We start from the raw sequence: 57,671 nt of genomic DNA, 5'->3' as shown, positions 1-57,671 counted from the left end.
ATAGTCAACAGGAGGAACGTTATGTTGATATCGTTATGCAAATTGAGGCTGATAGTACTAAACAATTTGATGAGAAGAAGCATCATATCTATGATATTTTCTTTAGTGATGAGCTCTTCATCATTATTCGAGACTTAGTGCCAGATCGCCAGATTGAGGTCATGCAAGAGGAATATTACGATATTTCCAATTTAACACCTGAGGATGGCGAGCTTAGTCTCAGACTTACTATGCCTAATCCATACCTAGAGGCTAACTCCATCAAAGAAATTTCAACACTGGACGCTTCAGTGCCAGTAATAGTACAAAGCACCGGTACAGCCCCAACTCCTCCAACATTCACCGTCACATTGAATGGGCCAACTGAGTTCCTAGACATCATTGGTGACGAGGACTACATGAGAATTGGTAGCCCATCACAAGTAGATGAAACGCCTTTTCAGAAAAAGGAGACCATAAAAAGTCTAAAAGGATCATTCGTTGAATGGACAAGTGCACTTTTTACACCTGATGGTGGAGTTAAAACAGGCGAATTTGGTCTTGCTAGTCAAGATTATATTGCCACTTCATACGGAACAGGCAACGCTTGGCATGGTCCTGCTTTGGCTCAATCGGTTGGTAGTGCGGAAGATGATTATCTAGTACGTGCCTATTTTAACGTAGGAAGTAATAACGGAGCTCGAACAAGGGCAGAGGTCTACTTGTTAGATGAAGCTGGCTTAATCATAGGAAAGCTAGCTGCAGTAGTTCGACGTGCTTCGGGTGAAGTGGATATTGAAATTAATATTAGGAATGGTTCAGATAGTCACTTCTTTGTATCTGACAAGTGGAACTATAAAGAATTCTTTGGTTACATCGATATTCAAAAAGAGGGAAATGTTTTTACTGCTGCAGCTGCCCAACAGGGATTTAATGAAAATGGTGAGCTTTATACCAGGAATAAAAAGACATATCTCTTTAATGATTTAAATAACCAATATCAAAAACCATTAGCTGCAGTGGGGATGCATATTGGATCATATGGTAGTCATCCCTTTCCAACACAGTCACGTATTCGCCGCATCGATGTCCAACGGATTAAAGATCAACCCAACGGAATAGAGTACATCGGTCAAGCAGGTGATGTTTTTCGTTTCGATCATGGACAAGAGGCGATCTATAAAAATGATGAATTGTTCATGAGGAAGGATTTCGGATCGAGGTTCTTCCACTTAAAAAAGGGAGATAACGTCCTTGTCTTGAACCCAGCAAATGCGATTCAGGAATTTAAAGCAGAATGGAGGGAGCGCTATAAATGATTCATGTTCTGCATCATCAAACGGATGAGATTATTGGTTGGATCAATGAAGTTATTGAAGATAGTCATAAGAATGGTCTCGAAAATACTGAGACTTATGATTTTGAAGTCTCTACACTAACTAATCACGTTGATAAGATTGACAAGCGTTCCCGCATGCTTATACCTGGTGAAGATGGGGATTATCACGAGTTTATCGTCAATGAGACGGTGGAACTTACTGAGGTCGGTGTAAAAGAGGTCTATGCGATTGGTTCTCATCAAGAGCTCGATAAGCTCAAAATTATCGCTCCTGAGACTCGTGAAGGGGAAACGGTAAAAAGTGCTGGTCAGTTTGTCTTAGAAGGAATCGATGATTGGCAACTTGGTGTTGTCGAGTACAGTGGGATTCAAAATTGGACCATAGAAAGGCATGTCGGAGCTTGGGGAGCACTGAAGGCTATTGCTAGCCTCTTTGATTGTGAGCTTCGTTTTCGTATTGTGGTAAACGGTGATCAAGTAACAGGACGGTATGTGGACTTTGTGAAACGTCGTGGGTTGAACCGCGGGAAAGAGATTCGCTTTGGTAAGGATTTAGTAGGAATTAAACGTAGAATCCTTTCTGAACGTATCGTGACCGCTTTGTATTGTATAGGTCCAGAACGACAGGATGGCACTCGTTTAACGACAACCGTAACCAATGATTCAGCTTACCAGAACTGGAATCGTAAAGGTGAACATCTTATTGAGTTGTATGAGCCAGAATCAAGCGATACTGAGATGACCCTTGATCGACTTACACAACTTGGTGAAACCGAATTAAAGAAGCGTATCGATGCAGCTGTTGAATATGAGCTCGATGCCGTTTCACTCGAGCATATATTCGGCTATGAACATGAGATCACTCGTCTTGGTGATTCAGCAAAAGTAAAAGATGAACACTTTAACCCTCCAATGTATTTGGACTCGAGGGTTATTTTTGTTGATCGATCCGTTTTTGACGAATCTCAGAAATCTTTTAAGCTTGGCGAGGTTGTCGAGTATAAACAAGAAGACGTCCTTAAGACATGGCGGGAACTACAACGACAATATTCAACAAAGATTATTAAGTCGCCAACTGCTCCGTCAGGTAAAGCTAATATCATTTGGGTTAAGACTGGAAGTTCGGTTGAGGTAGCTCATACTTGGGATTCTTTATTGAAAAAATGGGTGTCAATTAATGGAAGCATAACTTGGATAATGTATGCTGAAAACGACTCAGGTCTTAACATGAGTTCGGACGCTACAGGTAAAGACTATATCGGTATAGCATATAACAAAACTGATGATACTCCGTCGTTAGATCCTAGCGAATATACTTGGTCTTTGTTTAAAGGACCCCAAGGTGTTCAAGGACCTACTGGCGATGATGGCGTACCGACTTATACCTGGATTAAGTATGCAGATTATTCTAACGGTGGCGGAATGTCTGACAACCCTTCCGGCAAAAAATATATCGGTATATCTCATAACAATACATCTTCTAGTGAGAGTAATAATCCATCTGATTATGTATGGGCTCTATTCCAGGGACCTAAGGGAGATAGAGGTGAACAAGGTCCACAAGGACTTCAAGGTATCCAAGGACCAGAAGGTGATCAAGGTATCCAAGGACCTAAAGGTGCTGACGGTTTACACAGTTATACTCACATAGCATATGCTACCAATTCAGCAGGAACAAGCGGATTTTCAGTTAGTGATTCGGTTGGTAAAACACATATAGGTATGTATGTCGATAATAGTCAAAATGATAGCACAAACCCTAGTGATTATAACTGGACACTTATAAAGGGAGCCGATGGAGCTCAGGGTATTCAAGGACCAGCGGGTACTGATGGTAGAACTCCATATTTTCATACTGCATGGGCTACTAATAGCACAGGTACTAGCGGATTTAGCACTACAGTGTCATCTGGTAAGACACATATTGGTACGTATACCGATTTTAACTCCGCCGATAGTACAGACCCGACTAAGTATGCTTGGGTTCTGATTAAAGGTGAGAAGGGAGATAAAGGGGACACCGGTGAACAAGGTCCTCAGGGTTTACAAGGTATACAAGGACCAGAAGGCGATCAAGGTATACAAGGTCCCAAGGGTGCCGATGGCTTGAACAGCTACACCCACATAGCTTACGCCACAGGAACTACAGGTCAGAATTTCTCTACAAGCCATTTTAGTTCTGCCACATACATTGGTATGTATGTTGATAACACATCAGCAGATAGTACAGATCACACCAAGTATGCATGGAATCTTATAAAGGGTGCTGATGGTTCACAAGGTATACAAGGACCTAAAGGTGCGGATGGTCTAACTCCATATTTCCATACCGCCTGGGCTACTAATAGTACTGGTACAAGTGGATTCAGTACAACTGACTCAACCGGTAAGACTCATATTGGTACGTACACAGATTTTACATCTGCTGATAGTACCGACCCAACTAAATATACATGGACTCTGATTAAAGGTGAAAAGGGAGACAAAGGTGATACCGGTAATACAGGTCCACAAGGACTTCAAGGTATACAAGGACCTCAGGGTGACCAAGGTATCCAAGGTCCTAAGGGTGCTGATGGGTTGCATAGCTACACTCATATTGCGTATGCAACTGGGAGTACGGGTCAGAACTTCTCAACAAGTCATTTCGCTTCGGCAACCTATATCGGTATGTATGTCGACAACACAGCTACTGATAGTACGAGCTATACTAGTTATGCGTGGAGTTTGATAAAAGGCGCTGATGGGGATCAGGGTATTCAAGGACCCAAAGGTACTGATGGACAGACTCCATATTTCCATACGGCATGGGCTACAAACTCTACAGGAACTAGTGGATTTAGTACGACAGTTGCTACTGGGAAGACGTATATTGGTACGTATACGGACTATGTATCAGCTGATAGTACCGATCCATCTAAGTATACTTGGGTGTTGATCAAAGGAGATAAGGGTGACACTGGTAACACAGGTCCTCAAGGACCACAAGGCTCTACAGGTCCTACTGGACCAAGAGGATATACGGGAGAGAAAGGTCCTATGGGTGATGTCGGTCCTCCTGGTAGGGATGGGTTTGTAAATGCTGTTAGAAAAATCAGATATATAAGAGATTGGCTTGATGGGAGCACCTCTAACGGGGGAAATCATTGGGTTGAGATTCAAGCGATATCTGGTTCAACTAATCGTGCTTTAGGTAAAGGCGTGGTTAGCAGCGTTGGGACTACTTCAAGCGTTATCACCGACGGAAACATAAACACAAATTATTACTATAATGGACCTACGGGTCACGCTTGGGTTAGAGTCGATCTGGGAGCAGTATACGAAGATATAGATTATATCCAAGTATGGCATTACTATGGTGATAGTAGAACATACTATAAAACCAGATTAGAAGTGTCAGAAGATGGCACTAACTGGTACCCGTTATTCGACAGTAGTTTAACAGGCACATACAAGGAAACCAGTAAGGGTCTAACCATAATGGTAAACCCTAAGATAATGAACAGCATAACCGCTTTACAGATAGAATCTCTTAACGGACTCAACGTAAACAACCAATTTATTGTGGATAGTAACGGTAATGTCACTCTAAAAGGTGACCTAGATGGCGCAAGTGGGAACTTTAGTGGATCTATATCTACGAATAACCTGTTAATTTACAGCGGCTCCAGCGGTAACCAAGTCACTCTCGATAGTGGGCCTGTTTTGGGTAGGGTTAAGATGGGCACTAATGGTAACGTCAATTCAACCGGTACCGTAGTTACACCACTACATGCTTTTATAGCTAAATCAGCTTATAATGGTTATAGTGAGTCACTTACAAACTTACCTACTATGAGGATATATGCTGATGTTACGGAGTTAATAGGGGATGCTTTGATAGGCACTGGGTCTACTGCTTCAAGACTATCGTCATCTTCATATGCTTTAAGACATAGTAACGCATACGGCTATGTCGATATAGGTCCAATGAATAGTAGTTACGCTCATATTTATACCGATAGACCTGAGTTCTACTTTAACAAGGAGTTAAAGGTCAATGGTAGTAAAGTGTGGAATCAATCCAACGATGGTTCTGGTAGTGGGTTGGATGCTGATACTGTAGATGGTAAACACGCTAGTAGTTTTCTCGAAACGTCTGGAGGAACATTAGCTGGCGATGGTACTGAAATATTGAAAAGCGGTGCTGAGTATGGCTTTTGCGGTCTAGGTGCTATTGAGCCTTACAACACAACAGGAACAATTGCGGCTGTCATCGTACAATTCAGATGTAAAAAGACATATACCCCTTCAAGTATCTCCAGAACAACTATCTCTGGTAGTGGTGGAGGTTCTAATGGAGTAAACGATATAAGACCTGAGGGTTTCCAGCTATATCTTAATGGAGGTAACTCAGTTCAATACAGATACTGGAGAGGATCATACTCAGCTTAAAAGGAGTGTAAAAACATGATATTAAAATTCAATAATGGTGTTATATTTTTAAGATGTATAAACTGCGATACAGATTACAAACATCATCTTAGAGCTGGTCAAAAGGCGAATTATAATGAACAATTTGGAGAATACGAAAATTTAGACACCGATCCTTGTCCGTCATGCGGGACAATTGAAACATTAAATATGAATATTGAAGAAGACGAGTTTGATTACGAAGATTTGGAAGCTATGGGGATGCCAAACTATGAAGTGAATCAAAGAAAATACGTAAGAGACGTTATGAAACAATTAAAAAGTTAGTAGATGACTGAAAATGTCAGATCAACAATTATCGGGATACAAAAATAAAAGTAAAAACAACAAGCCGAGTAAGGCTTTTTTATTTTATCCTAAGGAAGTGACGCTGTGGAATACCAAGTAGCAAGCGAAATAGCAACAAGCCAGGCTGTCTGGGCGATCCTTTGTATCGTCCTGGCAGCTTATTTTATACGTGAAACGAGAAAAGAAAAAGCAGAGAGTGAAGCTCAATTACTTATTATGTATGAAAATCAACGAATTGAATCAGCGAATCGTGAAAAGAACTTAATGGATCACCTTGAGAGGTCAAATGAAAGTCAAGCCAAGACGGCAGAGACATTGGAACAGATACAAGGTTCTCTTAGTTCCCTTGAAAAACGAATGGATCGAATGGAAAAGTACCACATTGAGCGTAGCTGATGCTGCGCTTTTTCTTATTCCACTGAAAGGGGGTGTTATATATGAAAAACAAATTTTTATCTCGTAAATTTTTACTGGCCGTTGTTACTGGTTTGCTAGTTGTTGTTAATCAAGGTTTAGGTCTTAATTTGCCTGAGGAGTCTATTTTAACTGTTGCCGGTGTAGCTGTGACTTATATCGTCGGTGAGTCGGTTGTTGATGCAAAACAGAAAGGAGAGGGTAAATAATGAATTTAAATACATTAATCGAACGAAGTCAACGCCATTTGGCGAATGTTCACTCTTACATTGCTGAGCGGGGTTTAGAAATTGTTCGTCGTTGTCACAAAGAAGGAATTTATGTTCAAATCACTCATGGGTTGCGTACCATCTCAGAACAGAACGCACTATACGCAAAAGGTCGAACTGCTACAGGATCAATTGTGACTAATGCAAAAGGCGGTTATTCGTATCATAATTTTGGATTGGCTATCGATTTTGTGGTTCTGAATTCAGATGGATCAGCTAACTGGACAGTAGATAATCGTTGGAGACGGATGGGAGCTATCGGTGAAGCGTTAGGTTTAGAATGGGGCGGTAGTTGGACTAGCTTTAAAGATTACCCTCACTTTCAACACACTTTTGGTTTAACGACTGCTCAGCTTCGTGTAGGTGTGAAGCCACCTAGTAGCAATCAACCTCTCCCGTCTTCAACCACACTTGGTAGGGATTGCTCTCTTTATACGTGCAAGGGATCATTGGTCACTTCATTACAAAAGGACCTCATCACATTGGGTGAGAAATTACCTCGGTTCGGAGCAGATGGAGACTTTGGCAAAGAAACAGAAGAGGCGACAAAAGCATTTCAGGCAAGGTACAACCTGGCTGTAGATGGGATTGCCGGTCAACAAACCCTAAATAAGATTAAAAGTTTAATTGAAGCAAATAAACCACAGTCTACACCAAAAAAGGAGGAACCATTTATGTTAGAGAAAGCAATTGTTATTAACTCATCTGCCGATTACCCTGCAGCAGAGATGGCTATGAATAAATTAGGAGCACCGGTGGTTAGTCATACACTAGCTTCTAAACAACAAATGGCGAAGGAGCTTTTTGTAATCGGTGGTAGCAAAGACGGTTTGAAGGCAGACAAATTTACTGTTTTAAGTGGCAAAAATCGCTTCGATACCGCCGAACAAGTAAGGAAACACATCGGTCTATAAAAACAAAATGCCCTCACTTCGCGTGGGGGCTTATGTTATTACTTAATTAACAAATTATTTACAGTTTTGCTATTGATATGGTTAATTATTCCTATTATATTGTAATTAAAAGGAGGAATTAACCATGTTGAATAAAGAGCAATTTATTAGAGATTTAGAGGATAAGATAGGGAGGGAGATAAAAGAGAATGAAAAGGACCTTGTTGAATGGTTAGTGCAACAACATCTTAACTTAACTCCTGAAAGCCATATAATTAATAATAATGTCTCTGACTGAATTCTTCATGACTTCGCTAAGAATAGCCATCTCTTGCTCAAAACCTCTACACTTAACAAGATACCTTACAAACAAATCACCCTGGACCCGATCTTTAGCATATACCTTCAATCCAATCTTATTCAAATCGCGTTTTATTTTGTATATCTCCTTGCCGATCCGCTCGATACATCCTTCTATCATCTCTGTGTAAGGCTCACTAAACTTAAATCCTGCTGCATTTACTTTTGTTAGATCCTTCTCCATCACTTTTCTGGCCATTGGTAAATAGATAAATAATCTTGCTAGCTTCAATTCCTCTGGTTTGATGTGCATATCATCACCCTAGACTTTTTCGTTTGATTTCATACTTTTGTTTAATACCGTTAGTGCAGCATCTATATTTTCTATTGTGAATTCAAAACGCTCTGTCATCTTTCCGTTCACTATAATAATAAAGTGATCATCTGTATGGATAAGTCCAGTATTTCCTCTAGTATTTACGGTTAGCATTTTTTCACCTCTTTTTAAGTTGATTATATACGAACTAATGTTCTTTCTCAACTTGAAATTAGAATGTACGTTCGTATATAATGTAATAAAAGATGAATAGAGGGTGTTTCTTATGAAGGAACTTACATTAAAGCAGAAGCAGGTCCTTACATGTATTGTGGCGTTTATAGCTAAACATAGTTTCGCACCATCTTCTAGAGAACTAGGAGCGTTATTGGAACATAGTTCTCCTTCAACCACACATCGTTATTTAGTGACGTTAAAGGAAAAGGGATATGTTGATTGGATAGAATCGAAGCCTAGAACATTACGTGTATTGAAAGGAGCTTAATTATGAGATGCTTGTTTGAAGTGAGTTTAGAAAACCGTCAACCTATACAAATAATATATATGGATGGGAACGGTTCAATCTCTCAAAGGTTTGTTACCATTAATTCTTACAACGCAGATCATATTATTGGCTACTGTTATTTTAGAAAACAAAAAAGGATGTTTAAAATAGAAAGTATTCTATCTGCTGACATCAAGAAAAAGCCATGCATAACTAGCAACCCTCTCGCATATGCTAATCGCAAAGTGCAGCAACGCAAGCTGCTTATAGCGTTTCAGGCAAAATACCGAGTGGGATATTAATTACCAAGACCTAATTTTAAAAAAGATAAATAAATTAAAGGACATAACATATTTTATATGACTAATATGTTATGTCCTTTCTTGTTCAACTAACGCTACCCGTTTGTTTAAGTACATTCCTTCACAAAGTTAGTCAAAAGAGACGTTGTTTGAATGCACTGTTGTTCTTTCGGATTTCCTTCTTCAACGTAAGCCACCCGTTCAATAACTAAAAAACACTTGAGAAAAATTCCACCTCAAGTGTTTAGAATTTTTATTTATTAATTATTTGCTTTCGTTCTTCCATCTGAGGCGGCTCTTCCATCCAACCATTGTTAATCATTATTTTTGCACCTTTATGAGCATATTCAAAGATATCTTTCATAAAAATAGCCATTTTTGCTGGTAAATCATTTCGTAAACTAAAAGCAGTTCCTAGTGAGTTGCTTCCCATAGAAAAACTACAAAATAAACTTGTACAATACATCATAAGTTTATCAGAAAAAGGAGCGACCGTTGAACGAGTTGGATTACCACCCGATACTTCAGGGGTTTGTACATTACTTTGGAGTAAGACTTCGCTTAATTCCTTTATAATACTTTTAGCGAGTTCTGTCCCTTCATTGAAGAAGGTTTTTACTTCTTTTTCATTTGCACATTGAGCAAAACCAGTAATCAGCTGCATCCCCGTGAGATTTGATTCAATTGCATGATGAAGATGAGCAACTTCTACCGTATTTAATGTCCGTTTTACACTAAATGGATTAATGGCGAGTCCGCCTAAATAGTTTGTATCTTTAACAAACTCAACTGAATTTGGCATTGAGACATAAGGAGGTCGAGCAAGCATCCCTTTTTCAAGCAAATATTGTGTGCAAAGATTGTAATACTTTTGGGTAATGGCAGTAAGTCCATCAAAAATCATTACAACATCTTCTCGATATGCCATCGTTATATTTAATGAATGCATGGCCATACTAATTTCTTTTAATAGACGAACAAACATTATATCGAATCCATTAGCATATAATTTCGGCACATCTTTGTTGACATCTTGAGCTGAAAAACCGACTGGAATGACAGCACCTTCATCTTTAAAAATTTCCGTTATTTTACCAATATAAAGATCAATTTCTCCATATAAATTTGTCATAATATCCTTTGCTTTTTCGTCATCGGCTTTTTCTATAAAATATTCTAACATTCGTAAAATCATTGTTTTTTGTTGATAAGTAAGCCATAACGTACCTAGTTCTGATGACGTAATTGCAGGTTTTTCTGGCATAGAGCATTCCTCCCTAATACTGTCTCATCTTAGGTTGAACATAAAATAACATAGTAACCCCTTATTTTATAGGTATATTATTCCATTTGATCATATTCAGCTACATAGTTCAATAAGCAAATGGAGCTCCGTTATGACAACGCCATCACTTTCTTAAAATACGTAATAAGGAATAGTTTCTATTAGCTAGCCCATATATAGTGGTATTAGGTGACATTTTTTCTTCGTTAGTTAAAATGTCTTATTTCCAACAACCTGTAACTCTTTACCTTCTTACATTTATCTTATCTACATTATTAATGAGAATAATGCATATCCTATTGCTGTATTAGCCTATAACGGTTGAAAGGATCATGACATGAGGCATATCATTCTATCTACATTCCTAATCCATTTAAATTTCCGAAATAAAACCTGGCGACTTCTTCCTAAGTTTCTCAAAGCACTAATATACATTGCGTTTGTTAATTCGTCTTATTACTATTTTTTTAAACGGCGTATCCTGTGGGAGTTTCAGTCCAATAGTTTGAATTTAAAGGAATTACGCATTATTCACATCTACTTTATCACCCCTTTGCTGTTCTTATTATGCATGAAAAACCTTCCACAAGAGAATGTAGCTTCACAGATTAAACATATCCTCAAATGGTCTTTTAAATGTGCTTTCTGTGAATTTCTTGGATTAAAAACAAAAATGATCTTCTTTAAAAATGGCTGGAACATATTCTGGTCATGGCTCATGTATATTTTTCTGTTTACGTTCGGCTATATTTACACAAAGAAACCTTTGCTTATCTGGAAAATAAGTGCTCCGACCTTGCTGTTTTTCTTACTTAGATTTAAAGCACCATTATATAGGATTTCGATACTCGGTCCGCTCTTTTTCTTTATAAGAAAGAAACAACCAACTCTTTAATATTTTCCTGAAAAGACTTCTTACACCGTTTACATGGTGAAGAAGTCTCTTTTAATGGCTATTTTCGTATACTTGTCGTTTTTTATCATTCTTTTCCTTAACGGATTCGTTTCATTGCACTTTTAGGCACTTGCTTTCCGAATAAGGAACGAAAGGTGTATTTTGATATACGGAGTGACATAGGGTTAAAACGTTATAATCAAGAAAAGATGGATGATGTTCGATTCTTTGTACTGGAATGCTTATTCTCATCTAATGAGAATAAGCAGTTATAATTGCTATACCAAAACCTTCCCCAATTACGTCAAAAGAGGCAAGAATTGGTGGAACTAAAAAACTAAAATAGCCAACAACACAAGCATTATAGTTGGTGTAAACCTTTTTAGATAATTGATTTTTATTGTCAAATAAACAGAAGCTATAATTAGTATCAATGGTATTAAAAACCCAACGATACTATTAAACATTGATGTATCCAAGATAACTCCCCCTTTAATACAAGTTACCACGTATTACCAATTGGTTATTGCTCTATTCTGCCAGGTAGTGCAACAAGTACAACTTTGTTAATGTGCATAATTATTAGTTTAGTTTATCTACACTTTTTGTGCACGTAGATAATGTAAAGACAAACAGTGCTTATATTATCGTTATAACCATCACACACACTTTTTCAAAAAAATGGAAGTCTAAACTGAAAAAAAGTGTTTCATTTTCTCAAGAAAAGCTGTGTCAACTCATTCAAGCGGTCACACTAATACTATTGTTCTATATTAATGAAGGAACAGAAAAAACAGAACAGAGGAACCTTGATAATAACCTATGGAATTGCAAAGGCTGAAAATGTTGATGTATCAACATTTACTTAACCTGTATTATGTTTTACTTAGGGGAAGTCATGTACATTGATGGATTTCCTTGGATGCGTTCGATAGATGAGAGAGAGAATTTACTTAATGATAAATGGAAGAAGAAACTAAACTTAAAGCAATATGTGTATGATCGCTATAAAGAAACAATTAAAGAAACTCCTAGGTTTGATGGTGATTCTCCTGAAGAGGCCAGACGTCGAGAGATATCCTACCTAAATATCATTTGGTTTATGACGAATCTCCTTGACCGCAAAGACAGAATGAGTATGGGAGCTAGTCTTGAGGTCCGTGTACCATTTTCTGATCATCGATTAGTTGAGTATGTCTGGAACATCCCATGGGAAATGAAGCGTCTTGAAGGGCGTGAAAAAGGAATTTTAAGAAAAGCACTAGAAGGATTGCTACCACATGATGTCCTGTATCGAAAAAAGAGTCCATATCCAAAGACTTATCATCCGAACTACACAGCAGCAGTTCAAAAAGGAATGCAGGATATATTAGCCCAAAAGGATGCAGCCATATTTGAATTTATCAACAAAGATGCATTAAAGGAAATCGCTGACTCCGGAGGCTTTCCAACTGGCCAGCCATATTTTGGGCAATTAATGGCAGGTCCACAACTATTGGCTCATTTTATTCAAATGGACTATTGGTTAACAAAATATAATGTCAAAATAAAGGAATAGGCTCTTATATGTCTAAAGATATATATGACTTCGAAGCTAAATACTTTGAAGTTGGTAGGCCTTAGGATAGTTTCTAATTTGAGGGGTTAAATTAATTATTAAACGTGTTATTAAAATTAATTTGATCTCTGTATTCTTAGGGGTATCTCAAAAGTGTTTGCATTTTTGAGAAACCCCTTTTCATTAGGTTTAGCCTATTGTTAATATTAGTCGAATCCTGTAGAATTCCGTTATACTACTTATACATATTACTATTCATAAGAAGGTCTGGGGAAAAGGAGAACTAAATGGAACGGTATCAATTAAAATTCATTGAGCGTATGGAAGAAACAATCTCTAAATGGCAACAAGCAGGAGTCGTTGATCAGAATGATGTGGTTAGGTTTTTTCATACAGTTGTTGGTACAGGTGGGACGATCGGACTTCATGAATTTGCGGATATTGCCAAAGATCAATTAGCGTATGTTAAGAAGCAAGATAAAGCACATTGGTCTTATGAGGAAATCGAGCCACTATTAGTTGGTCTTATTGGGGGCAATGAAGAGCCAACAGAGCAATTAGAAATGGAGGATGAGTCACCAGCAGTTATCAACGATCTCAAACCATTGATTCTTTTAATTGATGATGATCATTATTTTGTTGACTTTATGAAAAGATTACTTGAAGGTAAGGGATATGTTGTACTTGCAGCACTCTCAGGCGAAAAAGGGCTACAAATCTACATGAATCAGCGACCAGATTGTATTATTCTTGATTTAGTCATGCCTGATGTGGTCTCATTTCGGTTACTCGACCAGCTAATGGAAAAGGCCTCTAAAGAGTTTATACCAGTTATGATGATTACGGGAGAAGCTGATGACAAAATCGAGCTTGAAGCATATCGAAAAGGCGTTAGCGATTATTTTAAGAAACCTTTAGTCAAGGAATCCTTTCTTGTTCGCTTAGAGAATAGATTGAAGCTTAGAAAAATGGTTCAGAATTCAGTGATGATTGATGAATTAACAGGTGCTTTTTCAAGACGCTTTTTAGAAATTGAGTCAAACCGTCTGATTGAGGCGTACCATAGATATAATGAACCCTTTGCTCTTGCTTTACTTGATCTTGATCATTTTAAACAAGTAAATGATCAGTATGGTCATAATATTGGAGACAAGGTCTTAGTGAAGTTTGTCGAGTTTTTAAATGAATCAAAAAGAAAGCTTGATCTAGTCTTTCGATTAGGTGGAGAGGAATTTCTAGTTATTTTTCCTCATACGACAAAGGAACAGGCCATGAACTTCCTTAAACGCTTTCTAGTCGATTTTCATGAAGTTCCTTTTAAAGTAAATGAAGGGATGTTTCATCTTTCGTTTTCAGGTGGCTTAACTGAAATGAAGGAAGCTGCAACATCAATTCAATCTTTAATTGAAGAAGCCGATCAAGCATTATATGAAGCGAAGGGGAATGGACGCAATCAAATTGCGGTCTCTGATCATAATACAGTCAAGAAGATGCATAATCATGTTCATGTTTATGTTGTCGATGATGATCCGATTATTAGACAAATTCTAAGTGAAAATATCCAACAGCTTAATGTTAAAGGGGTCAAGATCAACTCGTTAAGTTTTCGGGACGGAGAAGCATTCCTGAAATCTGATTGGTATAAGCCTCGAGAACGTCATATTATTATTTTGGATCGAATTATGCCGAGGATTGATGGTCTCGAGTTGGTTACAAAATTAAGAGCTGAGTACCCTGAAGCTCAAATAGTTATTCTAATGTTAACGGCTCGCAATAATGAAAAAGAAGTGGTACAAGCTCTTGAAATGGGAGCAGATGATTATGTGACGAAGCCTTTTAAGTTAGACGAGTTATTGGCTAGGATTAAACGCTTAATTCAACGAAGCTTTATGTAAGGAGGATATTTGATGGGCCTGTTTATCGTACTGATCTTATCACTGCTCCTCCTTAACATATTACTTCTAATCTATCTCTTAATTAGAAAGCAGGCACAGCAACAATTGAGTGAAGAAAAACAAAGGGTTGAGGTCGTTTTAAATAAAGAGCTTGATCTTTTTGCTAAGGGAGAAATTCCAAGGATTCGCCGCCATTTTAAAAGGGATGAGCTGTTTTTTGAAATTCTTGAGGAACGAGTTGGACAATATAAACAATTAATAGCAGATGAGGATATCGTTGAACGCCTGAACGTATTAACTAGCCTGGAGTTAGCTGAAAATTATCGTCAGAAATTAAAGGCACGTTCTTGGAGTACGCGAATGAATACACTTTATTTCATCGAAGATTTTAAATTAGCTGAACTAAAAGACGACATCTGGACAGCCTTTACTGAACAGAATTCTCAAAGGGATGAAACGTATCAGATGGCACGGACATTAGCTACTTTGCAGGATACAAGATTACTCAAAAAATTAACAGCGTCTAGCGGAGAGTGGCCTGATTTTTTGCTAAAGGAATGCTTCAGGCGTTACAAAGATGATTTAATACTGGAGCAGTTAATGGAGATCGATCATTTTACTGAAATAGTCCAGATTGCTTTGTTAGATGTCGTGACTGAATCTATAACGATTTCAGCACAGCCAATATTCATTAATCTACTGGAGTCACCTTCTTTGGAATTGAGGGTAAGGGGGCTTAAAGCCTTGGTTTATTTTGATCAACTTCCAGAAGATCAATTCTATATCCATTTTCACGAATCTGGAGAATGGGTTGAAAGAATGTTATTTGCCAAGATTGTTAGTAGACATCGAAAACAACGATTTACAGAAATATTAATTAAACTTCTTTCGGATTCAAATTGGTGGGTAAGGCAATCGGCAGCCGAGGCCCTAGTCAATTTTCCTGATGGCCTGCTTATGTTGGAGCATGTATATAAGAAAAATGAAGATGCATTTGCGAGAGATATTGCTTATCAGTGGTTAGGGCAGGAGGTTGGTGATCAATGAATATGATTGTAGACTACCTTGGGTACATCATTATAATCTATATGTCCTTAGCTTCTTTTTTTTATTTAATCCTTTTTTTATTTTCAGCGATTATTCTAAGAAGAGAAAGAGATCTTAATAAAAAAGAGCCTTATGAGGATTTACTTCTAAGTGATGAAATAAAGCCGATTTCTATTCTTGTTCCTGCTTATAACGAAGAAGCAGGAATTGTAAGTAGTGTCAGATCACTACTGAGTATGAATTATAAACAATTTGAGATTATTGTTATTAATGATGGCTCAACAGATAAAACCCTTAATAAGATGATCGATGCATATCAGATGATTGAAATCCCACTTGTAGTTAGAAAACAAGTTCCATCTAAAGAAATTATAAGAATTTATCGTTCTAAGCTATTCGATTACCTTTATATTGTCGATAAAATAAATGGGGGCAAGGCTGATGCATTGAACGCGGGGATCAATGTCTCTCGTTATCCATATGTATGTTCCCTAGACGGAGATTCGATTCTAGAAAGAGATGCGTTACTCAAAGTAATGAAGCCAATTATCGATTCGAACGAACAAGTTATTGCAACAGGTGGAAGTATTAGAATCGCAAATGGTTGTAAGATTGAACGCGGTGAAGTAATGGAAGTTGACCTCCCAAAAAGTCCTTTAGTTGTTATGCAAATCATTGAATACTTAAGAGCCTTTCTAATCGGACGAATTGGCTTAAGTCGACATAACCTTTTGTTAATTATTTCTGGAGCCTTTGGGATATTTAACAAATCCTGGGTCATTCGAGCAGGAGGATATGAACCTGGGACTGTCGGTGAAGACATGGAGCTTGTTGTTAAGTTGCACAAGCTAATCGCAGAAGAAGGAACGAATGAACGGATTCAATATATTGCTGATCCTGTTTGTTGGACGGAAGCTCCAGACACATTTTCTATCCTGAAGAGACAGCGAACAAGATGGCAAAGAGGACTATTTGAAACGTTAAGAACACACCGAACGATGATGCTAAATCCACGTTACAAAAAGGTTGGACTTATTTCAATGCCATACTTCTTCCTAATTGAACTAATGGGAGCGGTATTTGAAGCATTTGCTTACATTTACATGATTTCAGGTCTCATATTTGAATTTATTTCTTTTGAGGTAACCTTAACTCTATTTCTGGTTACTTGGTTCTATGGAAGTTATTTGTCAATGTGTGGTGTCTTGCTCGAAGAATGGAGTTTACGACGCTATCCTAAGAAACGTCATTTGGTTCGTCTATTCCTATATTCTTTCACAGAGGTTTTTTGGTATCGTCCAATAAATATTTGGTGGAGATTACTAGGAATTTGGCAAGGGATTAGGAAAAGATCAGACTGGGGGGTCATGACGAGAAAAGGAATTTCAAAAGATACAGAATAGAAGGAGCAGATAATGAAACGAATTTTAGTAACAGATGATGAAGAGGTACTTAGAATGCTTATTGTAGATACTCTTGAAGAAGAAGAGTATGAAATTGATGAAGCAGCTAACGGTGAAGAGGCATTACAATTGCTTGAAAAAAATAAATATGAATTATTAATTTTAGATTATATGATGCCTCAAATGACTGGAATTGAAGTTCTACAAGAAATACGTCAAAGAATTGAGCTTAAACATCAAAAGGTACTAATGTTAACAGCGAAAAGTCAAGCGAAAGATAAGGAAGAAATGTTGGATAGCGGGGCTGATAGTATTCTAACAAAGCCATTTAGCCCATTAGAATTGCTAGATACAGTGGAGGAATTGACTCGTGATTAAGCAATTTATTGAAAAAAGTCTTAATCGTAAACTGACCTCCACAATGCTGTTAGTCGGATTAGCTATTTTAGTTATCGGTGGACTCATTATCTATTATTCCAATTCAATTCAGCACAAATATGAAACGGAAATACAGTCCCTAAATGAAAAGCAAGAGCTGGTTCTTGATATGGACCAGTATATCAAGGATACAATTATTCATGTTCGTGGTTACTATGCTTTTGATGATGCTGAGGAAGAAAGAAGAAAAGCGGAGCAGGCTATTTATTCCTTGAAAAACTCACTAGATACCTTTTCGACACTAACCCTCACAAAGGAAGATCTTGATTTCATTACAGAAATCCGTGTTGAGTTAAATTTATATGAAACAAATCTTAGTGAAGCATTTGGCTATGTTGAGAATAATGATCGGGAAAGCTTAACAGAATATGCGAAAAATCGTGGGAATGTGACGGTAGACCGCCTTATGGAAAAATTCTCAAATTATGTTGATGAGAAAAATGATGAGGTGCATTCAGCTACTCAGCAATATATTAACGACATGCATCGTTTTGTATGGATAAATATCGCATTCATTATTTTTGTTGTGACAACACTATTCTTTTCAGTTAGAGGTTTCTTAAGAAATATCGGTAGACCTTTGAAGGAATTAACAGAAGCATCTGTGCTCGTTACAGAAGGAAAGGACGTAATCCCACCTACTTCAGATCGTAAAGATGAATTAGGAATCCTAACACGAGCATTCACTGGTATGATTAAAGCATTACAAGAAAAGGAAGAAGAGCTAGTCGCACAAAATGAAGAATTACTATCACAACAAGATGAATTAGAGTATCAACAGAAACAATTAACCTTGTCATTAGAGGATGCCGAAGCAACAAGGCATGTGTTAACAAAATATAATGATTTAATTAGTGCGATATCAGTTACACCTAATTTAGAAGAGCTTTTGAGAGAGAGTGTCACCCATTTATCTGACCTCTACGAGCCAAGTCAACTTATTTACTTCCTAACAGAGGATCACACTTACCAAACATATGGTGTACCCGCCCGTCGTATGAAAGAATTCTTTGAATATTACCATCAAGGGTTGGAACAACTTATAATTGATAAGAAAAGAGAGTATATTGTCTCGAGAGAAGCATCTCCTTTTGAAAGAGGAATTTCTGAACAATCGATTATGGCTTTTGATTACTATATTCCAGTTTACACCTCGAATGCTGAACTGATTGCACTATTTGCAATGACTAAGGTCGGTAAAGCACTTACGGGTGACGAAATTGATGAATTAAAAGGCCTTCTTCATCAAACGTCGATTGCAATTGAGCGCTCACTTCTACATCGTCAAAAATTACTTGAAACAAAATTAAGTCAAGATATTTTGAACAATGTTAATGAAGGAATCCAGCTTGTATCATCCGAAGGTAAGCTCTTACAATTTAATGATGAGCTATGTCGGATTATTACTTGTGTAGATAGTGCTGTATTAAAGGATTCGGCATTTGAAGATTGGTTTAAGTTATTTGAGGAAAGGGTTGAGGAAGCAGCAGATTTACGAGCCTTCTTCCAACAAATGCTAGTGGAAAAAGGCAAACGTCAATCGTTCCAATATATGACTAGTCCGGATAAGAGAATATTTGAAGTGTATACAGAGCCTTTGGAACAGAATGGAACTGAGATTGCAAAAATATTTGTACATCGGGACATTACTACACAAAATGAAGTTGATCAAATGAAATCAGATCTGGTAAGTACGGTTAGTCATGAGCTCCGGACACCACTATCTAGTGTTCTCGGTTTCACAGAATTAATGCTTAATCGTGAATTGAAACCTGAACGCCAGAGAAAGTATTTAGAGACGATTCATAAGGAAGCAATGAGATTAACTAATTTAATCAATGATTTTCTCGATTTACAACGAATGGAATCAGGTCAACAGGAGTACAAGCGTGAAAAAGTAAATATAAATGAAATCTTAACAGAAGTCATCACACGCTTTGAACCTAACGCACCGTTGCATCAATTTGTTATTAAGGATTCCGCAGTGGCGACAGAGCTACTAGCAGATGCTGAAAGAATTGAACAATTGTTTACAAACTTAATTAGCAATGCAGTTAAATTCTCACCAGATGGCGGACCGGTTGAATTAATAAGCTATAATCGAGGGGCTAACCTTGTTATTGAGGTCCAGGATCAAGGTTTAGGAATACCTGAGGAAGAGATACCGAAATTATTTAGGAAATTCCATCGAATTGATAATGGTGATCGACGCAAGATTGGTGGAACTGGTTTGGGTCTACCAATTTGTAAGGAAATTATTGAAGCGCATGATGGAAACATTTCCGTTCGTTCGGTTGTTGGAGAAGGTACAACGTTTGAAATCGAATTTCCAATTAAGGATTCAATGATTGAGGAAGTCAAGCTAGTCAATCCATATGGATCTGGCGTCAAACCAAAAAAGGTTTTAATACTAGAGGATGATAAGAGTTTAGCAGTATTGCTAGCGGATGAACTGAAGTCAAAGGGCTTTGAAGTCCATCATTTCTTTTCTCCAAATAAAGCCTTGAGTTATTTAAAGAAACAAGACTTAGATGTAGTCGTTGTTGACTTAATCCTGTCAGATGAAATTGATGGATGGATGTTTATTAAAGAGTTGCGAGAAGATGAAAAGACAAAGAAATTACCAGTATTTATTTCTTCGGCACTTGATGAAGTCCAAGAAAAATCGGACAAGTATCATATCACACAATATTTAAGAAAACCTTATCCTCCACATGAATTATCTGATGCGATTGTTCAAGTTCTTCTTCATGGCGAACAGCAGGACTCTGATGAGGATAATTAACTAGATGAAATAGTACCACCTTAGTGTTTCAATGTCATTATATGATGATCATTGAAGCACTTTTTTTGCGTGAGGCGGATTATTTGCAAAGAAATTAGATTTAGTTATACTATTTGTATAATCTTTGTTTAGGTTTTGTAGGTGAAGGGATGAGAGCAATCATGGCAAAGAAAATATTCATAATTGGGGCAGGACCCGGTGGGATGGCAGTTGCAATGTTACTTGCTGGCCAAGGCTATGACGTCGAGGTATTCGAAAAGCAAGCCTATGTTGGTGGCAGGACGTCTGCTCTGAAGAAAGATGGTTTTACATTTGACAGAGGACCGACATTTTTGAGCATGCCTCATATTGTGGAGGAATTATTTGCTATGGTCGGACGCAAAATGGACGATTATCTCGATTTAATAGAAATTGATCCAATGTACCAATTACGCTTTGATGATATTGCATTTTCACCCTCACGTAATCCAAATGAGACTAAGAAGTTAATCGAAGCGATGTTTCCCGGGAATGGAGAAGGTTACAGTCGATTTATGAAGGAAACCGAAAAGAAAATGGATGCCCTAATGCCCATTCTTCAAAATCGACATAGCTCATTACTTGATTATGGTCGGTGGCGAACAATGAAAGCCCTACCACATCTCTCTTTACATCAGTCCGTGTATCAAGTCTTAAGTTCTTTTTTTTCTGATGAAAGACTGAAGTTAGCTTTTACCTTCCAATCTAAATACCTAGGGATGTCTCCTTGGGAATGTCCTGGAGCATTTAGTATTTTATCTTATATGGAGCATAAATACGGAATTTTTCATCCAAGGGGAGGATTGAATCAAATTCCAGAAGCTATGGCTCAAGTTGTAAAGGAATTCGGAGGGAAGATTCATCTCCAAACCGGAATTAAGAGATTATTAATTAAAAATAAATCGATTTATGGTGTAGAACTGAACAATGGCGAAAAGGTTAATTGCGACGAGGTCATTATAAATGCGGATTTCGCTCATGCAATGTCAACATTAGTGGACGAAGACTTAAAGCAATATTCTAAAGAAAAGCTGACGAAGAAAGACTATTCCTGTTCAACTTTCATGGTTTATGCTGGAGTTGATCGGACGTATGACCTTCCGCATCATACAGTTGTTTTTTCGAACGATTACAGAAAAAACGTCGAGGAAATCACGAAAACCAAAACACTATCAGCAGATCCATCGATCTATATTCAAAATGCAGGTGTGTCTGACAGTAGTCTTGCACCAAAAGGACATTCATCGATTTATTTACTTGCCCCAGTTCCTAATAATTTCAGTTTAGTAGATTGGGAGCAGCATAAGGATGAGTTTCGAGATTTAATCTATGAACAAGTTGAGAAAAAGACAGAATTCAAAGGATTAAAAGAAGCCATCATTTTTGATGAAGTCATTACTCCTGTTAACTGGGAAAGAGATCACTATGTTTATAAAGGGGCGACATTTAACCTTGCTCATCATTTGAAGCAAATGATGTATTTCAGACCACATAATAAATTTCAGGAGCTTGACCATTGCTGGTTAGTTGGGGGAGGAACACATCCAGGTAGTGGACTCCCTACCATTTTTGAATCTGCTCGAATAACTGCAAATCTATTAATCGATCAAGATCAGCAAAAACGAGGGAGATTAGTTCAATGAAGACAGCGATAATTGGCGGTGGAATTGGAGGTTTAATTACAGCCCTCTATTTAAGGCAACAAGGTGATGAGGTAGTAATCTATGAAAAAGATTTTCAGCTTGGTGGTCGGTTAGCATTTGTTGAACATCAAGGGTACCGGATTGATAAAGGGCCAACGATTGTTCTGCTCCCTGATATGATTTATACGATTTTAGAGGAAGTAGGGATCAAACGCAGTGAAATTGAACTGCTCAGAATTGATCCTCTCTATAAACTAAATTATCCGGACGGAATGGATTTTTATAAATGGAGCGACACTGAAAAACAAATTAATGAGATCTCTCGACAATTTCCCGGGCAAGAAAATGGTTTTTTGACATATTTAGATCAAATGAAATGGCGATTTGATCAAGGGAAGTCTGCTTTTCTTGATCGTTCCTTTGTGAGAAAGAATGATTTTTTTAATCCGAGTACATTGAAAACATTATGGAAATTAAAAGCTTACCAGACCGTTAGAGAACAGGTGAAGCAATTTTTCTCGCATCCTAGGCTTCAGGAGGCTTTTTCATTTCAAACCTTATATATAGGCGGTTCACCTTTTCGGTCTCCAGCGATGTATTCACTAGTTCCATTCAGTGAGCATTATCATGGAATTTGGTATGTTAAGGGCGGATATGCGTCAATTGTATCATTGCTAGAGAGTAAATTAAGAGAGCGTGGTGTTACGATCATGCTAGGTCATGAAGTAACCTCGCTTGAAACAAGTCAATCTAGTTGTAGGGGTGTTTGGATAGATGGGCAGTTAGCAGAAGCCGATCGTTTTGTATTGAATGGAGATTTTCCATTAGCAAGAAAGCTGGTTCCGAAAGAACAGTCAAACAAATCATACACACCCTCGTCTGCTTGCTTACTTTTGTATTTAGGCCTAAGTCGCCCATTTGAAGAGGCTGATGTCCATCAATTTATCATGTCAGATGACTTTGACAAGCATATGAAAGATGTATTTGTTGATAAACAACTTCCAAAAGATCCTTCAATGTATGTTTTTTATCCGTCAAAGATCGATTCCTCATTAGCACCACATGGAAAAGCTGTCATGTATGTTCTTATTCCGGTTCCATCTGGTAGTAATATTAATTGGACTAAGATTGATAAATACGTCGATAATCGACTAGATATTTTAGAAAATAGAGGGTTTAAAGGAATTAAGGCAGCGATCGATTGGATGGAGATTCGTACACCAGCTGATGCAGAACAAGAAGGATTGTACGAGGGTGGAAGCTTCGGTATTGCTCCGACACTGACACAATCGGGGGTATTTAGACCCCAATTGAGGCCATTTTCATATAATAATATCTACGCGGTTGGAGCTTCTGTTCATCCGGGTGGGGGAATACCGATTGTCATGCAAGGAGCAAAATTACTAGCAGATTATCTGAAAGATGAAAAAAATCGATTAGCTTCATCGTAAAGGGGAGATAGCAATGACTAGAGTGGATGTTGCTTATGATGATTGTTATAAAGTTATAAATAAACATTCAAAAACATTTACAAAGGCTTTTAGCTTGCTCCCTGCTTTAAAAAGAAGAGCGGTGTGGGCGGTGTATGCTTTTTGTCGTGAAATAGACGATATCGTTGATGAAGGCAAGTTTCCGGAAAAGGAGCTACAAGCATTTGAACAATCTTTTAAACGCTTTCTAACAGGTGAGTTTGATTTAAATGATTCTAAATGGATTGCTTTAGATGATGTATTTAAACGTTTTTCTATGGATACAGATGCGTTTCTAGACATGATCAGAGGACAACGGATGGATTTAACGAAGCATAGCTACGAAACAATGGAAGAGCTTGAGCATTATTCATATCATGTTGCAAGTACGGTTGGTTTAATGTTATTACCCATTTTAGCGCCTCAAAATCATCAAGAGCTTCGTGCAGGTGGGATCGCCTTAGGATTAGCGATGCAATTAACAAATATTCTTAGGGATGTTGGTGAGGATTTAGAACGTAATCGAATCTATTTACCTGCGGATATTATGAAAAAGCATGGGCTTACCAAGGAAGAACTAATGGAGGGTGTTGTTACACCTACTTTTATAAAAGTGTGGGAAGACGTTGCTGAGCGTGCAGAAGAGTTATTTACATTATCGTTGAAAACGATTGACCTCTATCCCATTGATGCAAGGATGCCAGTCAAAGCATCTGCATACTTATATCGTGCGATTCTAACTTCTGTTAGAAGCAACAATTATGATGTGTTTACTGAGAGAAACTATGTGTCAAAAGAGGAAAAAGAAGTGATATTGATGGAAATGCAAGGGTAATAATAGAGGCCAGTAAAAAAGGTGTGATTATCATCTTTTTTACTGGCCTTTAAGCAATGAGCGAGACGGACGACAGGTTATTGGTATTTAAGGAGAATGGCCGTAAACAGTCGCTTCGATCGCGCTATCGGGATGGGGGGCACGCTTTCCGCAGGAGGGCGTTGAACTAACCGGCTGAGCCGGTGGATTTCAACCTGCCCTTTCCATCCTGCAGGAGTCGGCCCGCCCATCCCGTCCGCTTTGATGATAGGTAGGATCGAATTTTTCTTCTCTTCACAGTGAATATCAAGGGGTATTAAATACTTTTTGGATGAAAAGAAGTAGTCAAGTATAGGTAGTTTTCTTTATTGGATTCTGATCACAAAACCTCTACCTATTCAGTCACCTTAAAATCCAACGAGCACCTTGACCAAAAGGCATTTCAGTATACCGAAGAATTTCAGTTCAGAGTGCTATTACAATCTTAGTAGTTAATCTCAAATGAATCATGAACCTAGAAAAAAAATAAGGAGACAGGTCTAGATTACAGATATAGCGTTTAGATCCTTCAACTATCGTTATTAGAATTTTCTATTATTTAAATGACTATTGTCTGGGTCTCTTTTTTATTCGTTGAACGATAAGATCAGCAACATTCATCCCGCTTAATGTGACCATTGGTGATCCTCCACCAGGATGGGTTGAGCCACCGACAAAATAGAGATTATTCACGTCTCGAGATTGATTAGGTGGGCGCAGGAATGAATCCCGTAGGTTATTGGAGGATGGTCCGTATAGTGCTCCTTTGTAAGCGTAGAACTGATCTGAGATATTCTGTGGGCTAATAATTCGATCTTCTATCAGATATGGACGAATATCATAGCCTTTATCAGCTAATAGCTGATAAATTCTGTTCTTATAATTGTTTAGTTCTTTTTCAGTCGTATTTGTTCCCGAAGGAGCATTAATGAGAATAAATAAATTATCGCCTTGAGGGGAAATGGATTGATCCGTATATGATGAATTACAAATATAAATAGTAGGATCATTGGAATAAACCTTCTTATTGAATAGATCATTAAATTCATTTTGATATGATTCGCTGAAAAAAACCTGATGATGAATGAGTCCAGGCAGTCTTTTCTTTAGAGAAGCTAGAATGACAAAGGCTGAAATAGACGGCTCATAGGAATCTAGTCGTTTGTCTGATAAATGCTTTCTATGTTCTTTTTTAATTAAGGTAGGATAGCTTCGTAATAAGTCGCCATTCATAATAACAAGGTCGACTTCTTTTGTCTTGCCATCTTTGCTGATGATAGTCTTGGCATGCTTGTTTTGAACATCAATACTATTGATTTCTGATCCAAGATGAAAGGTGACACCGAGTTCCTTTGCTCGCTTGAAAAAACCTTCAGCAATCGCTGGGTTACCGCCTTTAACATAATAGACCCCTTCAACTAGCTCTAAATAAGAAATCATTGCAAAGGTCGCAGGTGCTAAATATGGGGACGATCCGATATAAGTTGCATATCGATTCATCATCTGAATGAGACTATTATTTTTGAAATAGCGTCGATGGAAATGATCTAAGCTTTCAAGTGGTCGTACTCGAAATAGAGCTGCCGCGAGTGATGGCGATAGATAGTCTTTCCAGCTTGTAAACGTCTTAGGTAAAAAATATTTATTAGACAATTTAAATAGACGAGAAACTTCTTCTAAATAGGCGTCATAGTTTTTGGCGGCATATGGGTCCATTTGTAAGAGTTGCTTTTTCATTGATTGAGTGTCAGTAGACAGATCTAATGATTCTCCATTCGGAAAATGATTACGTGTATGAGAATCTAGCTGAATGAACTGAAAATAGTCGTCAGGATTTGCTCCAGTTCGTTCGATAATGTTTTGGAATACATGTGGCATTGTGATTGTGTTAGGACCAAAATCAAATTTGGCTTCACCAAGATTGACTCGCATCATCTTACCACCTACATGTTGATTTTTCTCGTATACTTCTACATTGAAGCCTTCGTAGGCAAGCAAAATGGCCGACGCAAGACCGCCTAAACCAGCCCCTATAATTGCAATGTTTTTCATAGATAACGTCGTCCTTTCCATTCAAAGCCTTTACCAGATACCCCAATGAAAATGGAATAAGATAAGGTGATAAGGAGAGCAAGAGCAGCTACTGGCATTAGTAGCCAAAGAAAAGGATCTTGCTTTGTTTTCCAATCAATATACAAGCGAATGATCCAAACAAGTAAGAGTGGAAGAGTCCAGGTAATATGGTCGGTCATTAATCCGATTAAGGCTAAAGGTAACGGAAAAATAAATAGGAAGCAGTAAAAGATAGAGACAGCAATTGCTAGAGCTAGTGATCGACCTAAGCCAGGAAATATATTCTTCGCAAAACCATTCCAGACTTCTTTGTTGGTTTCATACATATAACAAGAAACAGCATCGGTAATATTTGCTAAACATACTTTCTCGTCTGCTCGTTTCATTGCTTTGGCCAAATGGATATCTTCAACAAGTGAGTCTTTCACAGCAAGATGACCACCAATCTTCTCGTAGGCTTCCTTTTTAAAAAGCATAAAGGCACCATGTGCAGCACTAAAAGCTGGTCGTGTCGTTTTATTGGCAATCGCAAGTGGTAAATGCAGTAGAATAATGACATGTTGGAGTGGAACGAGCAGCTTACTGAGCCATGTGTTTGTAGGAAAACGAGGAAATCCTGTGAGCATCCCAGCTTGTTCGGATTCCAGCAAGTCTATGCTTCGTTCAATCGCATCTGGCTGTAAACGAATATCAGCATCGAGAAAGAGCAGGTATTCACTTTCAGCATGTTGGCTGAGCTGATAACATGCATGGACTTTACCAACCCAGTTAGTTGGCAATGATGTTCCTTTGATAATTTTACTATGGTCAAGTAAATGACTGTTTGAATGGAGCAGTTGGTTAGTCTGATCTGTTGATTCATCGTCTAAAAACACAAAACGAAGATGTGAATAGGTTAATTTACTGAAGTTAGTTAACAGTGGGACGACATTTCTTTCCTCATTACGAAGGGGAACAAGGATGGTTACTGTTGGGTCATCAGTATGATACGTATTGGTTGGTAATGACTTTAAAAAAAGATTATTGAAAATTGTCCAAGTAAGAATGAAAAGGAGCATGGTGACTAAAATCGATGTGAGCATAGAGTTCTATCCCTTCCGTATATTTGTAGTCATCGCTGAAAACCATTCACTAACTGTCTTTTGTCCGTATAGCAATACTTGATAATCTTCTGTTGATTCAGTAATGATTGCTTCGCGTTGGCTATTAAGCTGTTCGGTTAGATGACTTTCCAATTTTATCGTCTTTTCTTTTTTGTTGAAGCTTTTCATAGTAGGTGTTAGATCTCTTCCAATATCGATAAATAATTCAGCACGTTGATTGTGAAGGAAAGTATAGTAAAAAGTAATTGGGATCAGGTGAGCATGAGGCACACGCTCTAGTAAGTAGGAGGTTCCGTCATGCAATTGTAAAGGTCTTTTCTCTAGATGTTCCTCCTCACCTTGAGGAAAAACCCATATCGCTTTGTTTTGATGTAATAGATCTGTTGCATAGGTCATTGACTGAACAAGTGATCTGGGCTTTGCAGGGTTTACTGAGAAAGCCCCAAGTTTTTTGAAAAAAGGGAAGGCTATTAACCCATCTTCACTCATCATTGCATAACAATCGTGTTTACACACAGACATAGATAAATAAAATGCAATTAGGCCGTCCCACCAGTTGCTATGATTGGCAACTAGAAGCAATGGCTCCTTAGAAGTAGGAAGGCAACCTCGTATGTGAATCCGGTAAAAGGATCTCTTCAAAAGCCAATGTTTTGTATATAAATGAAACATATGATTAAACCATTTGTTCTTTTCAGCTTTAATCATGGAGTCACTTCCTTAAATCTCTTATATAGATAAAATAGTGCTCCTACAAGAGAAAGAGTAATAGCTATTGCTAACCATAATTGACCAGTTGCAGCTATAATGACAAACATAAAAATAATTAGATGATAAAGGATTACCATTCGTTGCATCCAGCCCTCATCGCGGTTAGTCTTCCAACGTTTCAAAATGTGTAGAATAAGGAAGAGAAAAGTATGTAAGGTAAAAGCTAGAAAGAACCAACCAAGAAAATTAGAAAAAGGAATACCGTAATATAGCCCAGTACCATTCCAAATCCAATATTCTTTAATAATAAAGGCTACAGGGTCAAGAATTAGATCCATAATTACTGCAGCGATCGAACCTATTAGACTATATGATAACCATTGAAATGTTACGTTTTTTTGGGAATGAGTGATTTGTTTGGCGATAACATGTGTTGTTGCAATCACCATTAACCATGCAAACCCGATTGTAACTGGGACATCGAAAAGAACTAGACCAAAATCGGGATTATAATAATAATGACCAAAGAACAAACCAAACTGCACACCAATCCATTCTATAAAAATGGTAAAAATGATAATCAAGATTGCTAGAAAACTCCCTATTACAGTCCCATAATTCCTCATAAAAAACACGCCACCTAGCAAACCAGCTAGTATGAGGAAAACGGTATTCGCCCATTCTAAAAAAGGAGGGAGAAGATCAAATGCAAGCAAGACTACGCCACATCCATACCATAAAATAAAAAATTGATAGAGCCGTTTATCAAAGTTGCCTAACATGACAAATCCCCCTCGTCGCAGTTACCCTTATTATAAGCAGATTAAATTAAGATGTACAACAAATGTACAACAAAGAGAGGATGATTGTAAAATGGATAAGCGAGTTGTTATCGTAACAGGAGCAGGACAAGGAATTGGAGCAGCGGTCGCAAAAAAATATGGAGAAATTGGCTATATCACGATTGTTACAGATCTAGATGGGGAAAAGGCTAAGGAGACATCTTCTCATATTTTAAAAAATGGTGGAGAAGCAATTGGGTTAACATGTGATGTGCGTAAGGAAGAAGACATTATTGAAATTGTTCAGTATGCAGAAATGCATTACGGTCAAATCGATATTGTTATTAATAATGCAGGGCTGTCGCAATTTAGATCACCATATGAATTAACGCTAGAGCAATGGGATGATATTCAGCAAACAAATGTACGAGGTGTCTTTTTATTATCTCGTGAGGCAGCAAAGGTAATGAAGAAGAAGAAAAAGGGATCAATTGTTAATATTGCTTCAACACGTGCAGAAATGTCGGAGCCGAATTCTGAGGCATATGCCGCTTCAAAAGGAGCGATTGTAGCCCTAACACATGCACTTGCAGCGTCCCTTCAAGAAGACGGAATTCAAGTGAATGCATTAAGTCCTGGCTGGATACATACTGGTAAAAGGGATGAATTAAGAAAGATTGATCACGAACAGCATTTCTCAAATAGAGTTGGCACGCCAGATGATATTGCTCGAGCCTGTGTATTTTTAACAAATGAAGACAATATTTTTATCAACGGTGAGAATATTACAATTGACGGTGGAATGACGAAGAAAATGATTTATGAACATTAAGGACTATAGTTTGATATCGAAACATTTGACATGGAATTATAGGTGTTGTAAGATCAATCTAGATTAAAAAGATAAATAGACAAAAGCAAGTTGCACATGTGACCATTCTAATTGGGTGAAAAGGATGTCTGTTTTACCCAACATAATGTTTCATTATAGAACTATTTCATGCCAAAGAGAGTTTTTTGGAAAGATAGTCTATATAGGGGGTGATCGTTAACGATCAGTCGCATATGTACAGAAAACGAGGAATACTTATGGGAATTTTAGATTTATTTAAAAGCAAAAACAAGGAAACTGAAGGAGGAAATACAATGGCAAATGTAAAATTAGCAGTAATCTATTATAGTTCTACAGGTACAAACTATGAGTTAGCAAAATGGGCAAAAGAAGGTGCTGAGGCAGCTGGTGCAGAAGTGAAGATTCTTAAAGTACCTGAGCTTGCTCCACAAGAAGCAATTGATTCTAACCCAGCATGGAAAGCGCATGCTGAAGCCACTGCCGATGTACCGGTAGTAACGAATGATGATCTTGAATGGGCAGATGCATTTATCTTTAGTGCTCCAACTCGTTTCGGGAACATTCCAGGACAGTTAAAGCAATTCTTTGACACGACAGGTGGTCTATGGGCACAAGGGAAGTTAGCTAACAAAGTAGTAAGTGCAATGTCTTCAGCTGGTAACCCTCACGGAGGTCAAGAAGCAACTATTCTTTCAATCTACACAACAATGTACCACTGGGGTGCAATTGTAGCAGCACCTGGTTATACGGATCCAGTTCTTTTCGGAGCAGGTGGAAATCCATACGGAACAAGTGTAACAGTTACACAAGAAGGTAAGATGGTTGAAGAAGTTGAAGGTGCAGTTAAGCATCAAGCGAAGCGTACAGTTGATGTAGCGAAGGCTGTAACAGGTAATCTATAATTTATGAAAAGGAACGCCATATTGGCGTTCCTTTTTGCTTAGGAAAGAACTTTGAGAGCAATGATTCAAAAGCATTTTGGACTAGCGGTTGGAACAAATTTTTCGAATGAGACATCTTATACAACTATTGAAATTTACCATATCTGACATGGGATTTAAGATTGCATTTCTACTAATTTTGAAAGTCTTTATTTACGTATTAGACGGATACTACGTAATATCGTTTTACATAAATGTGGAAAATATGAACAATAAATCGTTATTCTCTGGTATGATTTTAGTATGAAGATATGCAACCTTGTGAAGTTATTCACTTAAACTAACTGACAGAATAATTTATCAAGGATATGGGTTTTTATGGTAGATTAAATATTATAAGGAGGTCTTTTAAATGAATTTTATATTGTTAATTACTGTTATACTTGTTTTATTACTTTCATTAAGACAGATGATATTGATTGAAAAGAGTAAAAATAAATCAACTATGCAAGAAATTAAGCAAAATATTAGTTTACTTCTATGCGGTATTCCAACAATTGCAGCATTGGTTTTTATTCCACATCAAGTCTGGGTATTAACTGGGAAGTCAAATGACTGGGATGGGGTTTATATTATAGGCGGGACTGCAATCATTGTGATGGTTATTAGTTTTGTTTTCTACTATAAAAAAAAGTTAAAACTCAACTAAAGGGGTGATAGCGAAACAGATCTGTCGCTTCTTTAACTTTTGGGCAAATTACTTTAAATGGGAGGTTTGTTTTTGAACAACTATTTGGGAGAGATATTAAATGAAAAAGAGAATATTATTAATTTGTATAGTTTTCTTTACATTTTTGGTCGGGTGCAATCAAAATAATGTTCAACGAAATACTGATTTAGAGGAATCGATTTATTCGGTTGTAGAGGATAAGAATAATAGTGAGATAAACTTGAAAACTTATACTAAATTTAATTGGGATAGAGCCGTACTATTTCGCCCTTATACTATGGAAGATGATATAAACAAAAAGCTTGGTGTTGATTTTAAAGATCCGAGCGGTATCGGTAGTAGAGATGATATTTATTTACTAGTTTTTCTTTATGAAAAAAAGGTTGTTCAATATGCAGAAATCGAGCGGCAACGAGGAGATTTTTCTCTAACGGAATTGACACCATCTAATGATGCGATAAAGATTATAAGATATTAAAAAAGTTCTCATTCAAGGTAAATTAGGGTTTTATATATGCTTTTATTACGATCATTACTCAAAGCGCTAATCATCAACCATATCTTTCATTTATAAAAACACAAGAGAGATACATAATAAATAACTACAAAATAAGCGGAGACGGTTGTTATATACTTGAATCTAGATTTCCGTCCAATGAAGAATTAGATCAATTTTTGCTAGACTTAAATAGATATGCAAACTATAAATTATCCATTGTTATAAATAAATTGGGATAGTTAAGATGGCAATTTAATTCATTCCTTCAGTAAAGTTGTAAGATTTATATTAAAGATCGTGTGGAAAAATCCAGCTTAAGGGGTGCTTACGTTAATAAAGAAAAGTAAAACAACTGAGTGATTTGCTGCACCGTACAACGATACTGTTCAATAGAAAAGAGTACTTCACAATTAGCCCGATTATGGCTCAACAAAGTTTAATTTCTTGGTAAAGTAAAGATAGATCAGACTCTTTCTCTTGAAAATTGTTGACGTTCTATTATAGGCAAACAACAGAAAGTGGAAATGTACCACAGCCAATTTCTCTTTACCAATCAATTAACAATCAAAAAAGGAACGCCAACACGGCGTTCCTCTTCTAATTATGCTGCTACTTTCCTATCAACTTCTACCTGACCACTAGCTTTTGCTTCTTTCCAAGCATAATACCCGAATAACACCCCTACAAGAAGATACCCAATTGTATAATCAGGTGCAGCATTAATAGCTAATTTCGGTGCATGGATAAACCCAACAAATGATAACAGAGAAGCAATCAGTGAGAAAATAATCGCCTGCTTGAAGTTGCGATCAATAATCGCAACTGTCATCGCCCCTAGTAAGATAGCGGTAAACAAGGCACCCTGTCCTAAGGGAACGATTCCAAGAGAGATATTTGAGACTACCTCACCTGCTGCATTGTTAAAACGCGTCATGACGTAGTTCGCGAGGTATGGCAACATCGCAATCGCCACAGCAGGATAGTATTTTTTATCGTTAGAAGTAAACGCGGTACCGACCATAGACATTCCAACAAATACAAGGATTGGGGCAACGGCAGCTAGTGGGATAATGGCTGCCATCGCAGCAATAACACCCGACATAGCAGCAAGTCCAAAGACAATCGCATTTAAAATGCTATAGCCACGACCAGCACCCATTTGTTTTGAACCAACCGTTGCAATATATACAGTCGTTGGAAACAAACCGCCGAAAAGGGCTCCAATCATTGTTCCAGCCCCGTCAACAGCTTGGCATTTTCGGACGTCATACGAGTCACCAACTGAAGACATGGCTTCCACATTATTCATCGTCTCAATCGCGTTATAGAGAGTAATCGGAATTAAGACTGCTAGGATCCCGATAAGACTACCAAATAAATATGTCATTCCTTCAAAAGGAGCAAGTGTTGGTAGAATCGGATAAAACCCAATATTCGCTAAGCCTTCTTGAATCGCTGTGGGAGACTGATATCCTAGAGCGAAGGCTAAGATCGTCCCAGCGACGACAGCAAATAAGGAAGCAGGAATACGAAATGGCATGGCAAGCTTGCCGACGATTCCAATAAGAATAATAGCTAAAGATACGAGACCGACAACTGGGATTGAAAATGTATTAAACAGCATTTCACCTGCAACAAAGGTTAACGCCACACCAGCAATCGCTCCTAGAAGAGCTGCTCGAGGCAGGCGATCGCGAATCCAATTTCCACTGAAGCTTACAAGTACTTCAACAAGTCCACTTAAAAAGGCTGCACCAACAGCAATCTTCCATGCTAGTTCATGGTCACCCGTTAGTGCATTAGCAGGAGCAAGGACACCGAATAGAAAGACAAACATGACTGGTGTACTGATTCCATACGATAGAGCCGTTACATCTGTTCGGCCTTCCTTTTGGGCAAGCTGTTTCGCCATGTAAGCATAATAGAGATTCCCTGCCATGACGGCAACAGCAGCACCAGGAATGACTTTTCCAAATACAATGCTTGCTGGAAATCCCATCCCTAGCATCGTGACAGCAATCACGACAAAGTTGGCTAAGTTATTTTGAAATAGTGCAAAAAAGGCATCTGTATCTTCTTTTTTATATAAAGGATAATGAATAGTTTTAGATGTCATGTTGTACTCCCCTTTTAGATGTTCGAAAGTTGTAATTCATCAACGAATGTGACTTGACCATTTTCTAACGAATGGACTCTTGCAAGTGATTCAACACGGTAGCCTTGATCTTCAAGTCGTTGTCTTCCGTCTTGGAATGATTTTTCGATTACGATACCAAGACCAACGACCGTAGCTCCAGCTTGTTGAACAATATCAATTAATCCAAATGCCGCCTGGCCGTTAGCCAGAAAATCATCAATGATTAGTACGCGGTCATTTTTGTTAAGAAAATCCTTAGATACAGTAATGTCGTTCGTTTCTTGTTTTGTAAATGAATATACCTGGCTAACAAACACATCATTATTCATCGTTAGCGATTTCTTTTTTCGTGCAAAAACAAGTGAGGCTCCTAGATCTCTTGCAGCCGTCATACTCGGTGCAATTCCAGATGATTCAATCGTTAATACCTTTGTAATCGAATCGGTTTGAAATCTCCTAGCAAGCTCTTCGCCTACAGACATCATTAAATCAACATCAATTTGATGATTTAAAAAAGAATCGACCTTCAATACCTCTGTAGACAACACTCTTCCTTTTTCTCTAATAGCGTTTTTTAACTTATCCATCTTCTCTCACCCCTGTAACAAACAAAAAACTCGAACACCAAAGTCTCCACAGATACGACAAGTGAGACTTTGATATTCGAGTACGAACGTCAAAACATCACTCGTAGTCGAACCATTTAAGGTAGTTCGGTAGAAACTTGTAGGCCATATCCCCACGATTATACGAGATTGTTTGTATGTATTTATCTAATGGAGTAAGTATATCTGATATTCGAGGTGAATTAAAGTGTTTTTTTACTTAAAGGCGAATGAAATTATTTTATTGCAATTAATCATTCGTATTTTAAACGATCTTTATCTGGATGTATTGAGAAAAGTGTTTCATAAAGAGCAGAAAGGGTATTGTATTTGAAAAGATAATACGAGAGGGTGAGCGAAATAATGTTGGAGAAATTGTTTGGTAAAAAGAAAGAAGAGGTTACTAAGCCTGAACAGGAAGTAATTGTATCTCCCGTCACGGGTACACTGATTCCAATAGAGGAAGTACCAGATCCAACCTTTGGTAAGAAAATGATGGGAGACGGATTTGCTGTAGCTCCCAAAGAAGGTAGCCTTGTTGCCCCAGTGTCGGGAGAGGTGATTCAAGTCTTCCCTACAAAACACGCGATTGGAATTAGAACACCCGGCCAATTAGAAATTCTCATTCATATTGGTCTTGATACAGTCAACTTAAACGGTGATGGATTTACTTTACATGTAAAAGAAGGGGATCAAGTAAAAATGGGGGATCTACTAGTTGATTTTGACTTGAATTTGATAAAGGAGAAGGCAGCGAGTACGATTACTCCGGTTATCATTACAAATATGGAAATGGTTGAACAAATGATGAAAGACAAGATTGTTGATGTTGAAGCAGGGCAGACGCCATTGCTAAGAGTCATGCTTCCAGTTTAATCTAAAAAAACGAGCCTTACATAATAGGCTCGTTTTGGTGTGGAATTGATCGTTGTTCAAAAGTCTACTCAAAACGGAAAAAACCCCCCTTTTGAATAGACTCTTAAAAACTAAATCTTGGGTAAACATATGGAGTATCAGGTTGCTCGATTTGCTCAAATTCACGTAGATCGATAAGAGGAATTCTCATATCATTATAGGTCGTTTCAGTAACAATCCCTTGAACTTCTATCCAAGTATCATTTTCTAATTGCGAAGCTTCTTCTGTTTGAACCATTGTTCCGTAGACGGATGCATCTGCAACACAGCAAGTCATCCCAAAACGAGCGACGACAAATTTATTCTCTGCAAGGTCCTGTTCTCGGTAAACAAAACCACTTATCACAATTGACTTGCCAATAAATCGATCAAGATGAAGGTCAAGAACCGTCATCACATCTAGATAATTCTCCTCTGTTACAGTAATTTGCTCTTCAGCAAGGAGGGTGTCTATGAGTTCTTCATAATATTGGTTGTAGCCTTCTTCTGTGTAAAACTCCTCAGCAGAAACAGTTGTTTCAGTGTTAGAGCCGCTGCCATTTTCAAGTTCAGCATAGTACGCATCGGGGTCATCCAAAAATGCTTGAGCTCTAGAGGTATCGGTTGTTGCAGGAGAAGCTTGAGTTGATTCATTTAGACCAGACCCATATTGAATACCACGATTAGCAGCGACGGAGCTATCTAATAATTTATCAGGAAGAACAAATCCGAGTACAATCGGTGTAACGAAAATACCATAAATTATTAGTTTAACAATAGGTGAGCCTTGAACACTATGGTCTGTTCCACAATCACATAGCAGCTCCTCCTCTTGACCTTTCGCCGTACTACGGACAATTTGTAGAACGCCAAGAATGAGGAAAACAGCTGTTGCAAAGTAGACAAATGGAAGCATTGTCGGTGCGATATAATACGTAATCGTTCCAGTAATAATAAAAGACAACATTAGTAGCGAGAAACCAATTAAGATAATCCCTCTAATATAAGCGTGAAAGCCCATGTCCGGTTGTTTTTGATTCACTTAATTCACCGTCCTATACGATTTGTAGAAGCTGTAAGGTTAATACAGAGACAAATACGGTTATTGTCACAACTAATATGAATACTAAAACAAAGCGAGCCTTAAAGAAGGCAAATAGCATAATTGTGTTTTTTAGATCGAGCATTGGACCATATACGAGGAATGCGATAATAGATCCAGTTGTAAAGGTACTCCCAAAGGATGCAGCCACAAAGGCATCGGCTTCTGAGCAAAGAGATAGTAAAAAGGCAAAGGCCATCATGACTGCAGTTGAACTCCATTCATTGCTTCCAATTGCTTGAAGAACGCTACGATCTAAGAACGTTTGGAACAAAGCAGCAATAAATGCACCTAGTATCAAGTATTTACCCATTAAAAAGAATTCATCTGAAGCATGATACATGGTTTGTTTAATCCGATTCATTTTCTTAGTCGGCATAATGTCAAGGACGACTTGTCTACCGACCAATTCCTCTTTTGTCCATTTTAATTGATCACGATTTTTGAATACAAGATATAAAATGGCACCAATAATAATAGCAAGAACGAACGCAAGTCCCATTCTCGCATAAAGGACAGTTAAATCGGTTCTAAACGCAAAGAAGGTAGATGCTGCAACAATTGGATTTAGGATAGGTGCAGCCACTAGAAAAACAACACCTACATGTAGCGGCATGCCTTTTTTAATGAGTCGTCTAACAATTGGAACGATCGCACACTCACAAATTGGAAAAATAGCTCCTAGTATTGCAGCTGGTAATAGAGCAGCGTATGCATTTTTTGGTAAGAAACGTTGGATCAAATCTTCTTTTATATAGATTTGGATGAGTGCAGAGACGAAAACACCTAAGAGGATAAACGGGATTGCTTCAAAAACAATACTAAGAAAAATAGTATTTACGTTTAACCACACATCTGGGACAGATAATCCAGCCTGATCATTTTTAAAAGACTCAATGTTAAAAAATAAAATAAGAAATCCTATAAGGAGTAGGAAGCCACTAAGGTCTTTCCCAAAAGAAAGAAGGATTTGTGATACTTTTTTCATGTTCTTGGCTCCTTTTACTTTTCAATACCTAGTATTCTAACATATATCAAAAGTTTTGAATCTATTACCTATTATTTGTTACTAGATTGAAACAAGTAATCTAATTTCCAGTAAAAATCTTTATTGAGCCCTAGCTTCACAGTGAAATTCCTGTTACACTACGAAAGTTGAATTTTTTAGGAAGAAGGTGAAACAATGCTTCAACCGCTTATTATTTTTATTGCTCAGCTCCTTTTTGTTCCAGTCCTCACATTACGGACGATCATGATGGTTAAGGGAATGAAGGAAAAGGCAGCAGGCCTGGGTGTTCTGGAAGGGTTTATTTATGTGATTGCACTAGGAATTGTTTTTAGTGATTTGTCTAATTACTGGAATATGGCGTCCTATGCGATTGGTTTTGGTGTTGGTTTATATATTGGTCAAATTATTGAGCAGAAGCTGGCTATTGGGTTTGTCTCAATTGAAGTGAATATAATGAACAAGAATGAAGAATTAACAAGTCATTTAAGGGATGAAGGCTTCAGTGTTTCTACTGCAGAAGTGGAAGGGATGAACCAAGCTCGTCGCTACCGTCTTGATTGTACAGCGAGGCGTGACCGTGAAGGAGAGTTCATTAAGATTGTTAGTACGTATGAACCGAGTGCTTTTATTGTTTCCTATGAGCCACGTAATTTTAGAGGTGGCTATATTACAAAGGCAATGAAGAAAAAGAAGGAAAAGGCTTTAAAGACATCATAGGATAAAATTGAATGCTTGAGTATCTCAGCTTGTTGACAGAGCTTGTCTACAAGCTTTTTTGTTGTCAATTGCGATAACGAGAGGCTTCGAAACCGCTACCGGGATGGGGGGCACGCTTTCCGCAGGTGGGCGTGGAACTAACCGGCTCTGCCGGTGGATTTCCACCTGCCCGTCCATCCTGCAGGAGTCGGCCCTCCCATCCCGTCCGCTTTGATAGAGGAGAAAAGGGAATTAACTTCTTGAGGCTGGGGACATAACTAAAGTGCTTAACTAAAATACCGAATAATGCAATCGCGTAGCGGGAAATATACGTAGACTCCTGCGGGACCTAAAAGAGGCCACTGAAAAAGGTGTGATCTTCACCTTTCTTTAGTGGCCTTTAAGCAATGAGCGAAACCGTTGCATTGTCTTAAGCCCGCTATGAGTGGGTTTCTCATAGAAGGCGTGCAACGTGTGGAGCCATTGCTGCTTCCTCGCACCTGCCCAAAGGGACTTTTTCAGTGGCCTCACCTAAAAGCCAAAGGTGAGACCCCGCAGTGCGAAGCACGAGGAGGCTCACCGGCTTCCCGCGGAAAGCGAAGTATATTTCAGGAGCGGTTTACGTCCGCCACCCACCATTGTTCGGTTTTTCCATTAGTTAAATCACTTTTGTCCCAGCTTCATGTGGGTAAAAGAAATGATTGGATTGGAATGTTAGGGATAAATTAGATCCTTCATCTTTTTGGAAATGGCATTTATATAATGTGTTCCGGGTATTCGGTTGAGTCCTTGAGCTTCCCAACAATAAATAGGTGAAATACGGAAAAACCCCTCTGAGAATTATTTCTCAAAGGAGTTTTGTGTATCTACCTCATCATTTATTCGGAAAACATTTCAGTCAAAAACTCGGGTGCTTTGTCTTTGGATATTGTTGCGAGTTCAGGATATGTGTCGTCCTTATAATACAGAGCAACAAGGTAGGACGCTCCGTTTTGGACCCATTCACTCTGTTTAAGTATAGAATCAATTTGGTCGGATTGATCAACTCGGATTACATTAGGAAGAGTGTCAAAATCCGTTTCCATAGTACTGTCATTCAAATAGGAATGAACATCTTCCCCGCTTTCTAGAGGCATTACAGCAACATGTGTCAAATCGTTGCTTGTCGTACGGGCCTCCTCAAGTAAGCCCTGAGTTTCCAGCCAGTTATCAATCTCGGTATAGGACTTTTTCCAAGTAATATAATTATCATTGCCATTTTGTAGATGGTAATTAATACTTGAATCCCACTCCACAGGTACAAGATAGTCTTCAACTGATTGATTGTTAATATCTTCTTTAAGAAGTGCATGAAATTCGCTTATTTGCTGTTCCTCGGTTAAGGTAACTCTTCCTGGAGTACGATGAGACTCAATCATAATATGACTAATCTCTTTTGAATTTTCAATAGTTAAAACAGGATTTTGATTTGAGCGATAGTCATCTGATTGCAAGATTTGTTCATAAAATGCGGCATATTGCCTGTAGGGGACAAGGTACTCTCTAACGACTAAGCCCCCGTCTTTTAATTCATAGCCGATAGAAACTGGTTGAACTGCTGGGTCATGATGTGAAATATCTACATTTCTATCTTCAATAATTTGTTGATGTAACCTCCTAATACTTTCTATGACTTCAGGACTCTCATAGAAATCACTAGGGTTCAAGTTATCTACATACATGTCCTCATCATAGCGACTATGCCAGTAATAATTATCCTCGGCAAAGTATACACGCTCGACGTTAGAGGCTTCAGGAACTCTTTTTTCAAAGCCGGTAATGTCAAAATGGATGATAATTGCTAAGGTGACCATTGCAATGATGAAAACGACATAGCCTTTCCATTTCGAGAAAACTCTCCATGTTTTATCTAGAATCATTTGGGCAACCAAGTAACCAAAGATTGAAGCTGCTATATAACCGAAAATAATCCAGCCTAGGTTTTCTTGGATTGATCCATAATAAGCTCCACCAACAAGCATCGTTGAAAATGTAAAACCATACTTGAAAATTGGCTTTAATGGTTTAAAAGAAATTGCAGATGTTGCTGATTCAACTTGACGTATCTTGTAAACAAAGAATGAAGTAACTAAGAAAAAAATCATGATGACTAGGTAAATTGATATTTCGCCTATCGACATTCTGTTTTCCAATAAGAGAAACCGAATTTCTAATAGACGTGAAAATGGTATTAAGCTTTCATAATTAATCGTATTTACGGACAAACCATAAAGATAAAAATGTAGATTAGTCATGATTAAAACAAGTATTCCAGCTGGAAAGAAAAACAAGATATAGGTAAAAGCTCCTTGTAATATTGACATACCAGTAAACATCCCGACGAAAACACAAGTATAAAATACAAACAAATTAAAAAGAGTCGTAATCGCACTCCATTCTGCAATCGAACCGATGGATAGTAGATCAGGAGCAGGGATAAAAAATCCTAGCAGCCATAAAATGATTCCGGTTAATAGTACAGGTAAAATAAGAAGTAACGTTCCAAAAGCTACATGCTGAAAAAAGAGTTGTTCTCTTGTTATTGGTAAACTATGGACAAAATCACTTGGCTGTTTTGCTTGCATATACCTAAATAGAAAGATAGCAAGTACAACAGGTAACGTGAATATTAGAAAAATAACAAACTCAAACGGTAGATGAAAGAGTGATTCAGCAGGGATAAAAGGATCTAATGGTGTTTGAGTTGTGTAAGCTAATAATATATTTAGAGGTAGGGCAAATATTAAACAAATAAAATAAACAAGACCAATCCACCCTACGCTCCGAATATCCTGAGTGATAATACCACGATTAAACGACAATATTTTCGATTGCATAGCCGACGTCCCTCATTTCATAAATAAATATTTCTTCGAGAGTTAGTGGCAGAAGGTCAAAAATAGCAGGGGAGTACGAGTGAACATGGTGTTCAATTGAATCCTCTTTGCCTCTAACTATAAATAATTTCACGCTACCTCGTTCTTCTTTATACAGCACATTGTAATTGCTTAAAAAGTCATCAGGTACACCAGTTTTGAAAGCAACCTGAATCTTATGGATGTCTGATTTTAAATCATCAAGATCCTTCTCGATCATTAATTTTCCATTGTGCATGATTCCGACACTGTCGCATAAATCCTCTACTTCTCTGAGGTTATGTGAGGAAATTAGAATGGTTAATTCACGTTCAGCTACATCTTGTATAAGCATGTTTTTAATCTTTTGTCTCATCACAGCATCCAAGCCATCAAATGGCTCATCAAGAATAAGGATATCAGGCATTGTAGAGAGTGCTAACCAAAAAGCTACTTGTCGTTGCATTCCTTTTGATAGGCGATGAACTTTCTTATTGATATCAATGTTAAATATTTCTTGTAATCTAGAAAAACGTTCATTGTTCCAATTTGTATATATATCAGAGTGGAAACGTGCTGCTTGCTTGATGGTTGTGTTAGGAAAGAAATAAAGCTGATCTGCTAAAAAGATTACCCGCTGTTTCATTTCAATATTTTCAAAAATGGCTTTGTCCTCGATCAGTACCTGGCCAGCATTAGGTTTATAAATTCCTGCAATTGTTTTAAGGAGCGATGTCTTTCCAGCACCATTCGAGCCAAGTAAACCGTATATTGATCCTTTTTTGATATGTAGCTCAATGCCTTTAACTGCTTCAAAATTTTCAAATTGCTTGTAGAGATCATGTACATGTATCACTCTTTTTCTCCTCCTTTCACTGCTTGTTCGGCAAGTGCGATTAATGAAAGTAATTCCTGCTTATCAATACCTAAATAAAGTGCTTCTGATAATAGTTTGACTAAATCTTGTTTCATCTTCTTCACCTTCTCGTCATTTGTCGCTTCAGACTGGGGTGCTACAAATTTCCCTTTACCAGGAATTGAATAAATATAGCCTTGGTTTTCGAGGGCGTTATAAGCTTTTTGAATTGTGTTTGGATTAATTGTCAACTCTTGTGCTAATACTCTGACCGAGGGCAATTGCTGATCTGCTTGATACACTTCATGGATGATTAATTCTTTTAATTTATCAACGAGTTGCTCGTAAATCGGCTTTCGACTACGAATATCTAACTGAAACATAGCTTCCTCCTTTCGAAAAGAGATGTATGGTTTAATCTAACTGTGTTATTTATCATAATACAGTTAGCGGGCGTTTGCAATACAGTATTTTTTTATTTTAAATAAGAAAGATTCTTATTTGAGTTCTGTAATACAGGTATGCTACTTTAATAGTAGGTAGAGTAAAGGAGATGTGGTTCTAGTGGACAAAAGGATTCCAGTCTATATTATAACTGGCTTTTTAGGGAGTGGAAAAACGACCGTCTTAAAGCAAATGGTTGAGCATGCAAAAGCGAAGCAACTAAAACCTGCCATTTTATTGAACGAGTTAGGTGCTGAGAATGTGGAAAAGCAGTTATTCGATAATGAAGAAATGATTGAGCTACTTGATGGCTGCATTTGTTGTACAATTCAAGAAGATATGAAGGAAGAGCTAGTTGCTTTCCTTGAAAAGCGTCAAGACATAGACATCCTCTTTATTGAAGGAACTGGGATTGCGAACCCAATCGAGATTGTAGAGGCATTAACACATCCTACATTAATCAACAAGGTTGAAGTGCATACAATTATTGGTGTCGTTGACTCAAGTCGTTATCTAGAATTTCAAAGCTTATTTCAAAGCTCCAAAGAAATTAGGGAAATGCTAAAGGACCAAGTTAAGGCTAGTAGTCTATTGATCCTAAACAAGAAAGACCTGATTAATGAAAAGGAAATGAAGAAAGTGATTGAACGTGTTGAAAGATTGAAACAAAAGGGTGTTGAGATAGTTCAAACATCGTTTGGAGAAGTAGACAAGGAACTGCTTTTTCTTAAAAGAGTGCAGACAGAGGAATGGACGTATCAGAAGCATTCCCATGAACATGGTCATCACCATCATCATGACCATCCTTTCCAAGCAATCAAGCTCGAACATATCCCAGCGATGGATAAACGGATGTTTGAAAAATGGTTGAAGGACCAACCGAAATTATTAAGGGCAAAAGGGTATATCGCGTTGTCTCCAGATCATCATTTATTTTCGTTTCAGTTTGCATCAGGATATCTTCAGTTAACGCCATTAGATGAAAAGGTTGTGCCATGTTTAATCTTAATAGGAGCTGGTCTTGATCAATCTGTTGTAGAAAGCTTTAGAAATCGATTTAGCTAGTCGGTTAATTAATTTTAGGAAATATAATAATCGGGGTTAGTAGTGAAAAATAAAAATAGCTTCAACATTCGTTCTCGCTTGCAGTTTTGTTACGATTATTCCTATAATTAAAGAAATGTTTTTTAGTGGAGGATGCAGATATGCAACAAAAAAGAACGAGAATTGTCCTCATGATCGGAATTGCTTTGGCACTTTGTGTCGTGTTTTTCGTTGACCGACAAGAAGTCGGTAATGAGCGTGGAATGATCGCTGAGAATTTTCAATTGCCAATGCACGAGCAATCTGAAGGAGAACTTTATGACTATCACGGTGATGTCATTGTTTTAAATATGTGGGCATCTTGGTGTGAGCCTTGTCGTGATGAAATGCCCGCACTTATGAAGCTTCAGGAAGATTACGGAGAGCAAGGCCTCTCTGTCGTAACTGTAAATATGCAAACAACTGAGAGAACCCTCAAGGATGGACCTGCTTTTATAGAAGAAATGAACATTACATTACCTGTGTTTTTCGATGAAAAGGGTGATGTTGCTGATCGATATAAAGTAGCTGGTATGCCAATGACCTATATCATTAGTCGAGATGGAACCATTCAACATGTTCTTCCGGGTGAGGTTACCTATGAAGGGATAGAAGAGCTCATCAAACCTTTGTTTTAAAGAATAAATGATATGGTTACACTGATTATAAAAGTAAGGTTAGGCGTGATCATATGTATACGGAATTAGTAATGACCGTTATAGACATTCTTTATGAAGATGAGGAAATACAAAAGCTAGAAACTGACAAAGGCAGTAAGAGAGCCTTACTATACAAAAGCATATCTATGAGAGCCAATAAGCTTGATCGTATCCTTGTGAATACAACTGCGACGGAATTAAACTTAGGCACAGGTGGTTGGGATATCGTTAGAGCCCATCTTTCGGAAATACATCACTCAATACGAGAAGATGATGGACATATTATGAAGGCAAGGTATACGCCAATTCAACATAGTGTGTTGGCTGTTGAGTCACCAGAAAGTCCCTACCACGACCACTTTAAGAAAGCTTGTACTCTGGAGGGACAATCTGTCTGGCTAGCTGAATTACATAGCATGGTTCCATTGTTTTTTTATCTTCTGCACGACCAATTTCCTGAGAAGAAATGCTGTGTTATCTTTGATGATCAAGCGGCATTGCCTTTACAAATGAGTGACCAGCATCGTCTCCTACAACAGGAAGAGGCTTTTACCTCAATTACGGTTGGGCAAGCGTTTGGTGGAGATTACGAAGCGACGACAATCGCCTCAGCCTTGCAGTTTGCAAATGATGTGTTAAAGTCAGATGTTATTTTGATTTCGGTTGGACCAGGAGTAGTTGGAACTGGGACTCAGTATGGGTTCTCAGGCATGATACAAGCGGAGTGGTCGCATATGATAAGTGCACTAAATGGAAATCCAATTTGGATACCACGTGTTTCATTTGCCGATCAACGGAGTCGTCACATTGGTATTAGTCACCACACCCTAACACCTCTATGTCGGTTCACATTTAAGCCAGCACATTTGTATCTACCGAAAATGAATGATGAACAGGGAAATCATATTAAGAGACAACTTGAAGAGTACCATCCATTTTCGACGCAACATCATATTGTTTTTTCTGAACGGGAAGTTGATAAGCTTGTGATAAGGGCGATTGATAGAGCTCTGTTACCCATTCAGACAATGGGACGTAAATATGAAGACGATCCGCTCTTTTTTTGTGCAGTTGCGGAAGCATTGCTAGCCGGCTCTGAACAATGAACCGTTTCAATCCAATTCTCAACCGTCTTAAAGGAGGCACTAGCCTCTTTTAATTTTGCCCGAATTTCCCACGCTTTACCTGCTAAAATGAACCCCTTTTGATGAATGTAAACCTTCATATCCTCAGTCCTTTCGAATAGGATCTATGGTACACTTCTATGTAAGATTACAAATAAAAAGAACCGGGGGAATTTGATGGATCATTTATTCGAAAAGACCACGAAGTCAACGGAAATTTATAAAGGGAAGATCATTGATCTACATCTTGAAGAGGTTGAGCTTCCAAATGGGAAGACAAGTACCCGTGAAATTGTTACACATCCAGGTGCTGTAGCGGTTGTGCCAATTACTAAAGAAGGAAAGATTGTTTTAGTTCGACAGTACCGAAAGGCATTAAAGAAAGTGATTGTCGAAATTCCAGCAGGTAAGCTTGACGAGAACGAAGAACCAGAGAAGGCTGCCAAAAGAGAATTAGAAGAAGAAACGGGATATTTAGCTAAAGAGCTGAAGTTTCTGGCGTCCTTCTATACATCACCTGGTTTTGCAGATGAAATCATTTATCTATATGCTGCCGACAAGCTAGAAAAAGGATACGCGAATACAGATGAAGATGAATTTTTAGATGTGTTGGAGGTTACTATAGAAGAGGCAGAGGTTATGGTAAAAGAAGAATTGATTCACGATGCCAAAACGATGTATGCGATCCAATATCTGAAGCTTACTAAATAGAGAGGATGACTTGTTTGCACTCATATGTGACGGATCTCCATATACATATAGGACGTACTCGTTCAGGGGCAGCGGTAAAAATTACAGCTGCTCCTTCTTTAACATTGGAGAATATTATTAACTACGCAGAAAATATAAAAGGCATAGACATTATTGGCGTGATTGATTGTCATGTGAAGGAAACCTTAGAGGAGATCAAAGAATATCTTGCAGATGGTGAAGCGTATGAAAGGAAAGACGGTGGCGTCCAATTTAGGAGGGTCACTCTCTTTCTTGGAACAGAAATTGAAATCTATGATGAAAATTGTCATGGACCCATTCATGTCCTGGTTTTTATGCCGACAATTGAAGCGATGGAATTGTTTAGTGCATGGATGTCTGTACGAATGAAAAACCCGACCCTTAGTTCACAAAGATTGTATGAGAATGGAAATAACCTTCAGAAGAAAGTGAAAGAATTGAATGGGTTATTTATCCCTGCTCATATTTTTACCCCTTTTAAAAGTTTATTTGGTAAAGGTGTAAAAAGTAGTCTAACGGAAGTATTTGATCCGAGCATGATTGATGCGGTCGAGCTTGGGCTAAGTAGTGACACATCTATGGCTCAAATTGTTACTGAACTCGAATCTTACCCTTTTCTAACTAATTCTGATGCCCATTCCCTTGAAAAGATGGGAAGGGAGTATCAATTTCTTCGTTTAGATGAACCGAGTTTTGATGAATTTCGGTTAGCACTTAAGGGAATTGGTGGAAGAGAGGTCGAAACGAACTTTGGGCTACATCCACTACTTGGCAAATACTATCAATCAATTTGTGCCGACTGCCAGAGCAAGATCACTAAAGGTGCTTGTGAAGCCTGTCAATCGACAAAGCTCATTAAAGGTGTCTCGGAACGAATCCTTGAACTACCATTACATACACCAGTAAGGAAGAGACCACCCTATATTCATCAAATTCCACTAGAGTTTATTCCGAAACTAGGCAAGAAAACGCTAGAAAAGCTTCGCAGTCATTTCCAAACAGATATGAATATTATTCATAGTGCAACAGAAGAAGAACTGAGTAAGGTTGTCTCACCTCAGATTGTTCGTGCGATCTTCTCAGCTAGAAAAGGTGAATTATCTATCAAAACAGGTGGAGGAGGAGTGTACGGAAAAATAATAGAAAAGAATTAATAGAGATTGTCATAGAATCACCTATTGGCTCATAGAGTGAAGTAAGAGTTAATAAGGAGGGTTCGGCAATGAAGTACGGAATAAGAGAAATGATAGGGAATCATTTAGAAGAAAACCGGACGATCTATGTATTCACAACTGTGTTATTTCTTATTGGAATTGTCTTTGGTGCTATAGTTGTTAACAGCTTAAGTTTGACACAAAAGCATGACTTATATATGTACGTTAGTCAATTTTTTGGACATGTTAATGAGGGAGAATTAGCTCAACCCTCGGTCATTTTCACACAGAGCTATGCCCATTATGCCAAATATTTTGGCTTAATGTGGATCCTTGGTTTATCCATTATTGGTCTTCCAATTATACTTATTCTATTATTTCTAAAAGGTGTAGTCGTTGGATTTACAGTTGGATTTTTAGTAAATCAATTAGGTATGTCGGGTTTCTTCTTGTCCTTTGTATCAATTATGCCACAGAACTTCATCCTTGTTCCTGCTTTCGTTATTGTTGGAACAGCAAGTATTTCATTTTGTTTGAAGATGGTTCGACAACAATTTGTTAAGAGAACGAATATACCCATTTTCCCACAATTTCTTAAATACACAGTCTTAATTCTCTGTGTTAGTGCAGCACTTGCCTTTGCATCTGCTTTTGAGGCATATGTCTCTCCAATTTTAATGCGTTTTGTAATAACTAATACTTTTTAATAATTATTATAAACTAAAAATTATTTTAAGGTGATAAAGAATAATCATTATCGATTGACACTGTTTTTTTGAGTGATTATAATATAAGGAGGTTATAGTGGGCTGAGAGGAGGCTAAATAGATGGAGAAAAGACTTGAGCGAATAAAAAAACATCTGCACTCACAAAGCTATAAGTTAACTCCTCAACGGGAAGCAACTGTTAGAGTGTTGCTTGAGAATGAAGAGGATCATTTAAGTGCGGAGGATGTTTACCTCCTCGTTAAAGATAAAGCACCTGAAATTGGACTAGCTACTGTGTATAGAACACTTGAACTTCTAGCAGAATTAAAAATTGTAGATAAAATTAATTTTGGAGATGGTGTTTCTCGTTTTGATTTAAGACAAGAGGGTGCTGCACATTTTCATCATCATCTTGTTTGTATCGAATGCGGGGCAGTTGATGAAATTCAAGAAGATTTACTTGGAGACGTAGAAGAAATTGTTGAACGTGACTGGAATTTCAAAATAAAGGATCATAGGTTAACTTTCCATGGCATTTGCCATCGCTGTCACGTAGTTGAAGAGGAACCAGCTTCTGATAATGATACGGAATAATTCAATTATGTGATACTAAACATTAAAAGAACATTTCAAAAGGGCTGTGAACTTTTGAAATGTTCTTTTTGATTAAAGGAGAAGCTTGAGAGCTATTAAGTATATGTTCAGTATGCGTAAGTAAATAAGATGATTAAAGTGATTCATAGGTATAATAGTAGATGTTTTTGGCATAGCTTGTAACAAAGGACTTGAAATTAGTGGGGGGATGATTCCACATGAGATCATGGTTACAAGCAGTTGGACAGACAGTAAAGGTATTTCTTCTTTTTATGGGATGCACACTTCTATTCTATTATGGTATTCTATGGGTAAGCCAAGAATATGAAAGTTATCATCGTTATGATGAGCCTCAAGGTAAAGCGATTAAAGTCTCTCAAATGGAGGGAAGTGGACCGGACTCACCCACTTTTTTAGATCGTTTAATGCTCTTTTATCAAGAAGGTGAATGATAATGGTGCTTTAGGAGCGATGCTAGATGGAGAACGAAATAGCTCAGTTTCTGCATTACATACAGGTAGAGAGAGGGTATGCCGATAACACCATTCTTTCCTACCGACGAGATCTAAATCAGTATTATCTCCACTTACATCAAGTGGAAAAGATTATGACTTTTGATCAAGTTGATAGACAGCATATCGTTTATTACTTGCATACTCTCAAGGAACAAGGAAGAGCAGAAACAACGATTGCAAGAGCCATTGCATCAATACGTGCCTTTCACCAATTTGCCTTACGTGAAAGGCTTGCAGAACGTGACCCATCTGTGCATTTAGATATTCCAAAACCAACGAAACGTTTACCAAAGGTGCTATCAACAGTTGAAGTGGAATCACTACTTGAAGCTCCTTCTGGAGATGATCCTTTCTCTATTCGTAATCGAGCACTTCTAGAAACTTTATATGCAACAGGGATGCGGGTGTCTGAGCTAATTCAGTTAACTGTAACAAATACTCATTTATCAATGGGATTTGTTCGTTGTATTGGAAAAGGGAATAAAGAGAGAATTATCCCACTAGGTGGTGCAGCAACTAGAGCTCTTAAATTGTACTTTGAGGAAAGCCGTCTTATCCTAATGAAAGACAAGCAGCATGATTATGTGTTTGTTAACTTACATGGAAATCCGTTGACACGTCAAGGTTTTTGGAAGATTCTAAAACAATTAACGGAAAAGGCGAACATTGAAAAGGAACTAACACCTCACACGTTAAGGCATTCATTTGCTACTCATCTATTAGAAAATGGGGCTGATTTAAGAGCTGTTCAGGAAATGCTTGGACATGCTGATATTTCTACAACCCAAATCTATACCCATGTAACGAAAACAAGAATGAAAGATGTCTATGTCAAGTATCATCCAAGGGCATAGTCTTTTATTTAAGATGAGAGGTCAGACTTCCGACAACGACTGATTTATCGTTTTATGGCAGAAATAGGGTATGATAAATGAGGTAGAGATTATTAAAGGAGGGACTTAGTTGTCTAGTTACAAATACAAACGGATTTTTTTGATTGTACTCGATTCAGTTGGTATAGGAGAAGCACCTGATGCCAAGGAGTTTGGGGATGAAGGCTCTGATACATTAGGGCACATTGCCGAAACAATGAATGGACTACAAATGCCTAACATGGCTAAGCTCGGTTTAAGTCATATAAAGGAAATTCAAGGGATTGAAAAGCATGAAACACCACTTGCCAATTATGGAATGATGCAAGAAGCATCTAGTGGGAAGGATACGATGACAGGTCATTGGGAAATTATGGGATTACATATAACCGAGCCATTTCGAGTGTTTCCAGAAGGCTTCCCACCAGAGCTTGTTGAAGTACTTGAAACGCAATGGGGAAGAAAAATGATTGGAAACAAAGTTGCATCAGGTACTGAGATTCTTGATGAATTAGCGGAGGAGCATGTAAAAACAGGAGATGTAATTGTCTATACTTCTGCAGATTCAGTTCTACAAATAGCAGCACATGAGGATATTGTTCCACTTGAAGAATTATATGATATGTGTGAAAAGGCTCGTCGTATTACATTGGATCCAAAGTATATGGTAGGTCGGATTATTGCCAGACCGTTTATTGGACAAAATGGTCAATGGGAGCGAACACCGAATCGTCATGATTACGCACTTAAGCCATTTGAACGTACGGTGATGAATGAACTTGCTGACGGTGGATATGATTCCATTGCTTTAGGAAAGATTTCAGACATTTATGATGGTGAAGGAATTACAGAAGCGATTCGAACAATTTCAAATGATGATGGAATGGAAAAGCTTGTTCAATCAATGGATCAATCCTTTACAGGTCTAAGTTTTCTCAACCTCGTTGACTTTGATGCGAAATATGGACATCGTCGGGATCCGAAGGGATACGGGGAAGCATTAGAGCAATTTGATCGACAGCTTGCTGAAGTGTTAGAAAAGCTAAACGATGATGATTTATTAATGATAACGGCAGACCATGGGAATGATCCAACTCATCCAGGAACTGACCATACTCGTGAATTTGTACCGTTATTAGTTTATTCGAAATCACAGACTGAGGCTAAAGATCTTGGTGTTCGTCAAACCTTTGCAGATGTTGGAGCAACGATTGCGGATAATTTTAATGTTAGAATGCCAAATAGTGGAACGAGTTTCTTAAAAGAAATTTAGGAGGATTTAGTTAATGCAGACACAGAATATTACAGAAGCAGCAAATTACTTACGAGCAAAGGTGACGAGTGAGCCTTCTATTGGACTCATTTTAGGTTCGGGTCTTGGGGTATTAGCTGATGAAATTGAGAATCCAGTAAAGGTACCTTATCATGAAATTCCTCATTTTCCTGTCTCTACTGTTTCAGGTCATGCAGGACAGTTAGTTTTTGGAACATTGGAAGGAAAACAAGTTGTCGCAATGCAAGGACGTTTTCATTTTTATGAGGGGTATTCAATGGATGTTGTTACAATGCCTGTTCGTGTGATGAAGGAGCTTGGAGTGGAGCAGCTCATTGTCACAAATGCTGCTGGTGGTGTTAATGAATCATACGAAGCTGGTAATTTAATGATTATCAAAGATCAAATTAATAATATGAGTCAGAATCCACTTATTGGACCAAATGATGAAGCAACAGGAGTTAGATTTCCTGATATGTCTAATGCGTACTCAGTGAGATTACGAAAAATTGCAGCTGAACAGGCAGAGAAATTGAACCTTACTATTCAAGAAGGGGTTTACGTTGGTAATACAGGACCTACATATGAAACTCCTGCAGAAGTTCGCATGATCCGTAAATTAGGCGGGGATGCCGTTGGGATGTCAACAGTGCCTGAAGTTATTGTGGCACGCCATGCAGGACTTGAGGTTGCTGGTATTACTTGTATTTCTAATATGGCAGCAGGTATTTTGCCACAACCATTAACACATGATGAAGTTATTGAAACAACGGAAAGAGTAAAATCTGACTTTCTTTCACTTGTCAAAGCTATTGTTAAAACAATGTAATTATAAAGGGGCGATTTTTAAATGACAACATTATTGAACTCGATCAAAGAATCAGCTAGTTACTTAAAAGGAAAACTGAGTGTTACACCGAAAATTGGATTGATTTTAGGCTCAGGTCTTGGAGAGCTGGCTGATGAAATTACAAATGCAGTTAAGATTCCATATAGCGAGATTCCTCATTTCCCAGTATCAACCGTTGAAGGACATGCAGGACAACTTGTAGTCGGTTCACTTCAAGGTCAAGATGTTATTGCAATGCAAGGACGCTTTCATTATTATGAGGGCTATTCTATGCAGGAGGTCACATTCCCAGTTCGTGTCATGAAGGAACTTGGTGTCGATTTATTGCTAGTAACGAATGCGTGTGGTGGAATGAACAAAGCGTTTGCTCCAGGAGATCTTATGATCATTAGCGATCATCTTAATATGACTGGCGACAATCCTCTTATTGGTCAAAATCATGAGGAGCTTGGTCCGCGTTTCCCGGATATGAGTCACGCTTATACACCAGAGCTTGTTACATTTGTCGAAGAGACAGCTTCTAAACTTGAAATTAACATCCAAAAAGGTGTCTATGCTGGTGTAACTGGACCAACGTATATGAGTGGTGCCGAGTTAATTATGCTTCGAAACCTCGGTGGTGATGTTGTAGGGATGTCTACGGTGCCTGAGGTCATTGTCGCTCGCCATGCAAATATGAAGGTTATTGGAATCTCTTGCATCACAGATATGGCAATTGGTGAAGAGATTCAAGGAATTACACATGCAGAAGTAGTTGAAGTGGCAAATCGTACGAAGCCGAAGTTTATTAAGTTAGTGAAAGAGATCGTTTCAACTGTAAAGCTTTAAGAAGAGGAGATGAAGCCGGTGCGGATGGTTGATGTAATTGAGAAGAAAAGAAACGGTAAGGAATTAACAAATGAAGAGATACGTTTCGCTGTTAATGGCTATACACAAGGAGAGATTCCGGATTATCAAATGTCAGCATTAGCAATGGCTATTTTTTTCCAAGACATGACTACCGCTGAGCGGGCAGAGCTTACGATGGCTATGGTTGAGTCGGGGGATCAGATTGATTTATCGGCTGTTGAGGGAATCAAAGTTGATAAGCATTCAACTGGTGGTGTAGGAGATAAGACAACAATCGCTCTAGCACCGCTTGTTGCGGCTTTAGGAGTTCCTGTTGCTAAGATGTCAGGTCGTGGTCTAGGACATACAGGAGGCACCATTGATAAGCTTGAATCAATTCCTGGATTTACTGTCGAGATAAGCATTGATGAGTTTACAAATCTTGTTAATAAAAATAAGCTCGCGGTCGTTGGGCAAACAGGGAACTTAGCACCGGCTGATAAGAAGCTGTATGCACTCAGAGACGTTACAGCAACCGTTAATTCGATCCCATTAATTGCAAGTTCAATCATGAGTAAGAAAATAGCCTCTGGTGCAGATGCGATCGTCTTAGATGTTAAGACAGGAACAGGGGCGTTCATGAAAGAGCTTGATCAAGCGAAGGAATTAGCTGAAGCGATGGTTGGAATAGGTAAGAGTTTAGGGCGTAATACGATGGCGATTATCTCTGATATGAATCAACCACTAGGCTATACGATTGGTAATGCACTTGAGGTCAAAGAAGCGATTGACCTTCTGTATGGAAGAGGACCTGATGATTTGCGAGAGCTATGTCTGCGTCTAGGTAGTCAGATGGTCTACTTTGCAGGAAAAGCCGAGTCTATCGAAGATGCTCGAAAGAAGCTTGTGGAAGTCATCGAAAATGGAAAAGCACGCGAGACACTCAAGACGTTCATTAAGGCTCAAAATGGTGACCCTTCAATTGTCGATGAACCGGAAAAGTTAGCGAAGGCAAAGTACTTAATTGAGGTTCAAGCTAAGAGTGATGGCTTTGTCGCTGGGATAGAAGCTGATCAAATTGGAACAGCAGCAATGTTACTAGGAGCAGGACGGGCAACGAAGGATTCTGAGATTGATCTAGCAGTTGGAATGGAGTTACATAAGAAGATCGGTGATTTTGTGAAAGCTGGCGAGTCAATCGCGACACTTCATTCAAATAGAGAAGATGTTGAAGAAATTATTGAGCGTGTAAGAGATGCTTATAGGTTTTCAAAGGAAGACATAGGGGCACCCACATTAATTTATGATGAAATAAAATAAAAAAAGAGGGTGTATCAGAGGTTAGAGCTAACCATTGGTACACCCTCTTACTATTTGAGCTTAAACCTCAGTTACTTCAGCTTTCATGAATTTATTCTGTAACAAGGTTAGCAATCTAAGTAAGGCATCGTGTTCTTCCCCGGCCGATAGTTTACCGTTGTCCCATTGTTCGCTTATTTCATTTATCGTTTTGACAATAATATCAATAAAAGCACTTTCCTGTGACATACCCTGAGATAATTCATCATACAATGAGGCGGTTTCCTCGTTGTTTCCGTTTAAAAGATGTTTCAGATACAATGCCCACTCCACTTCTTGTTGTGATAGATGAGTCCCATGTTCTGCTGTAATATGATCCCATTTCAAAAATCGAGGAATGGTGACCGAAAGATTTGTAGGTAACTCAAAAGTGGAAGAGCCATCTAGCTCCTCTAAAAGAGGACGGTAGGGTTGCCTTCTATTTGATTCTTTCACCCTAGCTGTCTTGCCATTTGACAATTTAACAATCGAGTTGACTGGGTAGATGTTTAAGAGTTCAATAAAATGAATCAAATAATGCAAATCGAATTTGTGTTGCTTTTCTAACAGTAGTTGTATGGCCTTTGTTGCAGCAATTGGATTTCGATAAGGTCTTTTGAGAGTAAGAGCAGAGTAGTTATCGACGATCATTAGCATTCGAACCTTATTTGAAAGATTTTCATCACAAAGCCCCTCTGGATAACCAGATCCATCTAGACGCTCATGGTGTGATTTTGCCATTTGCTCAAAATAGTCAGGCAGGTTATGCTCCCTTACCCAATCGACTCCAAAATGTGTATGTTGTTGCATAATTTCGAATTCTGTTTTCGTCAGCTTTTCGCTTTTAACTAGCAGGTCTTTAGAAATCTGTAACTTACCAATATCATGAATTAAGCAACCTGTAGCAAATTCTTCAGCGTGTTCCATACCTAAGACGTCTGCAAGGAGTGCACCTAATAAGAAGACATCAAATGAATGATAATAGCTATATGGATCATGTTTCTTGAGTTTGTAAAGACTTGTTAGAATGAGTTGATTTGAGACAATGGTACCGAATAATTGTTCAAGCCAGAGTAACTTTTCTTCATTATGTAGTACATATCCATATCTTGATTCATTCACGACATACTTAAGACTTTCATAGAATAAGTGCTTAATATCTAGAAACTCTTTAGAAAATAAGATGGCTTCTCGCTTTTTCTTTTGTTGAGAATATAGAGGTTGTGCTTCAATTGATTCCCCTTCTTTTAGAATCCTTACTGCGGGTATTTTCCAGCGTGCAAGTAGCTTAACCGTTTCACGATCAATTTCCGTACCCGCACGTAATAGTAACGTACTTTTATTATAAATATCTTCAGAGAGAATATCTCCTTTTTTTAAGTTACCTAGAAGTTTAATAATGGCCAATCTTACACCACCTTACAAATTAAGTAGTACTATATGATTAGTAACTATTTACTATTTTAGCGAAAAAAAGCTAAAAAGCAACCACTATCGTGAAACGTTGTTTAATAGATCATAAAAAAAACCACCAATCAACAACCATCCTAAATTGAATGGACTGTTTAACATAGCGGTTCGGTTCATTTGATTAGCTATTGGTAGTATTGAAGCTTTTTTCTAGGTCCTCTCTTAATCTGAAAATAATTACCCTTTCCCCTGTTCGTGTACTTAAATCTGTATGGAAACTGATAACTTCAGCACCACATAACTCATTAATCAGCTGATTTAGTGTCTCCCGTCCTGATTCGACTAACTCAGAACGAATTTTTTTTATAGACATTCGTCCCACACTTCTTTTACTTAGTTCATACTCAGCTGGAGTTAATACACCTTTCAATGTAACAATAATCATGTCACGTACTATATCTGTTTTTACAGAAACAGAGCCTCTGCCAAGAAAATCCTTTTCCCAGTGTGTGAGAGCTTTAGAAATCTCTGCTTCAAGAGAGCCTTTTGTTTTTGCCATGTTGTAACCTCTTTCCTTATTATCAGAAGTGAGGATGGGACAAAAGTGATTTAACTAATAGAAAATCCGAATAACAATAGTTGGCGGACATAAACCGCTCCTCCCAGCCTCAAACTGATTTTGTTTTAAGATGATCTCGTATATTCATAAAAAGATAGACATTAACGAACCTCTGAGAATTTATTCTTAACAATCTCATACGATTGTTTTAAACGTTCTTCAAATAGTGGCTCGTTCCATGTTTCCCATGTATACATCTTCAACCCAGTCATCAGGCTTGATTGGATAGATGGGAAGCTACTAACTAGTTTATTATTTTGTTGGTGCACGACTGCTATAGAAATACCCTCAATCTTCTCACTACTTTTAATCCCATTCTTTTGAATATTGCCAATTACTTCACGCTGACTTGGATCCTTGAAATTCAATAGCATCCACGGAATTCTAATTTCTAGTGTATTCGTATCCTCATTATAGAAGTAATCAGCTAAAGAGTCATAGTTATTTGCTGAGGGATTAGCATTTCCAAAACGAAAAGCACCGGTTTCATAATAGCTAAATGGTATAACTTCTTGTGTGTCAGGCCTAATTAATTCACTTGAAAGTGCCAAGCGGATTGGATTGAAATTGCCGCTGTTGATACTTGGTTGCACCATGGTTTCAGTTTCAAACATATTTCGTACAATTGCATAATCATAGAAGAATGTGTCGTAATACGAATCGACGAGCAACTGTGCATCTTGGCTGCCTTGAATTTCTAGCTTGAAATCAATGCCAGTATCAATCGTAAGGGCGGCTAGAGAATCGATGGTTTCATTACCCTGCCCTTGCTTTACATCAAAGAGTACATTTGTCATCTCAGATTCAAAACGTTCTTTATTATAGGTATCATTAAAATCAACTCTTGCATAAAGATAACGCTCGTCATGATCAACAAATATACGTTGAATTAATTGACTATCATCTTGGTAAAAAGGCTCTTGCTCTGTCCAATCGTCTTGGTTACCATCGACTTTAATTTTTAATCGATCAAAGCTCATTAAACCAAATTGTTGCTCATTCGTTTGTGCATTGGACCAAAAAGGACGTCTTTGATCATTATCATACTCCATTGTGTTCCACGTCCGTTTGAACCATTCATCCTGCCATGTGAAAATTAATCCTCCAAGCATATCCTCATGAAGAATATCTTCGTATAAGTTAACAAGATATGTTCCTTGTTCTTCTTCAGTCAAAAACCCTTGATTCCAGCCAAATGGATTTACATGAGTTAATCCTCGTGAAGCAGGGAGACCAAATTCAGCGATTAAAACTGGAAGAGAATGTGCCTCTTGTA

52 protein-coding genes, 2 pseudogenes and 1 riboswitch (2 of these 55 running past the window's edge) are annotated in these 57,671 nt (G+C 38.0%); of the genes and pseudogenes, 36 read left to right on the top strand and 18 right to left on the bottom strand.

What is annotated here, in order from left to right; translation table 11 throughout:
• The 6 genes from J7W16_RS08240 to J7W16_RS08215 form a co-directional block, all read left to right on the top strand.
• A protein-coding gene (locus J7W16_RS08240; protein ID WP_246879939.1) for a phage distal tail protein crosses the window boundary here: on the top strand, nt 1–1,298 show its 3' portion. 157 nt of this gene lie to the left of the window's left edge; 1,298 of the gene's 1,455 nt are visible here — the last part of the coding sequence; its start codon lies beyond the left edge, outside the window; the stop codon is at nt 1,296–1,298.
• Nucleotides 1,295–5,752 (top strand): phage tail spike protein, encoded by a 4,458-nt coding sequence (locus J7W16_RS08235; protein ID WP_210596823.1) that lies wholly within the window; start codon nt 1,295–1,297, stop codon nt 5,750–5,752. Before J7W16_RS08240 ends, J7W16_RS08235 begins: the two co-directional genes overlap by 4 nt.
• A 15-nt stretch (nt 5,753–5,767) precedes the next feature.
• Nucleotides 5,768–6,058: a hypothetical protein gene (locus tag J7W16_RS08230; RefSeq protein WP_210596822.1), complete on the top strand. Its 291-nt coding sequence runs from the start codon at nt 5,768–5,770 to the stop codon at nt 6,056–6,058.
• Between the two features lie 105 nt (nt 6,059–6,163).
• The gene (locus tag J7W16_RS08225) at nt 6,164–6,475 is read left to right on the top strand and encodes a BhlA/UviB family holin-like peptide (protein ID WP_210596821.1); all 312 of its coding nucleotides are present in this window, start codon (nt 6,164–6,166) and stop codon (nt 6,473–6,475) included.
• Nucleotides 6,476–6,516: 41 nt separating this feature from the next.
• The gene (locus J7W16_RS08220; protein WP_210596820.1) at nt 6,517–6,702 is read left to right on the top strand and encodes a hypothetical protein; all 186 of its coding nucleotides are present in this window, start codon (nt 6,517–6,519) and stop codon (nt 6,700–6,702) included.
• Nucleotides 6,702–7,676, top strand: a complete 975-nt coding sequence (locus tag J7W16_RS08215) for a M15 family metallopeptidase (RefSeq protein ID WP_210596819.1) — start codon at nt 6,702–6,704, stop codon at nt 7,674–7,676. Before J7W16_RS08220 ends, J7W16_RS08215 begins: the two co-directional genes overlap by 1 nt.
• Nucleotides 7,677–7,908: 232 nt before the next feature.
• Here the strand turns inward: J7W16_RS08215 and J7W16_RS08210 are convergent, their stop codons facing one another.
• Nucleotides 7,909–8,268 carry a YhjD family protein gene (locus tag J7W16_RS08210; protein WP_210596818.1) on the bottom strand — a complete coding sequence of 120 codons (360 nt, stop codon included), beginning with the start codon at nt 8,266–8,268 and terminating at the stop codon, nt 7,909–7,911.
• A 9-nt stretch (nt 8,269–8,277) separates the two neighbouring features.
• Nucleotides 8,278–8,445: a hypothetical protein gene (locus J7W16_RS08205; protein ID WP_210596817.1), complete on the bottom strand. Its 168-nt coding sequence runs from the start codon at nt 8,443–8,445 to the stop codon at nt 8,278–8,280.
• A gap of 112 nt (nt 8,446–8,557) precedes the next feature.
• On the opposite strand from J7W16_RS08205, the gene J7W16_RS08200 reads away from it, so the two are divergent.
• Nucleotides 8,558–8,776, top strand: a complete 219-nt coding sequence (locus J7W16_RS08200; RefSeq protein ID WP_210596004.1) for a LexA family protein — start codon at nt 8,558–8,560, stop codon at nt 8,774–8,776.
• Between the two features lie 555 nt (nt 8,777–9,331).
• Here J7W16_RS08200 and J7W16_RS08195 read toward each other — a convergent pair.
• Nucleotides 9,332–10,342: a DUF3231 family protein gene (locus J7W16_RS08195; RefSeq protein WP_210596816.1), complete on the bottom strand. Its 1,011-nt coding sequence runs from the start codon at nt 10,340–10,342 to the stop codon at nt 9,332–9,334.
• 1,796 nt (nt 10,343–12,138) lie between these two features.
• Here J7W16_RS08195 and J7W16_RS08190 point away from each other — a divergent pair.
• From J7W16_RS08190 to J7W16_RS08150, 9 genes and pseudogenes are all read left to right on the top strand, one after another.
• Nucleotides 12,139–12,816 (top strand): annotated as a pseudogene (locus J7W16_RS08190) (asparagine synthase-related protein); the annotation flags it as partial.
• A 287-nt stretch (nt 12,817–13,103) separates the two neighbouring features.
• Complete coding sequence (locus J7W16_RS08185) at nt 13,104–14,711, top strand: GGDEF domain-containing response regulator (protein ID WP_210596815.1); 1,608 nt, start codon at nt 13,104–13,106, stop codon at nt 14,709–14,711.
• A gap of 12 nt (nt 14,712–14,723) precedes the next feature.
• Entirely contained in the window at nt 14,724–15,758 is a 1,035-nt protein-coding gene (locus J7W16_RS08180; RefSeq protein ID WP_210596814.1) for a HEAT repeat domain-containing protein, read from the top strand.
• Nucleotides 15,755–17,161, top strand: coding sequence for a glycosyltransferase family 2 protein (locus tag J7W16_RS08175; RefSeq protein WP_210596813.1), 1,407 nt, complete (start codon nt 15,755–15,757; stop codon nt 17,159–17,161). The genes J7W16_RS08180 and J7W16_RS08175 overlap by 4 nt, the downstream gene beginning before the upstream one ends.
• A gap of 12 nt (nt 17,162–17,173) precedes the next feature.
• Complete coding sequence (locus J7W16_RS08170; RefSeq protein WP_210596812.1) at nt 17,174–17,539, top strand: response regulator; 366 nt, start codon at nt 17,174–17,176, stop codon at nt 17,537–17,539.
• Nucleotides 17,532–20,384 carry an ATP-binding protein gene (locus J7W16_RS08165; protein ID WP_210596811.1) on the top strand — a complete coding sequence of 951 codons (2,853 nt, stop codon included), beginning with the start codon at nt 17,532–17,534 and terminating at the stop codon, nt 20,382–20,384. The genes J7W16_RS08170 and J7W16_RS08165 overlap by 8 nt, the downstream gene beginning before the upstream one ends.
• A 161-nt stretch (nt 20,385–20,545) precedes the next feature.
• Complete coding sequence (locus J7W16_RS08160) at nt 20,546–22,045, top strand: phytoene desaturase family protein (RefSeq protein ID WP_210596810.1); 1,500 nt, start codon at nt 20,546–20,548, stop codon at nt 22,043–22,045.
• Nucleotides 22,042–23,496: a phytoene desaturase family protein gene (locus tag J7W16_RS08155; RefSeq protein ID WP_210596809.1), complete on the top strand. Its 1,455-nt coding sequence runs from the start codon at nt 22,042–22,044 to the stop codon at nt 23,494–23,496. Before J7W16_RS08160 ends, J7W16_RS08155 begins: the two co-directional genes overlap by 4 nt.
• A 13-nt stretch (nt 23,497–23,509) precedes the next feature.
• Complete coding sequence (locus J7W16_RS08150) at nt 23,510–24,349, top strand: phytoene/squalene synthase family protein (RefSeq protein WP_210596808.1); 840 nt, start codon at nt 23,510–23,512, stop codon at nt 24,347–24,349.
• Between the two features lie 585 nt (nt 24,350–24,934).
• Here the strand turns inward: J7W16_RS08150 and J7W16_RS08145 are convergent.
• From J7W16_RS08145 to J7W16_RS08130, 4 genes are read right to left on the bottom strand one after another with little or no spacing between them, the layout of a single operon-like run.
• Complete coding sequence (locus J7W16_RS08145; protein ID WP_210596807.1) at nt 24,935–26,419, bottom strand: phytoene desaturase family protein; 1,485 nt, start codon at nt 26,417–26,419, stop codon at nt 24,935–24,937.
• Nucleotides 26,416–27,522, bottom strand: a complete 1,107-nt coding sequence (locus tag J7W16_RS08140; protein WP_210596806.1) for a glycosyltransferase family 2 protein — start codon at nt 27,520–27,522, stop codon at nt 26,416–26,418. The genes J7W16_RS08145 and J7W16_RS08140 overlap by 4 nt, the downstream gene beginning before the upstream one ends.
• A 6-nt stretch (nt 27,523–27,528) precedes the next feature.
• Nucleotides 27,529–28,251: a lysophospholipid acyltransferase family protein gene (locus tag J7W16_RS08135; protein WP_210596805.1), complete on the bottom strand. Its 723-nt coding sequence runs from the start codon at nt 28,249–28,251 to the stop codon at nt 27,529–27,531.
• Nucleotides 28,248–29,036 (bottom strand): carotenoid biosynthesis protein, encoded by a 789-nt coding sequence (locus J7W16_RS08130; protein WP_210596804.1) that lies wholly within the window; start codon nt 29,034–29,036, stop codon nt 28,248–28,250. Before J7W16_RS08130 ends, J7W16_RS08135 begins: the two co-directional genes overlap by 4 nt.
• Nucleotides 29,037–29,127: 91 nt before the next feature.
• Between J7W16_RS08130 and J7W16_RS08125 the strand changes: the two genes are divergently transcribed.
• From J7W16_RS08125 to J7W16_RS08105, 5 genes and pseudogenes are all read left to right on the top strand, one after another.
• Entirely contained in the window at nt 29,128–29,868 is a 741-nt protein-coding gene (locus J7W16_RS08125) for an SDR family NAD(P)-dependent oxidoreductase (protein WP_210596803.1), read from the top strand.
• Nucleotides 29,869–30,182: 314 nt separating this feature from the next.
• A complete protein-coding gene (gene wrbA, locus J7W16_RS08120) occupies nt 30,183–30,791 on the top strand; it encodes an NAD(P)H:quinone oxidoreductase (protein WP_210596802.1) in 609 nt (202 codons plus the stop codon).
• 391 nt (nt 30,792–31,182) lie between these two features.
• Entirely contained in the window at nt 31,183–31,479 is a 297-nt protein-coding gene (locus tag J7W16_RS08115; RefSeq protein WP_210596801.1) for a hypothetical protein, read from the top strand.
• A 100-nt stretch (nt 31,480–31,579) separates the two neighbouring features.
• The gene (locus J7W16_RS08110; protein WP_210596800.1) at nt 31,580–31,978 is read left to right on the top strand and encodes a hypothetical protein; all 399 of its coding nucleotides are present in this window, start codon (nt 31,580–31,582) and stop codon (nt 31,976–31,978) included.
• A 32-nt stretch (nt 31,979–32,010) separates the two neighbouring features.
• Nucleotides 32,011–32,238 (top strand): annotated as a pseudogene (locus J7W16_RS08105) (Lrp/AsnC ligand binding domain-containing protein); the annotation flags it as partial.
• A gap of 362 nt (nt 32,239–32,600) precedes the next feature.
• Here J7W16_RS08105 and J7W16_RS08100 read toward each other — a convergent pair.
• Together J7W16_RS08100 and J7W16_RS08095 are read right to left on the bottom strand one after the other, a co-directional pair.
• A complete protein-coding gene (locus tag J7W16_RS08100) occupies nt 32,601–34,115 on the bottom strand; it encodes an NCS2 family permease (RefSeq protein ID WP_210596799.1) in 1,515 nt (504 codons plus the stop codon).
• A 14-nt stretch (nt 34,116–34,129) separates the two neighbouring features.
• The gene (locus J7W16_RS08095) at nt 34,130–34,723 is read right to left on the bottom strand and encodes a xanthine phosphoribosyltransferase (protein ID WP_210596798.1); all 594 of its coding nucleotides are present in this window, start codon (nt 34,721–34,723) and stop codon (nt 34,130–34,132) included.
• A gap of 84 nt (nt 34,724–34,807) precedes the next feature.
• Nucleotides 34,808–34,909: riboswitch (purine riboswitch) on the bottom strand.
• 195 nt (nt 34,910–35,104) lie between these two features.
• Here J7W16_RS08095 and J7W16_RS08090 point away from each other — a divergent pair.
• Complete coding sequence (locus J7W16_RS08090; protein ID WP_210596797.1) at nt 35,105–35,617, top strand: PTS sugar transporter subunit IIA; 513 nt, start codon at nt 35,105–35,107, stop codon at nt 35,615–35,617.
• A 103-nt stretch (nt 35,618–35,720) separates the two neighbouring features.
• On the opposite strand, the gene J7W16_RS08085 is transcribed toward J7W16_RS08090, so the two are convergent.
• Together J7W16_RS08085 and J7W16_RS08080 are read right to left on the bottom strand one after the other, a co-directional pair.
• A complete protein-coding gene (locus J7W16_RS08085) occupies nt 35,721–36,677 on the bottom strand; it encodes a TIGR03943 family putative permease subunit (RefSeq protein WP_346726913.1) in 957 nt (318 codons plus the stop codon).
• 13 nt (nt 36,678–36,690) lie between these two features.
• Nucleotides 36,691–37,725, bottom strand: coding sequence for a permease (locus J7W16_RS08080; RefSeq protein WP_210596796.1), 1,035 nt, complete (start codon nt 37,723–37,725; stop codon nt 36,691–36,693).
• Between the two features lie 195 nt (nt 37,726–37,920).
• Between J7W16_RS08080 and J7W16_RS08075 the strand changes: the two genes are divergently transcribed.
• Nucleotides 37,921–38,463, top strand: a complete 543-nt coding sequence (locus J7W16_RS08075) for a DUF2179 domain-containing protein (protein WP_210596795.1) — start codon at nt 37,921–37,923, stop codon at nt 38,461–38,463.
• A gap of 857 nt (nt 38,464–39,320) precedes the next feature.
• Here J7W16_RS08075 and J7W16_RS08070 read toward each other — a convergent pair.
• Genes J7W16_RS08070 through J7W16_RS08060 form a run of 3 tightly spaced genes read right to left on the bottom strand, consistent with a single transcriptional unit; the run spans nt 39,321 to nt 42,575 of the window.
• Nucleotides 39,321–41,318 (bottom strand): ABC transporter permease, encoded by a 1,998-nt coding sequence (locus J7W16_RS08070; protein WP_210596794.1) that lies wholly within the window; start codon nt 41,316–41,318, stop codon nt 39,321–39,323.
• Nucleotides 41,293–42,192: an ABC transporter ATP-binding protein gene (locus J7W16_RS08065; RefSeq protein WP_210596793.1), complete on the bottom strand. Its 900-nt coding sequence runs from the start codon at nt 42,190–42,192 to the stop codon at nt 41,293–41,295. Before J7W16_RS08065 ends, J7W16_RS08070 begins: the two co-directional genes overlap by 26 nt.
• The gene (locus J7W16_RS08060) at nt 42,189–42,575 is read right to left on the bottom strand and encodes a GntR family transcriptional regulator (protein WP_210596792.1); all 387 of its coding nucleotides are present in this window, start codon (nt 42,573–42,575) and stop codon (nt 42,189–42,191) included. Before J7W16_RS08060 ends, J7W16_RS08065 begins: the two co-directional genes overlap by 4 nt.
• Nucleotides 42,576–42,756: 181 nt before the next feature.
• On the opposite strand from J7W16_RS08060, the gene J7W16_RS22280 reads away from it, so the two are divergent.
• The 3 genes from J7W16_RS22280 to J7W16_RS08045 all read left to right on the top strand — a co-directional run bounded on the left by J7W16_RS22280 (nt 42,757) and on the right by J7W16_RS08045 (nt 45,484).
• Nucleotides 42,757–43,701, top strand: coding sequence for a CobW family GTP-binding protein (locus J7W16_RS22280; protein ID WP_210596791.1), 945 nt, complete (start codon nt 42,757–42,759; stop codon nt 43,699–43,701).
• A 140-nt stretch (nt 43,702–43,841) separates the two neighbouring features.
• Nucleotides 43,842–44,357, top strand: coding sequence for a TlpA disulfide reductase family protein (locus J7W16_RS08050; RefSeq protein WP_210596790.1), 516 nt, complete (start codon nt 43,842–43,844; stop codon nt 44,355–44,357).
• Nucleotides 44,358–44,410: 53 nt separating this feature from the next.
• Nucleotides 44,411–45,484, top strand: coding sequence for a DUF3866 family protein (locus tag J7W16_RS08045; RefSeq protein WP_210596789.1), 1,074 nt, complete (start codon nt 44,411–44,413; stop codon nt 45,482–45,484).
• Here J7W16_RS08045 and mciZ read toward each other — a convergent pair.
• Nucleotides 45,400–45,603 (bottom strand): Z-ring formation inhibitor MciZ, encoded by a 204-nt coding sequence (gene mciZ, locus J7W16_RS22275; protein ID WP_210596788.1) that lies wholly within the window; start codon nt 45,601–45,603, stop codon nt 45,400–45,402. The genes J7W16_RS08045 and mciZ overlap by 85 nt on opposite strands.
• 76 nt (nt 45,604–45,679) lie before the next feature.
• Between mciZ and J7W16_RS08035 the strand changes: the two genes are divergently transcribed.
• From J7W16_RS08035 to J7W16_RS07990, 10 genes are all read left to right on the top strand, one after another.
• Entirely contained in the window at nt 45,680–46,213 is a 534-nt protein-coding gene (locus J7W16_RS08035) for an NUDIX domain-containing protein (RefSeq protein WP_210596787.1), read from the top strand.
• A gap of 5 nt (nt 46,214–46,218) precedes the next feature.
• Nucleotides 46,219–47,388: an endonuclease Q family protein gene (locus tag J7W16_RS08030; RefSeq protein WP_210596786.1), complete on the top strand. Its 1,170-nt coding sequence runs from the start codon at nt 46,219–46,221 to the stop codon at nt 47,386–47,388.
• 68 nt (nt 47,389–47,456) lie between these two features.
• Complete coding sequence (gene spoIIM, locus J7W16_RS08025; protein ID WP_210596785.1) at nt 47,457–48,095, top strand: stage II sporulation protein M; 639 nt, start codon at nt 47,457–47,459, stop codon at nt 48,093–48,095.
• A gap of 121 nt (nt 48,096–48,216) precedes the next feature.
• Nucleotides 48,217–48,690 carry a ferric iron uptake transcriptional regulator gene (gene fur, locus J7W16_RS08020; protein WP_210596784.1) on the top strand — a complete coding sequence of 158 codons (474 nt, stop codon included), beginning with the start codon at nt 48,217–48,219 and terminating at the stop codon, nt 48,688–48,690.
• Between the two features lie 218 nt (nt 48,691–48,908).
• Complete coding sequence (locus tag J7W16_RS08015) at nt 48,909–49,142, top strand: YqzK family protein (RefSeq protein WP_210596783.1); 234 nt, start codon at nt 48,909–48,911, stop codon at nt 49,140–49,142.
• A gap of 26 nt (nt 49,143–49,168) precedes the next feature.
• A complete protein-coding gene (gene xerD / locus J7W16_RS08010) occupies nt 49,169–50,059 on the top strand; it encodes a site-specific tyrosine recombinase XerD (RefSeq protein ID WP_210596782.1) in 891 nt (296 codons plus the stop codon).
• A 109-nt stretch (nt 50,060–50,168) separates the two neighbouring features.
• Nucleotides 50,169–51,350 carry a phosphopentomutase gene (gene deoB / locus J7W16_RS08005; protein ID WP_210596781.1) on the top strand — a complete coding sequence of 394 codons (1,182 nt, stop codon included), beginning with the start codon at nt 50,169–50,171 and terminating at the stop codon, nt 51,348–51,350.
• Nucleotides 51,351–51,363: 13 nt separating this feature from the next.
• Nucleotides 51,364–52,179 (top strand): purine-nucleoside phosphorylase, encoded by an 816-nt coding sequence (locus tag J7W16_RS08000; protein WP_210596780.1) that lies wholly within the window; start codon nt 51,364–51,366, stop codon nt 52,177–52,179.
• Nucleotides 52,180–52,200: 21 nt separating this feature from the next.
• A complete protein-coding gene (locus J7W16_RS07995; RefSeq protein WP_210596779.1) occupies nt 52,201–53,028 on the top strand; it encodes a purine-nucleoside phosphorylase in 828 nt (275 codons plus the stop codon).
• A gap of 18 nt (nt 53,029–53,046) precedes the next feature.
• Nucleotides 53,047–54,348 (top strand): pyrimidine-nucleoside phosphorylase, encoded by a 1,302-nt coding sequence (locus tag J7W16_RS07990; RefSeq protein ID WP_210596778.1) that lies wholly within the window; start codon nt 53,047–53,049, stop codon nt 54,346–54,348.
• A gap of 60 nt (nt 54,349–54,408) precedes the next feature.
• On the opposite strand, the gene J7W16_RS07985 is transcribed toward J7W16_RS07990, so the two are convergent.
• The 3 genes from J7W16_RS07985 to J7W16_RS07975 all read right to left on the bottom strand — a co-directional run.
• The gene (locus tag J7W16_RS07985; protein WP_210596777.1) at nt 54,409–55,773 is read right to left on the bottom strand and encodes an HD domain-containing phosphohydrolase; all 1,365 of its coding nucleotides are present in this window, start codon (nt 55,771–55,773) and stop codon (nt 54,409–54,411) included.
• A gap of 184 nt (nt 55,774–55,957) precedes the next feature.
• Nucleotides 55,958–56,335, bottom strand: coding sequence for a Na-translocating system protein MpsC family protein (locus tag J7W16_RS07980; protein ID WP_210596776.1), 378 nt, complete (start codon nt 56,333–56,335; stop codon nt 55,958–55,960).
• Nucleotides 56,336–56,496: 161 nt separating this feature from the next.
• Nucleotides 56,497–57,671: the 3' end of a hypothetical protein gene (locus J7W16_RS07975; protein WP_210596775.1), read on the bottom strand. The gene runs 2,071 nt beyond the window's last position; the window shows 1,175 of its 3,246 coding nt (coding positions 2,072–3,246); the start codon falls outside the window, past its right edge; it ends in the stop codon at nt 56,497–56,499.

The organism is Halalkalibacter suaedae, from assembly GCF_017939705.1.
Classification (GTDB): Bacteria; Bacillota; Bacilli; order Bacillales; family Bacillaceae_D; genus Halalkalibacter; species Halalkalibacter suaedae.
Note: the sequence above shows the minus strand (reverse complement) of the source record. Positions and strands in the feature narration are given on the sequence as shown.

Bases quoted from the DNA above. Each gene is read 5' to 3' on its own strand.
- J7W16_RS08235 (WP_210596823.1), top strand. From the start codon at position 1,295: ATGATTCATGTTCTGCATCATCAAACGGATGAGATTATTGGTTGGATC.
- J7W16_RS08230 (WP_210596822.1), top strand. From the start codon at position 5,768: ATGATATTAAAATTCAATAATGGTGTTATATTTTTAAGATGTATAAAC.
- J7W16_RS08220 (WP_210596820.1), top strand. From the start codon at position 6,517: ATGAAAAACAAATTTTTATCTCGTAAATTTTTACTGGCCGTTGTTACT.
- J7W16_RS08215 (WP_210596819.1), top strand. From the start codon at position 6,702: ATGAATTTAAATACATTAATCGAACGAAGTCAACGCCATTTGGCGAAT.
- J7W16_RS08210 (WP_210596818.1), bottom strand. From the start codon at position 8,268: ATGCACATCAAACCAGAGGAATTGAAGCTAGCAAGATTATTTATCTAT.
- J7W16_RS08205 (WP_210596817.1), bottom strand. From the start codon at position 8,445: ATGCTAACCGTAAATACTAGAGGAAATACTGGACTTATCCATACAGAT.
- J7W16_RS08200 (WP_210596004.1), top strand. From the start codon at position 8,558: ATGAAGGAACTTACATTAAAGCAGAAGCAGGTCCTTACATGTATTGTG.
- J7W16_RS08195 (WP_210596816.1), bottom strand. From the start codon at position 10,342: ATGCCAGAAAAACCTGCAATTACGTCATCAGAACTAGGTACGTTATGG.
- J7W16_RS08185 (WP_210596815.1), top strand. From the start codon at position 13,104: ATGGAACGGTATCAATTAAAATTCATTGAGCGTATGGAAGAAACAATC.
- J7W16_RS08180 (WP_210596814.1), top strand. From the start codon at position 14,724: ATGGGCCTGTTTATCGTACTGATCTTATCACTGCTCCTCCTTAACATA.
- J7W16_RS08175 (WP_210596813.1), top strand. From the start codon at position 15,755: ATGAATATGATTGTAGACTACCTTGGGTACATCATTATAATCTATATG.
- J7W16_RS08170 (WP_210596812.1), top strand. From the start codon at position 17,174: ATGAAACGAATTTTAGTAACAGATGATGAAGAGGTACTTAGAATGCTT.
- J7W16_RS08160 (WP_210596810.1), top strand. From the start codon at position 20,546: ATGGCAAAGAAAATATTCATAATTGGGGCAGGACCCGGTGGGATGGCA.
- J7W16_RS08155 (WP_210596809.1), top strand. From the start codon at position 22,042: ATGAAGACAGCGATAATTGGCGGTGGAATTGGAGGTTTAATTACAGCC.
- J7W16_RS08150 (WP_210596808.1), top strand. From the start codon at position 23,510: ATGACTAGAGTGGATGTTGCTTATGATGATTGTTATAAAGTTATAAAT.
- J7W16_RS08145 (WP_210596807.1), bottom strand. From the start codon at position 26,419: ATGAAAAACATTGCAATTATAGGGGCTGGTTTAGGCGGTCTTGCGTCG.
- J7W16_RS08140 (WP_210596806.1), bottom strand. From the start codon at position 27,522: ATGCTCACATCGATTTTAGTCACCATGCTCCTTTTCATTCTTACTTGG.
- J7W16_RS08135 (WP_210596805.1), bottom strand. From the start codon at position 28,251: ATGATTAAAGCTGAAAAGAACAAATGGTTTAATCATATGTTTCATTTA.
- J7W16_RS08130 (WP_210596804.1), bottom strand. From the start codon at position 29,036: ATGTTAGGCAACTTTGATAAACGGCTCTATCAATTTTTTATTTTATGG.
- J7W16_RS08125 (WP_210596803.1), top strand. From the start codon at position 29,128: ATGGATAAGCGAGTTGTTATCGTAACAGGAGCAGGACAAGGAATTGGA.
- wrbA (WP_210596802.1), top strand. From the start codon at position 30,183: ATGGCAAATGTAAAATTAGCAGTAATCTATTATAGTTCTACAGGTACA.
- J7W16_RS08115 (WP_210596801.1), top strand. From the start codon at position 31,183: ATGAATTTTATATTGTTAATTACTGTTATACTTGTTTTATTACTTTCA.
- J7W16_RS08110 (WP_210596800.1), top strand. From the start codon at position 31,580: ATGAAAAAGAGAATATTATTAATTTGTATAGTTTTCTTTACATTTTTG.
- J7W16_RS08100 (WP_210596799.1), bottom strand. From the start codon at position 34,115: ATGACATCTAAAACTATTCATTATCCTTTATATAAAAAAGAAGATACA.
- J7W16_RS08095 (WP_210596798.1), bottom strand. From the start codon at position 34,723: ATGGATAAGTTAAAAAACGCTATTAGAGAAAAAGGAAGAGTGTTGTCT.
- J7W16_RS08090 (WP_210596797.1), top strand. From the start codon at position 35,105: ATGTTGGAGAAATTGTTTGGTAAAAAGAAAGAAGAGGTTACTAAGCCT.
- J7W16_RS08080 (WP_210596796.1), bottom strand. From the start codon at position 37,725: ATGAAAAAAGTATCACAAATCCTTCTTTCTTTTGGGAAAGACCTTAGT.
- J7W16_RS08075 (WP_210596795.1), top strand. From the start codon at position 37,921: ATGCTTCAACCGCTTATTATTTTTATTGCTCAGCTCCTTTTTGTTCCA.
- J7W16_RS08070 (WP_210596794.1), bottom strand. From the start codon at position 41,318: ATGCAATCGAAAATATTGTCGTTTAATCGTGGTATTATCACTCAGGAT.
- J7W16_RS08060 (WP_210596792.1), bottom strand. From the start codon at position 42,575: ATGTTTCAGTTAGATATTCGTAGTCGAAAGCCGATTTACGAGCAACTC.
- J7W16_RS08050 (WP_210596790.1), top strand. From the start codon at position 43,842: ATGCAACAAAAAAGAACGAGAATTGTCCTCATGATCGGAATTGCTTTG.
- J7W16_RS08045 (WP_210596789.1), top strand. From the start codon at position 44,411: ATGTATACGGAATTAGTAATGACCGTTATAGACATTCTTTATGAAGAT.
- mciZ (WP_210596788.1), bottom strand. From the start codon at position 45,603: ATGAAGGTTTACATTCATCAAAAGGGGTTCATTTTAGCAGGTAAAGCG.
- J7W16_RS08035 (WP_210596787.1), top strand. From the start codon at position 45,680: ATGGATCATTTATTCGAAAAGACCACGAAGTCAACGGAAATTTATAAA.
- J7W16_RS08030 (WP_210596786.1), top strand. From the start codon at position 46,219: ATGACTTGTTTGCACTCATATGTGACGGATCTCCATATACATATAGGA.
- spoIIM (WP_210596785.1), top strand. From the start codon at position 47,457: ATGAAGTACGGAATAAGAGAAATGATAGGGAATCATTTAGAAGAAAAC.
- fur (WP_210596784.1), top strand. From the start codon at position 48,217: ATGGAGAAAAGACTTGAGCGAATAAAAAAACATCTGCACTCACAAAGC.
- J7W16_RS08015 (WP_210596783.1), top strand. From the start codon at position 48,909: ATGAGATCATGGTTACAAGCAGTTGGACAGACAGTAAAGGTATTTCTT.
- xerD (WP_210596782.1), top strand. From the start codon at position 49,169: ATGGAGAACGAAATAGCTCAGTTTCTGCATTACATACAGGTAGAGAGA.
- J7W16_RS08000 (WP_210596780.1), top strand. From the start codon at position 51,364: ATGCAGACACAGAATATTACAGAAGCAGCAAATTACTTACGAGCAAAG.
- J7W16_RS07995 (WP_210596779.1), top strand. From the start codon at position 52,201: ATGACAACATTATTGAACTCGATCAAAGAATCAGCTAGTTACTTAAAA.
- J7W16_RS07980 (WP_210596776.1), bottom strand. From the start codon at position 56,335: ATGGCAAAAACAAAAGGCTCTCTTGAAGCAGAGATTTCTAAAGCTCTC.